Source organism: Cutibacterium sp. KBN10P07758, assembly GCF_050286205.1.
Lineage (GTDB): Bacteria > Actinomycetota > Actinomycetes > Propionibacteriales > Propionibacteriaceae > Cutibacterium > Cutibacterium acnes.
In genome coordinates this window covers 687,770-743,920 of record NZ_JBNNQV010000001.1, presented here as the reverse complement: position 1 = coordinate 743,920, position 56,151 = coordinate 687,770, and the positions used below count along the sequence as shown (strand labels likewise).

At 60.2% G+C, this 56,151-nt stretch carries 58 protein-coding genes and 4 pseudogenes (1 of these 62 running past the window's edge); 24 read left to right on the top strand and 38 right to left on the bottom strand.

The features are described from left to right. Positions 1-84: 84 nt before the first annotated feature. From ACOYO3_RS03690 to ACOYO3_RS03665, 6 genes are all read right to left on the bottom strand, one after another. A complete protein-coding gene (locus tag ACOYO3_RS03690; protein ID WP_002524850.1) occupies positions 85-363 on the bottom strand; it encodes a hypothetical protein in 279 nt (92 codons plus the stop codon). Between the two features lie 384 nt (positions 364-747). Further along, positions 748-1,137, bottom strand: a complete 390-nt coding sequence (locus tag ACOYO3_RS03685; RefSeq protein ID WP_002546375.1) for a hypothetical protein — start codon at positions 1,135-1,137, stop codon at positions 748-750. Further along, entirely contained in the window at positions 1,134-3,317 is a 2,184-nt protein-coding gene (locus ACOYO3_RS03680) for a PKD domain-containing protein (protein WP_002545417.1), read from the bottom strand. The genes ACOYO3_RS03685 and ACOYO3_RS03680 overlap by 4 nt, the downstream gene beginning before the upstream one ends. Before the next feature lie 378 nt (positions 3,318-3,695). After that, positions 3,696-4,058 (bottom strand): hypothetical protein, encoded by a 363-nt coding sequence (locus ACOYO3_RS03675; protein ID WP_002525899.1) that lies wholly within the window; start codon positions 4,056-4,058, stop codon positions 3,696-3,698. 171 nt (positions 4,059-4,229) lie between these two features. Further along, positions 4,230-5,033, bottom strand: coding sequence for a MurR/RpiR family transcriptional regulator (locus ACOYO3_RS03670; protein ID WP_002524854.1), 804 nt, complete (start codon positions 5,031-5,033; stop codon positions 4,230-4,232). Positions 5,034-5,083: 50 nt separating this feature from the next. Continuing rightward, the gene (locus tag ACOYO3_RS03665) at positions 5,084-5,215 is read right to left on the bottom strand and encodes a hypothetical protein (RefSeq protein ID WP_073885340.1); all 132 of its coding nucleotides are present in this window, start codon (positions 5,213-5,215) and stop codon (positions 5,084-5,086) included. Between the two features lie 175 nt (positions 5,216-5,390). Here ACOYO3_RS03665 and ACOYO3_RS03660 point away from each other — a divergent pair, with 175 nt between their 5' ends. Both ACOYO3_RS03660 and ACOYO3_RS03655 read left to right on the top strand, forming a co-directional pair. Next, the gene (locus ACOYO3_RS03660; protein WP_002524856.1) at positions 5,391-5,618 is read left to right on the top strand and encodes a hypothetical protein; all 228 of its coding nucleotides are present in this window, start codon (positions 5,391-5,393) and stop codon (positions 5,616-5,618) included. After that, positions 5,615-7,303, top strand: a complete 1,689-nt coding sequence (locus ACOYO3_RS03655) for a hypothetical protein (RefSeq protein ID WP_427305767.1) — start codon at positions 5,615-5,617, stop codon at positions 7,301-7,303. The genes ACOYO3_RS03660 and ACOYO3_RS03655 overlap by 4 nt, the downstream gene beginning before the upstream one ends. A gap of 51 nt (positions 7,304-7,354) precedes the next feature. Here ACOYO3_RS03655 and ACOYO3_RS03650 read toward each other — a convergent pair whose 3' ends face one another. Genes ACOYO3_RS03650 through murI form a run of 6 tightly spaced genes read right to left on the bottom strand, consistent with a single transcriptional unit; the run spans position 7,355 to position 12,336 of the window. Next, entirely contained in the window at positions 7,355-8,752 is a 1,398-nt protein-coding gene (locus ACOYO3_RS03650) for a DNA polymerase IV (protein WP_002524858.1), read from the bottom strand. After that, a complete protein-coding gene (locus ACOYO3_RS03645) occupies positions 8,749-9,219 on the bottom strand; it encodes a dihydrofolate reductase (protein WP_002522165.1) in 471 nt (156 codons plus the stop codon). The genes ACOYO3_RS03650 and ACOYO3_RS03645 overlap by 4 nt, the downstream gene beginning before the upstream one ends. A 43-nt stretch (positions 9,220-9,262) precedes the next feature. Further along, positions 9,263-10,072: a thymidylate synthase gene (locus tag ACOYO3_RS03640; protein ID WP_002514671.1), complete on the bottom strand. Its 810-nt coding sequence runs from the start codon at positions 10,070-10,072 to the stop codon at positions 9,263-9,265. Beyond that, the gene (rdgB, locus tag ACOYO3_RS03635; protein WP_002514672.1) at positions 10,073-10,687 is read right to left on the bottom strand and encodes an RdgB/HAM1 family non-canonical purine NTP pyrophosphatase; all 615 of its coding nucleotides are present in this window, start codon (positions 10,685-10,687) and stop codon (positions 10,073-10,075) included. It lies immediately after the preceding gene. Beyond that, the gene (gene rph / locus ACOYO3_RS03630; protein WP_002517679.1) at positions 10,684-11,448 is read right to left on the bottom strand and encodes a ribonuclease PH; all 765 of its coding nucleotides are present in this window, start codon (positions 11,446-11,448) and stop codon (positions 10,684-10,686) included. Before rph ends, rdgB begins: the two co-directional genes overlap by 4 nt. Before the next feature lie 33 nt (positions 11,449-11,481). Further along, entirely contained in the window at positions 11,482-12,336 is an 855-nt protein-coding gene (gene murI / locus ACOYO3_RS03625) for a glutamate racemase (protein WP_002517637.1), read from the bottom strand. Between the two features lie 183 nt (positions 12,337-12,519). Here murI and ACOYO3_RS03620 point away from each other — a divergent pair, with 183 nt between their 5' ends. The 3 genes from ACOYO3_RS03620 (at position 12,520) to ACOYO3_RS03610 (ending at position 15,404) form a co-directional block, all read left to right on the top strand. Beyond that, the gene (locus ACOYO3_RS03620) at positions 12,520-12,837 is read left to right on the top strand and encodes a FeoA family protein (protein ID WP_002514675.1); all 318 of its coding nucleotides are present in this window, start codon (positions 12,520-12,522) and stop codon (positions 12,835-12,837) included. 138 nt (positions 12,838-12,975) lie between these two features. Beyond that, complete coding sequence (gene feoB, locus ACOYO3_RS03615; protein ID WP_002517634.1) at positions 12,976-14,862, top strand: ferrous iron transporter B; 1,887 nt, start codon at positions 12,976-12,978, stop codon at positions 14,860-14,862. Next, complete coding sequence (locus ACOYO3_RS03610) at positions 14,862-15,404, top strand: NifU family protein (protein ID WP_002522161.1); 543 nt, start codon at positions 14,862-14,864, stop codon at positions 15,402-15,404. The genes feoB and ACOYO3_RS03610 overlap by 1 nt, the downstream gene beginning before the upstream one ends. Before the next feature lie 3 nt (positions 15,405-15,407). Here ACOYO3_RS03610 and ACOYO3_RS03605 read toward each other — a convergent pair. Together ACOYO3_RS03605 and clpS are read right to left on the bottom strand one after the other, a co-directional pair. Continuing rightward, positions 15,408-15,967 (bottom strand): annotated as a pseudogene (locus ACOYO3_RS03605) (DUF2017 family protein). Continuing rightward, entirely contained in the window at positions 15,964-16,251 is a 288-nt protein-coding gene (gene clpS, locus ACOYO3_RS03600; protein ID WP_002517605.1) for an ATP-dependent Clp protease adapter ClpS, read from the bottom strand. The pseudogene ACOYO3_RS03605 and the gene clpS overlap by 4 nt, the downstream one beginning before the upstream one ends. An 86-nt stretch (positions 16,252-16,337) precedes the next feature. Here clpS and ACOYO3_RS03595 point away from each other — a divergent pair, with 86 nt between their 5' ends. Further along, positions 16,338-17,678, top strand: a complete 1,341-nt coding sequence (locus tag ACOYO3_RS03595) for a nicotinate phosphoribosyltransferase (RefSeq protein WP_002517652.1) — start codon at positions 16,338-16,340, stop codon at positions 17,676-17,678. Positions 17,679-17,870: 192 nt separating this feature from the next. Beyond that, positions 17,871-18,146 (top strand): HU family DNA-binding protein, encoded by a 276-nt coding sequence (locus tag ACOYO3_RS03590; RefSeq protein ID WP_002514681.1) that lies wholly within the window; start codon positions 17,871-17,873, stop codon positions 18,144-18,146. 104 nt (positions 18,147-18,250) lie between these two features. Here the strand turns inward: ACOYO3_RS03590 and malQ are convergent, their stop codons facing one another. Next, positions 18,251-20,359, bottom strand: a complete 2,109-nt coding sequence (gene malQ / locus ACOYO3_RS03585; RefSeq protein ID WP_002524860.1) for a 4-alpha-glucanotransferase — start codon at positions 20,357-20,359, stop codon at positions 18,251-18,253. A gap of 90 nt (positions 20,360-20,449) precedes the next feature. After that, positions 20,450-21,271, bottom strand: a complete 822-nt coding sequence (locus ACOYO3_RS03580) for an RDD family protein (protein ID WP_009640122.1) — start codon at positions 21,269-21,271, stop codon at positions 20,450-20,452. A gap of 28 nt (positions 21,272-21,299) precedes the next feature. Between ACOYO3_RS03580 and ACOYO3_RS03575 the strand changes: the two genes are divergently transcribed. Together ACOYO3_RS03575 and ACOYO3_RS03570 are read left to right on the top strand one after the other, a co-directional pair. After that, positions 21,300-21,485 (top strand): hypothetical protein, encoded by a 186-nt coding sequence (locus ACOYO3_RS03575; RefSeq protein WP_002525672.1) that lies wholly within the window; start codon positions 21,300-21,302, stop codon positions 21,483-21,485. 147 nt (positions 21,486-21,632) lie between these two features. After that, the gene (locus tag ACOYO3_RS03570; protein WP_002522157.1) at positions 21,633-21,875 is read left to right on the top strand and encodes a DUF3039 domain-containing protein; all 243 of its coding nucleotides are present in this window, start codon (positions 21,633-21,635) and stop codon (positions 21,873-21,875) included. A 24-nt stretch (positions 21,876-21,899) separates the two neighbouring features. Here ACOYO3_RS03570 and aroQ read toward each other — a convergent pair whose 3' ends face one another. From aroQ to ACOYO3_RS03545, 5 genes are read right to left on the bottom strand one after another with little or no spacing between them, the layout of a single operon-like run. Further along, positions 21,900-22,331, bottom strand: coding sequence for a type II 3-dehydroquinate dehydratase (gene aroQ, locus ACOYO3_RS03565; protein WP_002514685.1), 432 nt, complete (start codon positions 22,329-22,331; stop codon positions 21,900-21,902). Further along, the gene (locus tag ACOYO3_RS03560; RefSeq protein WP_002514686.1) at positions 22,328-23,359 is read right to left on the bottom strand and encodes a cation diffusion facilitator family transporter; all 1,032 of its coding nucleotides are present in this window, start codon (positions 23,357-23,359) and stop codon (positions 22,328-22,330) included. The genes aroQ and ACOYO3_RS03560 overlap by 4 nt, the downstream gene beginning before the upstream one ends. Then, complete coding sequence (locus tag ACOYO3_RS03555; protein ID WP_002514687.1) at positions 23,356-24,375, bottom strand: SIS domain-containing protein; 1,020 nt, start codon at positions 24,373-24,375, stop codon at positions 23,356-23,358. Before ACOYO3_RS03555 ends, ACOYO3_RS03560 begins: the two co-directional genes overlap by 4 nt. Further along, a complete protein-coding gene (locus tag ACOYO3_RS03550) occupies positions 24,372-24,650 on the bottom strand; it encodes a Trm112 family protein (RefSeq protein ID WP_002514688.1) in 279 nt (92 codons plus the stop codon). The genes ACOYO3_RS03555 and ACOYO3_RS03550 overlap by 4 nt, the downstream gene beginning before the upstream one ends. 9 nt (positions 24,651-24,659) lie before the next feature. Beyond that, positions 24,660-25,043: a DUF3499 domain-containing protein gene (locus tag ACOYO3_RS03545; RefSeq protein WP_009640107.1), complete on the bottom strand. Its 384-nt coding sequence runs from the start codon at positions 25,041-25,043 to the stop codon at positions 24,660-24,662. Positions 25,044-25,166: 123 nt separating this feature from the next. Between ACOYO3_RS03545 and ACOYO3_RS03540 the strand changes: the two genes are divergently transcribed. Further along, on the top strand, positions 25,167-25,586 hold the full coding sequence (locus tag ACOYO3_RS03540; protein ID WP_002517640.1) for a metallopeptidase family protein: 420 nt from the start codon (positions 25,167-25,169) through the stop codon (positions 25,584-25,586). A 5-nt stretch (positions 25,587-25,591) separates the two neighbouring features. On the opposite strand, the gene ACOYO3_RS03535 is transcribed toward ACOYO3_RS03540, so the two are convergent. The 5 genes from ACOYO3_RS03535 to ACOYO3_RS03515 form a co-directional block, all read right to left on the bottom strand. Next, complete coding sequence (locus ACOYO3_RS03535; protein ID WP_002524861.1) at positions 25,592-27,094, bottom strand: DUF5719 family protein; 1,503 nt, start codon at positions 27,092-27,094, stop codon at positions 25,592-25,594. Continuing rightward, positions 27,091-30,420, bottom strand: coding sequence for a glycosyltransferase family 2 protein (locus tag ACOYO3_RS03530; protein WP_002524862.1), 3,330 nt, complete (start codon positions 30,418-30,420; stop codon positions 27,091-27,093). The genes ACOYO3_RS03535 and ACOYO3_RS03530 overlap by 4 nt, the downstream gene beginning before the upstream one ends. 148 nt (positions 30,421-30,568) lie before the next feature. Next, a complete protein-coding gene (locus ACOYO3_RS03525) occupies positions 30,569-30,826 on the bottom strand; it encodes a WhiB family transcriptional regulator (RefSeq protein ID WP_002514693.1) in 258 nt (85 codons plus the stop codon). A 176-nt stretch (positions 30,827-31,002) separates the two neighbouring features. Next, positions 31,003-31,698: a hypothetical protein gene (locus ACOYO3_RS03520; RefSeq protein ID WP_002514694.1), complete on the bottom strand. Its 696-nt coding sequence runs from the start codon at positions 31,696-31,698 to the stop codon at positions 31,003-31,005. Then, on the bottom strand, positions 31,695-32,771 hold the full coding sequence (locus ACOYO3_RS03515) for a mannose-1-phosphate guanylyltransferase (RefSeq protein ID WP_002524863.1): 1,077 nt from the start codon (positions 32,769-32,771) through the stop codon (positions 31,695-31,697). Before ACOYO3_RS03515 ends, ACOYO3_RS03520 begins: the two co-directional genes overlap by 4 nt. A 67-nt stretch (positions 32,772-32,838) precedes the next feature. Here ACOYO3_RS03515 and ACOYO3_RS03510 point away from each other — a divergent pair, with 67 nt between their 5' ends. After that, positions 32,839-33,570, top strand: coding sequence for a TIGR03089 family protein (locus ACOYO3_RS03510; RefSeq protein WP_312845775.1), 732 nt, complete (start codon positions 32,839-32,841; stop codon positions 33,568-33,570). A gap of 2 nt (positions 33,571-33,572) precedes the next feature. Here the strand turns inward: ACOYO3_RS03510 and ACOYO3_RS03505 are convergent, their stop codons facing one another. Together ACOYO3_RS03505 and ACOYO3_RS03500 are read right to left on the bottom strand one after the other, a co-directional pair. Continuing rightward, a complete protein-coding gene (locus ACOYO3_RS03505) occupies positions 33,573-34,595 on the bottom strand; it encodes a glycosyltransferase family 2 protein (RefSeq protein WP_002522153.1) in 1,023 nt (340 codons plus the stop codon). 103 nt (positions 34,596-34,698) lie between these two features. After that, complete coding sequence (locus ACOYO3_RS03500) at positions 34,699-35,031, bottom strand: hypothetical protein (RefSeq protein ID WP_002524865.1); 333 nt, start codon at positions 35,029-35,031, stop codon at positions 34,699-34,701. Positions 35,032-35,063: 32 nt separating this feature from the next. Here ACOYO3_RS03500 and ACOYO3_RS03495 point away from each other — a divergent pair, with 32 nt between their 5' ends. Together ACOYO3_RS03495 and ACOYO3_RS03490 are read left to right on the top strand one after the other, a co-directional pair. Then, positions 35,064-35,984 carry an LCP family protein gene (locus ACOYO3_RS03495; protein WP_002524866.1) on the top strand — a complete coding sequence of 307 codons (921 nt, stop codon included), beginning with the start codon at positions 35,064-35,066 and terminating at the stop codon, positions 35,982-35,984. Between the two features lie 219 nt (positions 35,985-36,203). Beyond that, positions 36,204-39,160, top strand: a pseudogene (locus ACOYO3_RS03490) (glycoside hydrolase family 2 TIM barrel-domain containing protein). Between the two features lie 60 nt (positions 39,161-39,220). Here the strand turns inward: ACOYO3_RS03490 and purE are convergent. Both purE and ACOYO3_RS03480 read right to left on the bottom strand, forming a co-directional pair. After that, complete coding sequence (gene purE, locus ACOYO3_RS03485; RefSeq protein WP_002514701.1) at positions 39,221-39,811, bottom strand: 5-(carboxyamino)imidazole ribonucleotide mutase; 591 nt, start codon at positions 39,809-39,811, stop codon at positions 39,221-39,223. Beyond that, the gene (locus ACOYO3_RS03480; RefSeq protein WP_002517664.1) at positions 39,804-40,976 is read right to left on the bottom strand and encodes a 5-(carboxyamino)imidazole ribonucleotide synthase; all 1,173 of its coding nucleotides are present in this window, start codon (positions 40,974-40,976) and stop codon (positions 39,804-39,806) included. Before ACOYO3_RS03480 ends, purE begins: the two co-directional genes overlap by 8 nt. Positions 40,977-41,082: 106 nt before the next feature. Here ACOYO3_RS03480 and ACOYO3_RS03475 point away from each other — a divergent pair, with 106 nt between their 5' ends. Then, positions 41,083-41,613, top strand: coding sequence for a PH domain-containing protein (locus ACOYO3_RS03475; RefSeq protein WP_002524869.1), 531 nt, complete (start codon positions 41,083-41,085; stop codon positions 41,611-41,613). On the opposite strand, the gene ACOYO3_RS03470 is transcribed toward ACOYO3_RS03475, so the two are convergent. Together ACOYO3_RS03470 and ACOYO3_RS03465 are read right to left on the bottom strand one after the other, a co-directional pair. Continuing rightward, on the bottom strand, positions 41,600-42,316 hold the full coding sequence (locus ACOYO3_RS03470) for a peptidase E (protein ID WP_002517608.1): 717 nt from the start codon (positions 42,314-42,316) through the stop codon (positions 41,600-41,602). The two genes, ACOYO3_RS03475 and ACOYO3_RS03470, sit on opposite strands and share 14 nt — an antisense overlap. 47 nt (positions 42,317-42,363) lie before the next feature. After that, positions 42,364-43,110, bottom strand: coding sequence for a biotin--[acetyl-CoA-carboxylase] ligase (locus ACOYO3_RS03465; RefSeq protein WP_254935033.1), 747 nt, complete (start codon positions 43,108-43,110; stop codon positions 42,364-42,366). Positions 43,111-43,280: 170 nt separating this feature from the next. On the opposite strand from ACOYO3_RS03465, the gene ACOYO3_RS03460 reads away from it, so the two are divergent. The 5 genes and pseudogenes from ACOYO3_RS03460 to ACOYO3_RS03440 all read left to right on the top strand — a co-directional run bounded on the left by ACOYO3_RS03460 (position 43,281) and on the right by ACOYO3_RS03440 (position 46,483). Then, a complete protein-coding gene (locus tag ACOYO3_RS03460; protein ID WP_002517633.1) occupies positions 43,281-43,706 on the top strand; it encodes a hypothetical protein in 426 nt (141 codons plus the stop codon). A 92-nt stretch (positions 43,707-43,798) separates the two neighbouring features. Then, positions 43,799-45,373 (top strand): acyl-CoA carboxylase subunit beta, encoded by a 1,575-nt coding sequence (locus tag ACOYO3_RS03455; protein WP_002517667.1) that lies wholly within the window; start codon positions 43,799-43,801, stop codon positions 45,371-45,373. A gap of 11 nt (positions 45,374-45,384) precedes the next feature. Then, positions 45,385-45,600 carry an acyl-CoA carboxylase subunit epsilon gene (locus ACOYO3_RS03450; protein ID WP_002514708.1) on the top strand — a complete coding sequence of 72 codons (216 nt, stop codon included), beginning with the start codon at positions 45,385-45,387 and terminating at the stop codon, positions 45,598-45,600. 1 nt (position 45,601) lies between these two features. Further along, positions 45,602-46,243 carry a Maf family protein gene (locus tag ACOYO3_RS03445; RefSeq protein ID WP_014167039.1) on the top strand — a complete coding sequence of 214 codons (642 nt, stop codon included), beginning with the start codon at positions 45,602-45,604 and terminating at the stop codon, positions 46,241-46,243. A gap of 10 nt (positions 46,244-46,253) precedes the next feature. Further along, a pseudogene (locus ACOYO3_RS03440) lies at positions 46,254-46,483 on the top strand (hypothetical protein). Between the two features lie 334 nt (positions 46,484-46,817). Here the strand turns inward: ACOYO3_RS03440 and ACOYO3_RS03435 are convergent. Continuing rightward, positions 46,818-47,237, bottom strand: coding sequence for a hypothetical protein (locus ACOYO3_RS03435; RefSeq protein WP_002514710.1), 420 nt, complete (start codon positions 47,235-47,237; stop codon positions 46,818-46,820). Positions 47,238-47,433: 196 nt separating this feature from the next. Here ACOYO3_RS03435 and ACOYO3_RS03430 point away from each other — a divergent pair, with 196 nt between their 5' ends. Further along, positions 47,434-48,168 (top strand): SDR family oxidoreductase, encoded by a 735-nt coding sequence (locus ACOYO3_RS03430; protein WP_002517617.1) that lies wholly within the window; start codon positions 47,434-47,436, stop codon positions 48,166-48,168. A 103-nt stretch (positions 48,169-48,271) separates the two neighbouring features. Here the strand turns inward: ACOYO3_RS03430 and ACOYO3_RS03425 are convergent, their stop codons facing one another. From ACOYO3_RS03425 to ACOYO3_RS03415, 3 genes are all read right to left on the bottom strand, one after another. Beyond that, positions 48,272-49,075, bottom strand: coding sequence for a hydroxymethylpyrimidine/phosphomethylpyrimidine kinase (locus ACOYO3_RS03425; RefSeq protein WP_002514713.1), 804 nt, complete (start codon positions 49,073-49,075; stop codon positions 48,272-48,274). 119 nt (positions 49,076-49,194) lie between these two features. Next, positions 49,195-50,055, bottom strand: a complete 861-nt coding sequence (locus ACOYO3_RS03420; RefSeq protein ID WP_002514714.1) for an SLC13 family permease — start codon at positions 50,053-50,055, stop codon at positions 49,195-49,197. After that, positions 50,034-50,504, bottom strand: coding sequence for a Na+/H+ antiporter NhaC family protein (locus ACOYO3_RS03415; RefSeq protein WP_002514715.1), 471 nt, complete (start codon positions 50,502-50,504; stop codon positions 50,034-50,036). Before ACOYO3_RS03415 ends, ACOYO3_RS03420 begins: the two co-directional genes overlap by 22 nt. 227 nt (positions 50,505-50,731) lie before the next feature. Between ACOYO3_RS03415 and ACOYO3_RS03410 the strand changes: the two are divergent. Beyond that, positions 50,732-50,842 (top strand): annotated as a pseudogene (locus tag ACOYO3_RS03410) (short chain dehydrogenase); the annotation flags it as partial. A gap of 393 nt (positions 50,843-51,235) precedes the next feature. Further along, a complete protein-coding gene (locus ACOYO3_RS03405; RefSeq protein ID WP_427305762.1) occupies positions 51,236-52,696 on the top strand; it encodes a thioester domain-containing protein in 1,461 nt (486 codons plus the stop codon). Between the two features lie 200 nt (positions 52,697-52,896). Here ACOYO3_RS03405 and ACOYO3_RS03400 read toward each other — a convergent pair whose 3' ends face one another. Together ACOYO3_RS03400 and ACOYO3_RS03395 are read right to left on the bottom strand one after the other, a co-directional pair. Then, a complete protein-coding gene (locus tag ACOYO3_RS03400; RefSeq protein ID WP_002525113.1) occupies positions 52,897-53,895 on the bottom strand; it encodes a magnesium transporter CorA family protein in 999 nt (332 codons plus the stop codon). After that, on the bottom strand, positions 53,892-54,404 hold the full coding sequence (locus ACOYO3_RS03395) for an NUDIX hydrolase (RefSeq protein WP_002516550.1): 513 nt from the start codon (positions 54,402-54,404) through the stop codon (positions 53,892-53,894). The genes ACOYO3_RS03400 and ACOYO3_RS03395 overlap by 4 nt, the downstream gene beginning before the upstream one ends. Between ACOYO3_RS03395 and ACOYO3_RS03390 the strand changes: the two genes are divergently transcribed. Together ACOYO3_RS03390 and ACOYO3_RS03385 are read left to right on the top strand one after the other, a co-directional pair. Beyond that, positions 54,366-54,623, top strand: coding sequence for a hypothetical protein (locus tag ACOYO3_RS03390; RefSeq protein WP_002517673.1), 258 nt, complete (start codon positions 54,366-54,368; stop codon positions 54,621-54,623). The genes ACOYO3_RS03395 and ACOYO3_RS03390 overlap by 39 nt on opposite strands. 35 nt (positions 54,624-54,658) lie before the next feature. Then, positions 54,659-56,151 carry the 5' portion of an acetyl/propionyl/methylcrotonyl-CoA carboxylase subunit alpha gene (locus tag ACOYO3_RS03385; RefSeq protein WP_002525676.1) on the top strand. 277 nt of this gene lie beyond the right edge of the window, so the window shows 1,493 of its 1,770 coding nt (coding positions 1-1,493); it begins with the start codon at positions 54,659-54,661; its stop codon lies beyond the right edge, outside the window.

Sequence of the window (56,151 nt, the reverse complement as noted above, 5' to 3'; positions counted from 1 at the left end):
AAACAGTGCGAACCATCAAGAGTGAGAATATAAGGACAATCCTGTAATAACGAAAGCACACCACCACAGCCATGAACAGCATGATCACTGAAGTAATGCCCATGCTGAGAATAAATGGGCATTACTGTTCTTGAGCCTGATTCCAATAATACTGAGAGCCAGCCCAGCAAAAGGAAACACTACTAACGGCAGCGGATGCGTTGCCACCTTCACGCCGCTAAACGATACATGATCCGCAAACAAGAAAAACTCAATCAAAAACATGAGCACGCTCGTAAAAGTCGCCATGGCGACGCCAATAATGGCTCCGATGACCAGGCCATTGAGGGGTGCGGCGGTATTGCTCTTCGAGTGTGTTCTCATGGGTGGTCATTGTGGCTCCTTTTTGGTGGTGGTGTGGGAGTCGCAGGCGTCTCCGAATACCGTCGCAGCCAGAGTCAGTTTATTCCGGGTTGGCCACCGTGAGGCAGCCGTTCCAGCCATCAACCACGCTATTGCTAACATTGACAGGCATAATCACAACCTAATTTCATGTCCCCAAGATGAAGATTTCGATATATCAAGAATCGAGGAAAAAAATCAAGCTAAGGCTTGCTGTAATATAAAACCAGGCGATCACCGAGGCGATCACCGATACGAACACAGCCACCACTGTTACGCAACTCATCCGAATGATGTCAGTCCCGTTATTATGCAGGATATTGGCCCTGACTGTGCCGAGCATCCACCCAACCACAGGGAAAACAATCAGTGGGGCACGTATATGATAACAGCTTTGCCGCTAAAAATTGCATCTCTGGGTATATAATTACGCCATGCAATAAAATGCTCATGAATCGTCATGATTAACCCGGTAAGAGTTGCCATCACGGCACCTATAATCCTGATTTTGCGTTTCTTTATTGCAGGATTTTCGCAAGCGCCAACTGTTCTCCCCCACAGCCCGGCAAGCCACCCGGCCACAGGGAAAACAACCGACATCAAATAGTTGCCCTGTACAGACATGAAAAAGTTTCCCCGTACACCCCAGAGCAAGAATACGAGCGCCCAGAGGGCTCCGACGATGGTGCCGGTGGTCAGGCCGTTGAGGGGTGCGTGGCGGTATTGCTGTTCGTGTGTGTTTTTGTGGGTGGTCATCGTGGTGTCCTGGTGGTGTGGGGGTCGCAGGCGTCTCCGATGCCGTTGTGGTCGGTGTCGGTTTGGTCTTGGTTGGCTATGGTGGGGCAGTTGTCTTGTGTATCGGGTACGCCGTCGCCGTCTCGGGTGACCTGGATTGGGAAGGTGAGGGTGTCAGTGGTGCCGGTGGTATCGGTGATGCGCAGGTGTGCCTGGTATGTTCCGATTCGGGTGAGGGTGCGAGTGATCTCAGGCGTGGTGGTATCGATTTCGTAGTGTCGGTCACCGTCTAAGTCCCATTGCCAGCGGCGGATATGGCCAAAGGCTGTATACGACGAGGACGCGTCTAGGCTCAACGGGTTACCCCGGCGCACCTGGCTTTGCCCGATCACCGCGGCACGCATCCGCACCCCCGGCACCGAGGCCACCTGCGCAACACTCTCAGACAAGCTCGCACTCCTGACCGTTCTCGACAGGAGCGCATCATGGACCAACCCAGCAATCTTCTCATGACCGACCACATTCGGATGGTACCAATTCTTTTCATCTTGACTTGGCTCTGACAATATGACGCCATTTCCATTATATGAGTAGCCAGCGGTCTCAAAGACGGCGTTGATCCAACGTTGCGGATTCTGGTCACCGTTATGAACCAGCGGTTCGGGTTCGTGGGTGTTGAACAGGCTGGTGGTGGGGGTGTAGGTCACTTTGAGGGCATGGGTTTTGTTCCAGGCCTTGACTGTGGCGGTTTGTTTGGTGCGGAATTCGTCCTCGGCGGCCCGCACCCGAGTAGACGGCACGTCGCTTCCCGGGGCATCACGGTCCGCCCGGATGAGGTAGGGGTATCCGATCAGGATGACCCGTGTGTGAGCCGGATCGGCCAGCCGCTGCTGAATATGCGACAACAACGTCGTCGTTTTCGTCATCGTGGCATCAATCTTCTTGCGTGACGCATCAACAGAGCCGCCACATTCGGCTGCTGACCACACTCTTTCAATGAAGCAGTTTTCGACGACGCTGGTGAAGTCTAGGTCGTTGCCTCCGGCGGTCATGAGGACCACATGTGTGTGGGGATCCATTCCGTCGGCCTGACTGACAATAGTGTGGTCCCCGGTAGTGATTTGGGCGCCACTCCAGGCCCGCACATCAGTCTGAAACGTGGTATCGTCCCCGAACTCCCGATTCAACCGGCGCGTAAGCACCGAACCATAATTCTTAGGGCTGCGATACGACCCATCAGCCGGATACCCATCAACCAAGGTTCCGTTGCCTGCCGAGTAGGAGTCTCCCAGCACAGTCATCTTCACCAACCGGCGAGGCGGCACCCACCCATCAACCGTGACCGCCCGAGCCGGATTAGCACCAATAGTGTCCAACGACTGCAAACCCCGCAACACCGGAACCGCCTGCACCGTCGCCATCATCGTCCACGCGGGACTAACGACATTACTTGGGAACGAGCCGTCAACCTGCTGCTGACCGGCCAGCCACGCCTGACCCTTGACAGCCTGGTCTTTGTGGTTCGCGTCACCGGCCCGATACAAACCCGGTGCCACTCGCGTCGTCGCACGCACATTCGCACCGTGGTCTGGCCAACCCCACCCATCTGTCTGACGATCGGCATCCAACCGTTTGACAAGCGCCGCCTTGACAGCCGTAATCCCCTCCTGACCGTATGCTGTAGACACCACATGCGACAGGGCGGCGAGCATAAGACCATCAGTACTCGGATAATTCCGCCCGGGACGCGCCGAGACATAGTCGGTGATCGACTTGAATAGCTTCTGCGGGATCGGTTTGCCCAGCCGCTCCAACGCGATCATGTCCAACGCCTGATGAAACGGGCGCTCCTTGAGTGCCGAATCCGGCAACGACGTCACCGGCTTAGCGTAATCAGTTCCCCCATAGGTGGTCGGCTCGCCAGCTGCCAGCAAGGTGATCGTCACCTTCGCACACCCACCCACATTCTTAGAAGTGCAATACGACGGCCCCTTAGCCTTAATATCTTTCTTGATCATGCCGAAAAGCTTCGCATCGGTCTTGCCGGCAGAAATCAACGCCAGCGCCCCGTCCAACTCCGGACCCAAATCACCCTTCGTCAGATCAGCACTATGCCCGTTAATGTAGTCGGCTGCCTTACCGGCCTGGGCAGCGTAATCGGCGGGTTTCGGCCCACCCGCTGCTAGAGCCGGGACAGGCACCCCCCACCGTGCCAGTCACCACCGCAGCCACCACCAGCGAGCCCAACACTCGCCTACGTTTCGTTGTTGCTGCTTCTATCATCTTGTCCCTCCACGGAAACGTCCCGAGGGGACTCCACAGACAACACAGACGTTCACGCGTCGATGCCGACCCCGTAACCCGCAACGGAACCCCACACCACCCCCACGTGACCTGGTACCCCGACTCCCACACCACACAGGCATGGTCACGGTTACGCGACAGTGCCGGACTCCCACCAGCTTCCCCACACCACCTAGGCATCAACCCACCCATTAGGCTAACGGCGAACACTATACACCCTCCTCACAGGAAAGGTTAAGCCTCTCCGGTAAGCGCCCCCACCCGGGGATGTAAAATTACTGACACAAATGGTCAGCTATAAAAGGTGACAGACAATGGCGTTCGGATCCTTCGACAACCAGATCACCCATCGCGGCTACGTCACAAAGCAGATGTACCAGATCTGGTCGGAACGATCGACGGTTCAAAGCTGGTTCGACGTCGAGGCTGCCCAGACGCGAGTCCAGAGTGCCATCGGGCATGATCCCGGCCGGAACCGGTGCCCAAATCACCGGCCAGGCCAAAACCACCGACACCGTGTCGATGACGACATCCGCCAGTGAGTTCACTACGGAGCCACCACCCTCGGCATGAGGTTCGCCCGCTTGGCAGTCGACCTCGAGCGCTCCCGCGACGGCCTCACCGAGCAGGAATGCCATCCCTCGCATCCTGGCAACCGTCGACAGAGCAGGACCGAACCTACGACCTGCTATAGGAATATTCGGCCACATACTGGAGCCGATATCACGGAATAATAAAAACCCCGAGTTCGTCAAACAGCCCCTGCATCGTCTCAACCCGGAAACGCTCGACCTCGTGATCCGCCGGGGCTAAAGAGCCACCAATGATTCCAACAAGATGAGGTAGCAGGCCCTCGACCGAAACGCCGTCGAAGACTCCGAAGACACCAACAAGACGTGGTCAGCGTACCTGCGCATCGGAGTGGAAGAACGGTTCGTCAAAAGCACCGTCGTCATGTTGCGCTGGTGGAAAAGCCGCAAGACCGACTCAACCATCCGGGAATGCCGGTCAAACACAGATGCCAACAAGATAGCGTTGTCGGGAAGGTCAATGAGCTGATGGGCCATCCGATCAGTCGAATCCAACAAGATGACGTCACGCCGGTAATAGCGCACCAATAACCGGAAATAGTCAAGCAGAGCATGCCCAGTAGCAGCAGCGACAAGGCAGAGCGGACGGGAATCGTCGCGCAGCAACTCAACAACTCGGTCGAATGTTTCGCCATCCAAAGAGTTCAGACCAATATCAATGCTGCGTCGGGCAGCTTCCATCTTGGAACGCCACATGGCTCCCGGTTCATCAGTCATGGGGTCATTGGTTGTGCGATCACTAGGAAGGTCAAAGTTGGCGGCGACTTCCTCACGAAGGCTCCGCGAGAAGTCACGGAAGCTGGCATAGCCCAGCTTACGCACAAAGCGCGTCACCGACGCCGTTGAGGTCCCCGTCGCAGCACTGATCTCGTCCAAGTTCTCCAAGGCCACATGAGGAAAAGAATCTTCACAGTACTGAGCAATGATTGCATCGGTCGGCGTCATCGCTTGTAGCTCTCCCAACCGGGTATATAAGCTGCCAGGTGCCGAGCCCTTGGACTCAGCCATCTTCGCCTCCTCCATGGTAAAAACTCACAGCAACCACTGTGGCAGCCGTAGATATTACCCGGGCCTCACATGAGGATCAGGCTCGAGGTCATCATGACGATGAATCCGACAAGCATTGGAGGCGCGGTTAGCCTGACGACGGCAACCGGCAAGACACCCGCGGCTCCAGCCGCCGGACTAACCCCCGCCGCAGTAATGATGACCCCTTCGTCAACCCATCGTCATCGTGAAACGTAACTTGTGAAAATTAATATACGTCCTCGACATTGTCAGAAAAAATACTAACATTGCTCCAGTTGACAACGGTGCCCCTTGTGGCACTGACGTCCCCATGAACTCCATCCCCATGGGAGCCAATGGCAAGGAGCACTGATGCACTCAGCAACCGGGCTGCGACGATCCCGACCGGTAATACACGTCCTCATCTGTCTGTTGCTCATCCTGGCAGGAGCGGTTGGAGCAAGCCTCATCCAAACCGGAGGCGGCCACATCGCCGTCCAGGGGCTCAAAATCCCTGGCAAAGACGGAGCTGTAGCTAGTGCCGACTCTTCCGACCCGACACGGCAACAGCAACGCACAAAGCCCCTCTCATCGTCGTGACACCAGGATTCCAGCGCACCAAGGAGACCCAGATCTCCTACTCCCTGGAACTCGCTCGCCGTGGATACGTCACCCTCGTCGTCGATCCGTACAACCAAGGCGAATCGACCTCTCAGCCTCCCCACAGCGACGACCCCAGCATCCAGCCAGCCATCGATTACGTGTCGCGTACCAACGCTCTCAACTATGTCGATAAGACCAAGATCGGCATCACCGGCCACTCCGCAGGTGGATCCCAAGTGCGCCACATAGCCGCAGAATACGGCACTAAGGAGGCCAAAGCCCTTAAGAAAGCTAAGGCTCCCGACTCCCCCGGAGGCACAACGGTTACGAAGGAGGAACGCGAAAAAGCCGAACAACTCAACCCCATCCGCTCTGTCTTCATCTCGGGCTGGTTACAGCAGCTAAACGCCAAGAAGCTCAAAAACATCCGATCCAATATCGGCATCGGCTACGCCCTCTACGACGAAGGCGGCTACCGCAATAAAACCCACAATGGCGATCTGCGTCACGCCCCAGAGGCCATTGCCGTCATCAACTCTGGCCTGCCAAAGTCACAGCACGTCAATCATGTGGTCGTCGGAAAAGGTTACGGGTCAGCTGCCGATCGAACCTACCGCGTGGCTTATAACGACCGGACGATTCACCCGTTCCAGCCGCTCACACCCAGCGCCATCGGGTCGATGATTCAGTTCTTCGACGACACCATCGGCGCCCCGCACCAGATGAGTACCTCCAACCAAACGTGGTGGCTTAAAGAACTCTTCAACGGCCTATCCCTCGTCGCAGCGCTGGTCATGCTCGTGCCCCTGACGAAACTGCTTCTGACAATTCCATGGTTCGCAGCGGTTCGTACCGACATCTCCCCCGCCCCACCGAAACCCAAAGGCAAAAGCGCGGTAATATTCTGGACTATCTTCGTCATCTCAGCAGCCGTTGCCTGCGTAACCTTCATCCCCTTATCGGTAGCTAGCCAGCACATCTTTTCGGCCGCAGCCAACAAACAAAACGGCTGGTTCTTTCCCGGACGAATGGTTAACGGGGTCGTGCTGTGGTCGCTCGTTAACGGCCTATTCGGTCTCGTCCTGCTGTGGATCAGCCACGCCATATCGAAGAAACACGGCGACGACGAGGCCAAAGACTGGGGAGTTCGGATGAACTGGGTCCAGACCGGGCGGACCCTCGCCTTAGCCCTGCTCGTCATCGTCATCTTCTACACAATCCTGGCAGCCATCTACGGCTTCTTCCACGTCGACTACCGACTTTTCGTGGTAGCTGCCCGCCCGCTAACAAAGCGCTGGTTCCTCATTGCACTGGCCTATGTGCCGGCCCTGTTCCTGTTCTTCTTGTCAAACTCGTTGCGGGTCAATACCTCAATGCGATTCAACAACCAACGTCGCTGGGTCAATTGGCTCATCATTGCCCTGGCCAATTCCATCGGCCTGGCAGCCATTTTCGTCATCCAGTACGTCACACTCTTCTCGACCGGGACGGTGTTCTGGACGACGACCTGGCTGTACGTCAACATGCTGCAATCCCTGCTACCCATGATGGTGGTATTGCCGCTGTTCAACCGTGCCTTCTACCATGTCACCGGGCGGGTGTGGCTCGGCCCGATCGTCACCACTACGATCTTCGCCCTGATGGCACTAGGTGGATCGGTGGCGTATATCCCCATGTTCTGATCGGGGCCACAATGCGCCCCGACGGGTCAGCCTCATGGTCCGAGGCGCACGTCACTCGGAGGGGACGTCCTCCTGTGGCGGTTGCCATGCCAACGGAAGAGGATGAGCCGGGTGAAGCGCCTCATCGTCCTGAGGAACCGACTTTACCCTTCCGATCTCACTTCCCCGGTACTCAAATCGACACGTGACAATGCCGTGACCCGACCCCCACACCCAGCCACGCCCATATTCATCGTGAATGAGGTCAACCCCAGGAGGCCAATTTCGCCCGTCAAAAGATCGACGTCGACCAAAGGGTCCCGGCTGGATGGGGGTGATCTCCTCGGTCACCTCAGGTTCGTCGAGCAGCCTCCCCTCATCATCAACGACGAAAAGTTCCTCCTGGGCCGACGTGGCGAAATTCGATACCCCGACGCCCAGCAGTCGCACTCCCTCGCGCAGATCAAGGGAATCCAGCATCCGCACCGCCAGCTGGGAGATCCTCTCAGGCGAGTCGGTGGCTCCAGTCAGAGTCACCGACCGCGACCAGACGGTGAAGTCGGCCATCTTCGCCTTAAGAGTGACAGTGCGAGCGAACTGCCCAGACTTCTTCAACCGGCCACACACCAAACCCGCATGACGCTCCACGATCTGACGGCACTCCTCGCGATGAGTGAGGTCATGCTCGAAGGTATCCTCCACTGAGATCGACTTAGCGATTCGGCTAGCCACTACCGGTCGGTCATCCCGTGCCCGTGACAAGGCGACGAGGCTCGCCCCGGAAGCATGGCCCAACTCATGGACCAACTCGGACTCCCGCGCAGCCCGGACGTCAGCGATAGTGCGAAGCCCCAATTTCTCCAACCGTTCCGCCGTAACCGGCCCGACTCCGGGGATAGCTCGAGCAGACAAAGGCGCGATGGTGTCAGCCTCGGTACCGGGAGCGATGAGGGCGATCTGATCAGTATGGCCACGTTGCGGCTTGGCCATCTCAGAGGCAACCTTGGCCATGAACTTGCTCGACCCGATACCCACCGAGCAACTCAATCCCTCGGTGCGCTCTGCTACCCGGGCACGCAATTCAACGGCAACTTGCTGCAAAGCGTCAAGGTTCTCGACGTCGACGTCACCGGCTTCTAGATCAACGAAGGCTTCGTCAAGACTCAGCGGCTCAACAAGCGGCGAGAGCTCCCGCAGCGTCGCCATGACAACCTTCGAGGACTCCCGGTAGGCCTCAAATCGTCCGGACAAAAAAGCGGCATTCGGGGCCAATCGACGCGCCTGAGACCCGGCCATCGCCGAGTGCACCCCAATTTTGCGGGCCTCATAAGAGGCCGTCGCGACCACTCCCCTGCCACCGACCCCACCAACAATGACAGCCTTACCAACGAGGGAGGGCTTATCCCGTTGCTCCACCGAGGCGAAGAAGGCGTCCATGTCCAGGTGGAGGATCGACGCCGTCGATCTCATGACCGGCGTCGGTACCCGACGAAATCGAAGCCGTCACGAGACTCACGACGAACCTCCACCCACACCTCAGGGTCAATGGCGGGGAAACGCGCCGCACCATTCGGATTCTGGTGGACTTCGGTGATGTCGAGCTCGTCGCACAACTCGAAAGCGTCGGCGTAGATCTGTCCACCTCCGGCAACAAAACAGATCTCCTCGCCTGCCTCACGCGCCATCTCGACGGCCTGACGCGGGCTGGTTGCGACGTCCACCCCCTCATGGGACCAGTGCGGGTCGCGGGTGCAGATGATGTGACGACGCCCAGGAAGCTTGCCGATCTGTTCAAAGGTACGACGCCCAAAGATCAATGTGTGACCCATCGTCACAGTCTTAAAACGACGGAAATCCTCACTAATGTGCCAGAGCATATCCTGCCCCGACCCGATGACGCCGTTATCAGCAACGGCGGCGATAGCGACGACCTTCATCAATCCTCCTGCGGCCTGGTGGAAACTTGATCCCGGCACCCGATCAGACCGCAATCGGAGCAGGCAGCGCCGGATACGGGTCATAACCAGTCAGGGTGATATCGGACAGCTCAAACCCGTCAATGTCACGGATACCCGGGTTGACGGTGAGCGTTGGCCGGTGCCGCGGCTTACGTTTCAACTGCTCATGAACCTGGTCGAGGTGATTGAGGTACACATGGGCATCACCCAAGGTGTGGACGAACCGCAACGGCTTGAGCCCGGTCACCGAGGCCACCAGATGGGTGAGCAGGGCATATGACGCGATATTGAACGGCACTCCGAGGAAGGTGTCACCGGAGCGCTGGTACAGCTGGCAGCTCAACCACGTCGGGGTTCCCCGATCATCCGGCGTGACGTAAAACTGGAACAAAGTGTGGCACGGCGGCAGGGCCATCTCCTTGATCTCGGCCACATTCCATGCCGAGACGATGTGACGACGCGACCACGGATTGGTGCGAATCTGCTCAACCACGTTGGCGATCTGATCAATTGTGCCATCGTCGTCGGGCCAAGAACGCCACTGATGCCCGTAGACCGGCCCTAAATCACCGTTCTCGTCGGCCCACTCGTCCCAAATGTGGATGTTATTATCATGCAGCCAGCCGACATTCGTATCCCCGCGCAGAAACCACAGCAACTCCCCGAACACGCTGCGGGTGTAAATCTTCTTCGTCGTTACCAGCGGGAATCCCTCGCGCAGATCAAAGACCATCTGGTGACCGAAGACGCTGACCGTCCCCGTTCCGGTACGGTCCTCGCGGCGCACGCCCTCGTCAAGGATCCGCCGCAACAAGTCGAGGTAGATCTGCATTCAGCGCCCCTCCAAATGGGCGACGACCGCCGGAACAATCGCGCGAACAGCTTGTCCTCGGTGGCTGATGGCGTCCTTGACCTCAGGAGTCATCTCAGCACTGGTGAGGTCACCGGGCTGGGCATCGGGAACAAACATCGGGTCATAACCAAACCCGTTTTTCCCGCGGGCCTCCGAGATGATCCGCCCCTCCATCGTCGCCACCTTGGTGATCTCGGTGCCGTCCGGGTCGACGAAAGCCATCGCACATACGAACCTACCGTGACGTCGCTCGTCCGGAAGGTCAAAAGTCTGATCAAGCAGCAGCTGAAGGTTGCGCTCATCATGAGCGTGAGGCCCCGACCAGCGTGCTGAACGGATACCGGGCATCCGGTTGAGGGCGTCAACCTCGAGTCCGGAGTCGTCAGCCAAAGCAGGCAAACCGGTTTCGTGGGCCGCAGCACGAGCCTTGATGAGGGCATTCTCCACAAAGGTTCTACCGGTCTCCTCCGGTGCCGGGGCATCGCTGACCTCCGACAAACCGACGATTTCGACCTCGGTGTCTGCTCCCTCGAAAGTGCGACGCAGCTCGACCAGCTTCTTAGCATTATTGGATGCCAGCACAATCCGGCTCATAACGTCACCCCCAAAGCCTCGGACTGGGCCTGCTTGAGGGTTGCGCAGCCGCCGGCGGCTAGATCGAGCAACTCATTGAGCAAGTTGCGGTTAAAGGGGGTGCCCTCGGCCGTTCCCTGGATCTCGACGAAATCTCCATTGCCGCTCATGACGACGTTCATGTCGGTATCGGCGCGCGAATCCTCCTCATAAGCGAGGTCGAGCATCGGGATGCCGTCGACCACACCAACCGAGATAGCCTGCACTGATCCGATGATGGGCTCGCTAACCAGTCCGCCACGCCCCCGCAGCCAGTTGACGGCGTCAATAAGGGCAACATAAGCGCCGGTAATGGAAGCGGTGCGGGTACCACCGTCGGCCTGCAGCACGTCGCAGTCGAGGATAATGGTGTTTTCTCCCAGCGCCTTGTCGTCAACGACGGCACGCAGGGAACGGCCTACCAGGCGGGAAATCTCATGGGTACGGCCTCCCACCTTGCCCTTGCGCGACTCGCGTCCAGACCGCTCATTGGTGGCACGCGGAAGCATCTCATACTCGGCGGTGACCCATCCCAGCCCGGATCCCTTACGCCAACGCGGTACACCCTCAGTGACCGAGGCATTACACAGCACAGTGGTGCGACCAAAGCTCACCAACACCGAACCCTCAGCCTGAGACAACCAGCCGCGTTCAATCCTGACGTCTCGCAACTGGTCCAGGCGGCGTCCGTCAATTCGAGAAGTCTCACTCACCTTGCCAAGGATAGTGGCCCACACCGACACACAGCAGCTGTGACAACACCGTCGCGCAGGAGTTCAGTCTCGTACAACCGCGCGATCACCGAGGGAGTGCGCATCAGCATGCACCGACTGCACATCGTGGACGAATCCCTCCATCAGCCGTCGTCCCAGTTTCTCGAAACGCTCAGCATTCCCCGTAGTAAGGAAATAGCGGCTCGACTCGCGAGGATGGGAATGCAATAGCCCAGATTCGACCATCAAAGAGTACGACGCGCGGGCACACTGATGAGAGGAAGAAATGAGGGTGACGCCATCACCCAAGACATACGAAATGAGCCCAGCCAACAACGGATAGTGAGTGCACCCCAAGATGAGAGTGTCGCAACCAGCCTCCTGGATAGGCGCCAGATACTCCCGGGCAATAGCCTCAAGCTCCGGTCCGCTGGTGATCCCCTCCTCAACAAACGGGACGAATTTCGGGCAAGCCTGAGTCGTCAGAGTGATACCGGGCACCGCAGCCAATGCATCCTCATAGGACAGAGAGCGAGCTGTCGCCTCAGTACAAATAACGCCAATTCGCCCGTTACGGGTAGCAGCACTGGCCCGACGAGCAGCCGGCATGATGACATCAATAACCGGCACACCGTAACGCTCCCGGGCATCTCTTAACACCGCCGAGGATGCGGTATTACAGGCGATAAGCAGGGCTTTGACGCCGTGGGCGACAAGTCGGTCGAGGCATTGCAACGCATATCGTCGTACGTCAGCGATGGTCTTCTCACCGTAGGGAGCGCGGTCCGTGTCGCCCAGATAGACGATGTCTTCGTTCGGCATAAGGTCGACGACCGATCGAGCCACCGTCAGCCCTCCGAATCCGGAGTCGAAGATGCCGATCGGCGAGTCGACAACGTCGAAATCAGGTTCGGTCACAGCTCGACAGACTACCGCGCGATTTCCCCGAGCGACCACTCACGGGAAGTCGCAGCACCCCTGTTTGGACGGTACACTCCCATAGGGTCATTAAGGTAAGGCTTTGCTATCATCTAACGATGCGCCGGGTCCCAACGGCAGCATGAAATCACTTCATTGGGGGGAGACAACATGACGAGGCATATGAATCGCAGCACCGCAGACAGCCAAGGCGTCGTGCCACTCAGTTCACTGGCGGCAGGGCAGAACGCGACCATTGAAGACATCACCATCGAGTGTGCCGATTACGTCCGTCGCCGCCTTCACATGCTCGGTTTCGGCCACGGCCGCGCCGTCACCAAGATTCGTCAAGCGCCCTTCGGTGGCCCCATGGTGTTCCACGTCTGCGACGTCCAGATGTGCCTTCGCCGCGCCCAGGCAGACATGATCATGGTCCGCCCGGCACCCCAGACCGCGCCACAGCCGGTCGTCGAGTCGTGTGCCACCACTGCTCTCGCCTGATCAACCACCCTTCATCCTGCCCAATTCACGTAGAACCCACACCCATTCCGAGGTTTATTGATGCCCATACCCACCGCAGCACCCTGTCACACCGTTCCTACGACGGAACCGAGGACGGGTTCACCCAAACTGGCCCTGGTGGGCTCCCCCAACGGCGGCAAGACGTCGATCTTCAATCAACTCACTGGCCTGCATGCCAAGACCGGAAACTATCCCGGCGTTACCGTCTCCCGCAGTACCGGCGTCTGCCGGATCGGTAAAAATGAATACGGCATCGAGGACCTTCCCGGTACCTACTCCCTGGCCCCCATCTCCCCCGATGAGGAAGTCGTCGTCCACGCCCTCGAAGGCACAATGAAGGGCATCCCTGCCCCCGACGGCGTTCTCGTCGTCGCCGACTCGACGGCACTGCGTCGATCCCTCCTGCTGCTCGCCGAAACCCTGGCACTCGGCCTGCCCACAGCCGTCATCGTCACCATGACCGACGAGCTACGCCGCCGAGGCGGCAGCCTCGACACCACCGCACTGTCCCAGGCCCTGGGCGTACCCGTGGTCTCGGTAGTCGCAAACCGCGGCATCGGCATCGGCGAACTGCGTCACCTCATCGCGGACTGGCAAACCTGGGACCGCCCCCCGGTACCGCCGCCCACTGCCACCGAAGAACTTGCCGGGTGGGTAGATTCCGTGCTGACCAGCGCTGGTTACCAAGACCCCCACCTCGACTCGCGCACAGAACGAATCGATAAGGTGCTACTCCACCCAGTGTGGGGAACGATCGTCTTCTTCGTCGTGATGTTCCTGTTCTTCCAGGCGCTGTTCACCTGGGCGGCACCGGCACAAGATGCCATCGACAACTTCTTCAGCTGGTTGGGAGGCTGGGTCGACGACAACGTCTCCAACCAGATCCTGGCCGGTCTGCTGGGAGACGGAATCATCGGCGGTGTCGGCTCCGTGCTGACCTTCGTCCCACAGATCCTGTTGATGTACCTGCTGTTGGCCCTGCTAGACGCAGTGGGTTACATGTCACGGGCGGCATTCCTCATGGATAAAGTCATGAGCCGTGCCGGGCTGGAGGGGCGGGCCTTTGTCGCCATGCTCTCGTCCTTCGCCTGCGCCATCCCCGGCGTGATGGCCACCCGCACCATTCCCTCGGCCAAAGACCGCATCGCGACGATGCTCGGCGTTCCGCTGGCCACTTGTTCGGCAAGACTGCCCGTCTACGTATTGCTGGTGGGAATGCTCATCCCCAACACCACGCAGATTGGGCCGTTCTCGGGCCGTGGCGTGGCAATGTTCCTGCTCTACCTGCTTGGTGCCGTCTCGGCAATGGCTGCGGCATGGGTCGTCAAGAAGATCACCGACCGTTCCGGCATCCTGCTGCCCTTCTACATGGAAATGCCGCCGTATCGCATCCCCACCCTGCGTTCGGTGGGCATCGCGATGTGGGAGCCCACCAAGGCCTTCCTTCATAAGGCTGGCACCATCATCATGCTGACGACCATCGTCATCTGGGCGCTGACGACCTTCCCGATGCGTTCCAACGCCGAACTCGCGAAGGCCGGCATCGACCCCAGCAACGACGTAGCCGTGGCGGCCTACACCATGGATCACTCAATCGCCGGAAGCATCGGCAAGGCCGTCGAGCCCGTCTTCGAGCCTCTCGGATTCGACTGGCGGATCGACGTCTCCCTCATCGGCTCCCTGGCCGCCCGTGAGGTCTCGGTGTCGACCTTGGGACAGATGGCCTCGGCTACCGATCCAGAGGATGACGTAGACGTCTCCCATCAACTCGACCATTGGACCTGGACCCATGGACCCAACAAGGGCAACAAGGTCTTCACCCCGGCCACCATCGTGGCACTCATCCTCTTCTTTGCCTACGCCCTGCAATGCATGTCGACCGTGGCGATCATGAAACGGGAGACCGGCGGATGGAAGTGGCCCGCCGTGGCCTTCGGGTATATGTTCGTGCTGGCTTGGGTCATGGCCTTCATCGGACGTCTCGTGACAGGTCTGCTGATGTGATGAAGCTCGCCTGTCATCCCTCCACCGCCGTTCATCCGGAGACGACCACCGACCCTGCCACCCTGCGCTGGGTGGTCTCCGGGATCACGCTGCCCTTCGCCGGGCTCTTGGTAAGCGCCCCCGGCCTCGACGAGTTCCTCAACCAGGTACGCGTCGAGGCGACGGTCGGCGCCGTCATGGCGACTGTTCTCGAGGGCACATGGGAACGCATCGGTGCCGGATTCCGGACTGCCTTAACCACAGCCTTGGAACGCACCGATGAATGGGTGGGCGGCCCTGACAGCAAGCCCCTCAACGAAGTCGAGACACTGCGCCGGTGCGCCGATGAACTCATCGGCGGGCCCGTCGGCGCGGTTGCCGCGATGCACGGAGGGTCAATCGAATTGGTCGACGTGTCGGTCGGTGACGAAGAGCGCAGAGTCGACGTCACCATGAAGGGAGCATGCCGAGGTTGCCCGGCAGCCATCATGACCCTACATCAGCGCCTGGAACGTCAACTGAGTCTGCGATTGCGCGAGCCGGTCACCGTACGGGAAATCTGACACCTACTCCGACAGCTCCACCTCAACGAGCACCTCCACGACGAGGCCGAGCCACTCGTAGACGCACTCCTCCTCGGCACCCAATTCCTCCCGGGCCGCCCGAGCGACTTCGTCGGCAGTAACCTGGTCGATGATCCCTAGCCGGGCGGCCATCATGCCACGCAGCGCATTGACAGTACGAAGCCAACGTTGCGTCATCTCAGGGTTCATGGAAATACAGCCGGTTCGGTGCAACGTCTCCACATCAGCGCTTAAGGACTGAGCGTCTTCCCAGCGCGCCGCGACATCCTCGGCGTCATGGTCGACATGGAATTGCGCGTCAGCTGAATCGTCGTCGCGATAGGCGCTGGGCAGGATCGATCGACGCACCTCGTCGTCCTCCTGAAGTCCAGAAAACTGGCTCTCCCAAAAAGCGAACGGGCCCCCTCCGTCGTGGAATGGGCAGGAGCGGCACGCAAACGCGACAAGGCCTCCACGTAATATCCCAGGGCAGTCTCGATGCCGATAATTTCGACGTGTTCTAGATACCAGACCCAGCGATTTCGAGTGCCCTCGATCCTCATCCTTGGCCGCCCTTTTCGACCGAGGCCTGCAAACCGTAGCCGTGCATCGCATGCACGGCTACCTCCATCTCTTCTTTACTACCCTCGGCAACCGTCGCTCGACCCTGGTTATGTACCTGGATCATGAGTTGGGTGGCGCGTTCGCGCGGGTAACCGAAATATCTCATAAACACCATCGTCACGTAGTCCATGAGGTTCACCGGATCGTCCCAAACGACCGTCGTCCATGTCGATTCCTGGCCGACAAGGCGGTGTGTCATGGGTTCCGCGGTGGCTACAGACATGTGCTCATTCTGTCACCCAGGTGAGACACTCAAACTTCACCGACGCAAACATCCTCTAGAGCGCACCCCCTCTTAGACTGTGACCCATGTCGACCGCACTGTTCACCGACCACTACGAGCTAACCATGGTCGAAGCCGCCATGGCATCAGGGACTGCCAACCGCCGCTGTGTTTTTGAATTATTCCCCCGACGTCTGCCCGAAGGCCGCCGCTACGGCGTCGTAGCCGGTACCGGACGCGTCCTTGATGCTGTCGAGAACTTCCGATTCACCGACGAGGACGTCTCCTTCCTGGAACGCACCGGGGTAGTCGGCCCGCACATGGCCGAGTGGCTGTCACACTACCGATTTACCGGATCCATCCACGGTTACGCTGAAGGCGATCTCTACTTTCCTGGTTCCCCGCTGCTCACCGTCGAGGGCACTTTCGCCGAAGCCTGCGTGCTCGAGACCGCGCTGCTCAGCATCTACAACCACGACTCAGCTATCGCCTCCGCCGCATCCCGCATGGTCATGATGGGTGAAGGCCGCTCGATCATCGAAATGGGCTCGCGACGCACCCACGAAGAGTCCGCCGTCGCTGCCGCCCGTGCCGCGTGGATCGCCGGCTTCGGACCGACCTCTAACTTAGCCGCCGGGATCCGCTATGGCGTCCCCACCTCTGGTACCGCTGCCCACGCCTTTACCCTCCTCCATGACACCGAGGAAGAGGCTTTTCGCGCCCAGCTAGCCGCCTACGGTGAAAAGACAACCCTTCTCGTCGACACCTATGACATTGACAATGCGGTACGCACGGCCATCCGCCTCACCGAGGGACGCCTCGGCGCGGTCCGTATCGACTCCGGCGACCTGTCCATCGTCGCTCGTCAAGTCCGCAACTTGCTCGACGACCTCGGCGCCCCGAACACTCGCGTCATCGTCACTAGCGACCTTGACGAATGGCAAATCGCCGCCCTGCGCGGTGCCCCCGTCGATGGATTCGGCGTCGGAACCTCCCTGGTAACCGGTTCGGGAGCTCCAACCTGCTCCTTCGTCTATAAGCTAGTCGCCCGCGCCACCTCAGACAGCCCCGACGCCGAGTTGCTGCCGGTGGCCAAGAAGTCGTCCCACAAAAACACTGTGGGCGGGCGAAAGTATGCGGTGCGCCGCATTGGCTCAGGTGGGATCGCCACCGCAGAGGTCGTCGGGGTGGGCCAACCGCCAGCCGCCGACGCTGACGACCGTAACCTCATCGTCCCGCTCATCGTCAACGGGGAAGTTGTGGGCCGTGAACCGCTGGAGACGGCGCGTAAACGTCACCAGGCTGCCATCGCTGAACTGCCAATTTCCGGACGACGCATCTCGCGTGGCGACCAGGCCATCCCCACAGTCATGGTGAAGCAAGGCAACGACGGCGCTGACACCGTTCTTGGAGCATCCCTCTCCTGAGCACAACCCCAGGGGCACGGCCCAGAGCATGCCAGAAATACGACACGCGAGGTACCTCAGGGCCCGAAATCTGTCCAAAAGCCCCTTATGACGCCGTTTTGGGCTTGACTGAGAACCGACAACCGCTAATGTCAACTATGAGGGAACCGGCAACAAGCCCGAAATCGAACACAGTCCATTTGAGGAGACCCCATGACCAAGTCCGAGCTCATCAAGACCGTCGCCAAGCAGGCCTCGCTCACTGAGGCCCAGACCAACGAGGCCGTTAAGGCTCTTACCGACGTCATCACCGCCGCTCTAGCCAAGGGTGAGAAGGTGCAGCTTCCCGGTCTATTCACCGCTGAAACCGTTGAGCGTCCCGCTCGCAATGGCCGCAACCCTCGCACCGGCGAGTCCATGACCATCCCGGCTCACAAGGCCGTCAAGATCTCGGCCTCCAGCACTCTCAAGAAGGCCGTCGCTGACTGAGCGACCGCTCAGAGTTGTTGGATCTCAACATGTGGGGTCCGGTGCTTCACGGCACCGGACCCCAATTTTTCGTTATTACGCTCGCACCAGCTCACGCATGACGGTCACTTCTCGTTCATGACGTGAGACAGTCGCGCAGCCCGCTCGTCAGTAAATACCTCCTCCAGCCACATCGGGGAACCATCCGGATGGCTGAGAGGGACCCGCCAGTTTGGATATTCATTCGTGGTACCCGGCAAGTTTTGGGTGCGACGATCTCCCACTGCGTCAGTCAGGGTGGCATTGAGCACCTTTGACGGAGTGCGGGTAAGCATGCGATGCATCGCTAACACGATGTCCTCTTCGGAGGGGTCATCCCCCACCAACACGCCACGCTCACGCAGGATGGCGATCCAGGTGGCAGTCTGACGAGCCACCTCAGCGCGCTCGTGCTCGAGAGATTCCGTGAGTAGTCCCAGCTCATGACGCACCTCAACGTGATCACCAGCCAGATACCCAGTAGTGGGAGGTAGATCATGGGTAGCGACCGAACTCATGGCGTACTCGCGCCACTGCTCAGGAGGCAGCGGATTGCCATTCTCACCGTTCTCGAACCACAGGACCGAGGTGCCCATGATGCCGCGCTCACGCAGGTAGGCGCGCACCCACGGCTCTACCGTTCCCAGGTCCTCGCCCACGACAAGGGCGCCAGCCCGGTGCGCCTCCAGCGCCAAAATACCAACCATGACTTCGTGGTCGTACCGTATGTAAGTACCCATACGCGGGCCGAGACCGACGGGAACCCACCACAGCCGGAACAGGCCGAGAATATGGTCGATGCGAATACCACCAGCGTGACGCAAAGCGGCGCGCACCATGTCGCGGAAAGGCCGATATGCCAGATCGGCGAGGATGTCGGGACGCATCGGAGGCTGTCCCCATTCCTGCCCAGCCTGATTAAAAGCATCAGGCGGTGACCCGACGCAAACGCCGTCAGCAAAGAGCTTCCCGAGCATCCACGCATCAGCTCCGGCACCGGAAACACCCACCGCCATATCGCACATGAGTCCCAGCGACATCCCGGCATCACGTCCGGCAGATTGAGCCGCCGAAAGCTGTTGGTCAGCAATCCACTGCAGCCACATGAAAAAGTCGACGCGTTCCTCGTGGGCTCGCACGAACTCTGAGACGGCACGGTTGCTGGGGCGTTGATACTCCTCGGGCCAGGTGCGCCAATCGTTGCCGTATACCTCCGTCAATGCACACCACGTCGCGAGATCTCCTAGACGAGTACCGCGCAGCCGGCGGAATGCCTGGTAGGACAATTCCCTCGATCCCTCCAGGCCAAGGGCATGGACGGCTTCTAGCACTGGCAGCTTAGCGTTCCAGGAACGATCTCGATCGATCGCCTCAACATCGGCCGCTGCTTGGGCCCGGGCCAAGCGTGCCTGGGAACGCTCATAGACGTCGAGGTCGGCATACTCCGGGATGATCTCGGGGCGCACATACAGCGGGTTCAGGAAGAGGCGGCTGCAAGGCAAATACGGCGACGGCTCGATAGGGGAAACAACCTGGCTGGCATGCAGCGGATTCACGAGCACGTAGTCAGCACCCTGAGTGGCCGCCCAGGTGGACAGGTCCGCCAGGTCGGAAAAATCGCCCATTCCCCAGGAGGCGCGGGAGCGAGTCGAATACAACTGCACGGCATGGCCCCAGACCCGAGACGAACCCATCGAACGAGGAAGGCCGAGCCAGTTCGGGGAGACAACAAGCGTAGAAGTCGCGCGATGGTCCGCAGTCGTCGCGACGATCGTGTGGTAGCCCAACGGTAGATCGCCAGGGATACCGAAGGTGGCCTCACCAATCCAACGATCGTCCACATGGCGATCGGGGTTCCAATTATCAACCTGCCAACACTCGCGGTGTTGCCCGTCCTCGCAAACGACGTGAACCTCCACCCACTCCCCTGCGTTAACGTGGACGTCAACCCGCCCCTCTTGGCCCTCACGTAGGACCACGATTCCGGGCAACACTCGACGCCACTTCCGGTTAGTCACCTCGTGGCACGCGCGTTCGGCACGTTCCGGAGTCGACGCGTCAATTCCCAAACCGTCAAGGACAGCAATAACAGTCGCCTCCCCGACCTCGGTGTACTGGCCCTTCCAGTCGTAATAATCACGAGCGATGCCGAAATGATCGGCCAGGGTCGTCAGGTGGGGATCTGTCAAGGACATGACGGCCTTTCGGCGCCCCAATCGTCGAGGCGAAAGTCAGGATCGGGCAGATTGTGCCAGGACGACGAATCGCCCCTACAACGACGAAATTTACTCGACGCCAGACTGGTGGGGCGGGCGAACCACCTGAGTGCCTGCCACTGCGTCATGAATGGTTTGACGGGAACGCTGCCACAATGGCATGAGGTAACTAAAAGGTGTCAACAGGACGATGGCTTGATTACCGATCTCGACGCAGGCCCACACGGTGGCCCTTATCAGAGCACGCCACCACACCAGACGACGATGTTCCTTGCCCTTATTCAGGGTGACGACTCGCAGCCCGCATATCAGCTGACCGACCGAACCCGCACAAGCTGCCAACATGATGAATTGGTAAATCGCCTGCGAAATGATCACCGCACCGACGAGGTTCGACAGGTCGCTGACGAATCCGGCCTTCATCAGGGATTGCATCGTGACGACGTCAGAGGGGCTAGCCCCAGCGTTGACTGCACGCATCGAGGTGGCGAGGAACGTCTGGTAACCGTCGACGATGCTCGCCACTGTCTCATGCATCGTCAGTCCGACGACGATCCACACCAGAACGGCGTCGATGATGGTCGACAACACTCGCCACCACCAGCCGGCTAGGGGGACTCCGTCAGCAGTCGATCCCCACCGACTCTGCGCCGGACTCTGTGACCTATCGGCATTCCCGCGACGCGAAACGGCTGCGTTAGGTCGTGGCGATGACGGAACCCGCGACACCGGAGCGAGCGTCTCGGGCACATGGCCGACACCAGGGTGCGGTTGAGGATCCGGCGGATTGCGCAGATTCCGGGTCCAACGCTCGCCGTCCCAATACCGCTCCTGTTCGCTTCCGGCAGGGTCGGGGTACCAGCCCATCGGGGGTGGAGTCGCATTCGTCATTAGTTCATTCTCCCACGAGGAAGCGGTCATGCCAGTTTCCGCCGTCGGCAAGGTCGTCGAGTGCCGCTATCAGCCCAGTCGGAGCTCAGCACCGTTCCACCATCCTTGCCCACTGATCCTCCAGTTTGGCCCAATTACGAGTCGCTATCCAGTCGGCAAGGGCCGTCGATTCCGTGCTCAAAGCGACTTTTGGAGCCTCTCGAAGGAGATGTGAGCCCGGGCACATCCCGGCCTGCACTGCTCGGGGCACAGCACCTGCCAGCAATCACATATCCCGTGACGAGGGACGCGACTACACGGTGTATGCGTGCCAAGATCCGTCTGTCGCACGACTGCGGGCGGCCACGTACACTGGTTGACCATGAGCACACAGGTGGCACCAAGTTCCAGCACCGCGGTCGAGGAAAAGACTCGTCCATCCTTCGATGACGGTGACGCCGAACGCTTCTCACACTATGTCCCCAAAGCGAAACTCACCGACGCGATGGTCAACGGGACCCCCGTCGTCGCCCTGTGCGGCAAGGTATGGGTACCCTCCCGCAACCCCGAGAAATTCCCTGTCTGCCCGGAGTGCAAGGAGATCTTCGAGTCGATGAACCGGTAAACACACCGATGAGGAACACAGACCTCAATCAGTGGCCAGCCAGGACAACGCCAGCTCATACCCCTTCAATCCCAGCCCGGCGATCGTCCCGGTGACATGCGCCGACACCACACTGTGGTGACGGAACTCCTCCCGGGCTGCGATGTTAGAGATATGGACCTCAATACAAGGCGCCACCAACTGGACGAGGGCATCGGCAATAGCGATGTTGTAGTGGCTCCAAGCCGCCGGATTAATGACGACCGGGGTCCGGTCATCAGCGGCCTGATGAATCCACCCCATCATCCGTTCCTCAGAATCGGTCTGACGCACCTCAACGTCCAGCCCCAGTTCGCGACCGTATTCGATCAGCCGGGCCGCTAAATCGTCATGGGTGGTCGTCCCATAAATCTGTGGCTCCCGTCGACCAAGCCGACCTAAATTCGGGCCGTTGAGAACCAAAATCTGCTTGCTCATGACTGATCCTCCGGTCTTTCCTCCCCGTCTTTAATGCGCTTATCCCCATAACGGATATCGGGCTCAAGGAATAGCGGACCAACCAACGGCTCAGCGGCGCGGACCGACGCCTCGGCGTTATCGATAATGCGCGCGACCTCGAAGGCGGAATCCGTCGGATCAACCGCGATCTTGGCGGCCAACAAGATCGTCTCAGGACCCAGGTGAACCGTCTTCATATAGATTACCGAGTCAACTCCGTCAGAATGTATCAAGGCGTCATAGACGGCCTTACGTGACTCCGGGGCAGCTGATTCCCCCTCCAACAGAGATTTCATCTCGCGCGAAAGCACCCCTGCGACAACGACCAGCAAAATACCGATACAAGCCGAGCCAATGCCGTCGAAAATCGGGTTATGGGTGAGCAGGGTGAGGCCAACACCCAAGAAAGCAAAAATCAAACCAAGAACGGCAGCAGAGTCCTCCAACATGACGACCGGAAGCTCCGGGGCCTTAGCCTTCCGGATGTACTGCAAAATCGTCATGCCTTCGCGGTCCTGGCTACTCTCCTTGAGAGCGGTACGCAGACTAGCTCCCTCTGCGCAAAGAGAAATCATGACGACTGCCAGCGGCACCCACCACCACTGGGAATCGAGGAGCTCATCGGGATGACCACCAAGAGTCGCGCCGATCTTGTGATAGGCCTCATACAGGGCAAACAGACCACCAAGGGTGAAGATGACGATAGCGACAATGAAACCAGACAAGTACCGCGCCGTCTCATAGCCGAAGGGGTGGTCCTCGTCAGCTTCCTTGTGGGACTCCTTGCCACCCATCATGAGAACGACCTGGTTGGCGGTATCAGCCACCGAATGGATAGCCTCGGCGAGCATCGACGAGGCCCCAGTAAGTGCCCATGCAATGGCCTTCGTTACCGCGATCGCAAGGTTGGCGGAGGCAGCTGCGATGATCGCTTTGCGGCCTCCCTGCGTCGGGTTGGCTGGCTCCTTGGCCCCGTTCGGCCGCTGGGCAGCGTGCGCTTGGCTCATGTCATCTCTTTCAGACGATCCAGCCCGAGAGCCACGTAGACAGCGGCGAAACTTCCCTGGAGTAGCAAGGCGACATAGCGGCTCATCGGCGAGGACTGCTCATCAATGCCGAGCGGCAAGGTGACGCTGCGCACCGTCACATCATGGGCGGCGCACAGCTGCTCAAGGTCGCGGCGGGCAGCGGCGTGCTCAGTCTCGGCGTCATCCATGACGACAAGGACAGGGCGACGCGTCTCACCGTCAAGGTCAGGATCAGCGAAGGGATCCCTCCTAGGAGCAGAATCAATGACAGGACGCAGCGCTGCGGAGTCGGCGGACAAGGCGATACGACCCGTGGCTCGCCTCATCCATTGTGCGAGGCGTCGCGATGCCCGCGCCGCAAGGACAGAACCACCCCACAAGAGGGGCTCTGCATCGGCTAACGCACACGCGAGATCCTTAGCCTCGTTGACGGCGAGGTCATGGTGGGGCGAAGCCGACTCGGCAACCATATCCGCAACCCGAGCAACCTGCCCGGGATCGACAACTGGTCCAAGACCCAGGTCGCTCAGCACCGACAGAGCCGCGACAGCGGCCGACATAGCATCCTCGGAGGCCATCTGAATACGGGCAGTGCCGTGGCTACCGGCAGCTTGCCAAGCCTCGGTCTCGCCACTGGACGCCAAGATGATGGCACTACCTCGACGTCGGGCCTCAGCTACCTGGGCCGCACACCGTCCATCGCTATCGAGGGCGACGACAAGATCAAGGGGGCCAACCCACGCTGGCAGCCGCAGGAAAGGCCACGCGACTAGCGGGACGGGACATATCGGCTCAAGGACAGACCGCACTAAACGAGCCTCGGGGCCGACAACGAGTACCCCCCGGGGCTGTCCCCACTCACCGACCGTTCGACGTACCTCGCCGAGATCCGCAGAGTCACGACGAATGCGCGCTCCCGTGCTAGCCAACTGACGCAGCACCCGCTCGGCGAGTGCGTCAAGAGGCGCGTCGAGACGCGAATCGTCGAAAGTCACTGCGGCCTCATCTCATGACGATGAGTGGGCTCAAAAGCTTCGGTGTCCTCGGCAGTGACCCCCTGACCAGTTTCTCGCTTACGCGCCGCGTCAAGGCGAAGGTCGGGAACGCCGTCGCGCACGAGAAAGGCTAGCCCACACGACGGAGAGGAACACACCAATTCCCCACTGTCGAAATCCAGGGCAAACCGGGAATGGCACGCCGGGCAAGCTGCCACTTCAAGGAATGCCGGAGAGAGGTCGAGTGCCTCAGGGGCCAGCGGTAAATCAGGCATACCGTCATACTAGTGGCCTGTGACGTCACGGCTGGCGTCCGTGATGACGGATAGATGGCCACGCCGACCTAAAACGTGCACCGAAGCGGGGTCCGGCTCAGGCAGCACCTCGTCCTCGAGCATTCCCACCTCCCGCACCGCTGCCGCCAGCGCCATCAGATCATCGGCTGGTGGGTCTGGGGCTGGATTGTCGATACCGGGCAAGCGGATGACTTCCCACCCCACCGGCGCCGAGAGCGCTTCGGCGTGTTCGGCACACATGTCGTAGGCACCGGGTTCATGGCTAGGCCCCAAAGGCCCGACAACTGCAGTGCGCTCGGCATAGACGTAGGTCAGCGTCGCGACCGCTGGTCGGGAACATCCGGGGCGAATGCACTCTCTCACCCAGGGCACGGTACGCCACACACTGATAGTCACACAGTTGCCACGCGGACACCGCAGAGACCATCGGTGCCCCGGTACACCACACACCCGCTCTTCGTCGCACTACGTGCCCAACCGCAATACAGTGGCGGCATGTCCAAGCGTCGCAACCGTCATAGTCGTGGCCAGCGCGGGCCCGTCGTCTTGCCTCGCTCCTACGGCGGACGCATCGACCGCGTTGATCCCACCCACGCCGAGTTTTTCACGGCCTGTCTGACGCAGGCCGTTCAGCAAGTACACATGTCGTGCCCGGGGATCCTTGACAACGTTGTCGTCGGGGCTGAGGATGTCCCGACCATGCCAGACTGGACGGAGGGGCGGGTACCGCTGTCCTCTGCCGTCGACGGTAGCGAGCACTCCCCCGCCAAAATTGTCATCTATCGACGACCCCTCGAGTTAAGGACGGCCAGTAGGCGCGGATTAGCCATCCTCGTTCATCGCACTCTCGTCGAACAGCTCTCAGCGCTGACTGGCACCCCAGTAGAGACAATCGATCCCAGCATCGACGATTGAGGCCGTCAGCGCAGCTGAGGATCAACGTCAACACTGCGACCGTTCGTCATGGCCGCCACAGCCTCCAAGGGAAGAACGGCCAAACCGCTGGCAGATATGACCCCACCAATGAGCGGAGCCGACCCCACAATGTGCAAGTGGCCAGCTGCTGGAACCTTCCCCGACCAGGTGGACCCAGCCGGAACCGTGCCCTCGATCGCCGTCTTCTCCCCGTGAGTGCCTGTCAGTTCGCCTGAAAAGGTGACGGCCTCCCGACCCGGGTTCGATAGTTCAAGGGTCCCCGCTGTCCCTACAGTTTGCTCCAGGACCTTGCTCGACCCTCCCGGACTGACCAAGGCATTATCGGTGGTGCCAGGCTTACCCTGAACGAATAACCGAGCAATAACCGGATCATCAGCGGATAAACGTAGCCCGACACCTTCCCCTGCTAAAGCCTTAGACAGGTCTACTTGGATAGTGGATCGGGGGTCAATATCGATCTCGTCGGCACCGTCAGGGGTGAAGGGGCCACGCCCAGCCAGCGCTGTCACCGACACACTCAACCGTCTCGTGCCGGGATTCGAAATGATAAGGGTTGCAGTCGACACCTTGGCAGGGACAGCTGGCAAAAACAGCGTCTTGGCTGCCTGAGTCATCGCGCTCGTATCGTGGCCCTGACCTGCCCACATACGAGCACCAACGACGACTCGTCCCTCTCGGGCGTTAACAAGAGCGGTCACCGGGGTGGCGCCGTTATCCCACACCGACATCGGCAACACCTTGGTCTGTCCCGGAGAAACACGAATCCCTCGCATCCCGGCGGTAACAATTTCTCCCTTCGGCCCCAACATAGTGACGTCGACGGTGGCTGCCCGGATGTCCGAGTTGACCACCACAAGGTCCGAAGTGGAAGGGTTCGTGACACTGACCGCTCCTCCCGTGGCTGCGCCAATACACGGCACCCACGTCGTCATGCCACCTTCTGAAGATAGAGCCGAGCCAGAGGGCCGACGCTGCCCGGCCGTAGACCGGATATAACCTGCTGAAGTATCCACGTTGGTCATTACAGGAACCGACGCTTCAGACAGCTTCTCGACCGAAATGCCGACTTGTAGGCTTCCACCCGAGGACCCGGCAGCGAGGCTGGCCTTCCCCTGGGAAGGAGGGCACACCAGGGTACGTCCTGAAGAGATGGGCTGAACCTTAGCGGCAGAACGCTGCATAGGCGGAATCACTGAAGTGGCCAACGACATTGCGATCGCCACGATGGCCAAGGTCACTGCCCACACCGGCCCCTTCCAGTAGCGTCCGGCCTTCTTATCGGGTTCCGTCAGCTCATCGCAGCTATCTTCGCCGGATGCCGGCACCTGAGCCATAGCGCGGGCAGCATGAGGCGTCGGCTGGTCGCTGACATTTTCAGAACCGGCCGCGCGACGCGCTGGGATCGCGCCCTCCTCCACGAATCGAACCTCAGGAATCTCCTCGGGCTCCTCGTCATCCGCGAGGGCGCGACGGGGACGATCGCTCATGACTCCTCCTGACGACGGCGTGGCTTACGCGACAGGGATCGGCGGGGGGCGGCGATGCGGTTGCGCTGAGCAGCCTGAGGCCCAGCAACCACCAACAAGATGAGAAGGGCAACCAGCTCGATGGCACCGGCCCACCTCTGGGTCGGCATCGACCAGGTCAGATCACCACGGGCCGAGCCAACCTGGTACGACTCTCCGATTCCGTGCCGCACCGCCGGACTCAGCCGCGTGCCCCCTACCTCGACCCTCCACCGATGATCACGGGGCTCGAGTATTGTCACGGTTCCTGATTCGGTTACCTTCCCGGCGACAGGAACTTGGCCGCTGCCACGACTACTAAGCAAGGCCCGTGAAGGATGCCCATCGACGGTCCAGACCGTCGTCGTGGGATCCGTATTCGCGGCAGCCAAACCTGAGGCATTACCCACCTGGGACACGACATCGGCCCCTGCACCACGAAGCCAGAGATGACCGATTCCCAGGTCAGACAGACGATCAGCCAGGTCGTCTGGGACAGCTCCGGTCGCCACCGCACGGGCAAGATCAGCAGCCGAGTCAGCAATGCGGCTGTCCGAAGAAATAGTCGGACGCTCACCGCTGCCCCAGCTCGGATTATTGGAGTCGACGAGGTTCCAGTGGGCGCTGCCGCTATGCACATTCACCATAAGAGTACGGGTGTGACGAGCCGAATCCTCGACTGCTGTGACATAGGCCGGGCGCGTGGCAGCAGTGGTGGACATCGGGCCGCGAGCGCCCCCCACCAGCCACCAGACGCCACTGGCGGCCACAGATATCGTCAACACCCACGGCAACCATCGGTTACCGATGCCAACAAGCAGCTGGCCAAGGGTCGGGGATTCGTCGGCGGGAAGATGATCCGCTTCGGCACGCTGCAACATGGCCGGCTGGCGGGCAGCTGCCACAAGTATGAGGAGCACCCCGGCGCCTACCAACTGCCACGGTTCGATAGCCGGATGCACCTGCACATTCCAGACGGTGACCAAGGTGCGCGACGCCACACCCGTGAGGACAAGGCACACCAGATAGACGATGGTGAGGGCCAGCACTCGACCGCGGGGATGACCGGTCAGGGATCCGATGGATGCCGAGCGATCGATGACTAGACGCCAGACCGCCCACAGCGCAGCAATCCACAACGGAGCCATCGCGATCACGGTAAACACGGTAGGAGCAGTACCGGGGACAATCGCGCGGCCTACTAGCAGCCATAGCCCGGCACGCGTCTCTACAGCCGGACTAAGCACAGGCTCAGCCCCGGTCGCCATGCGCCCAGGCTCGGTTATCAGCCGAGGAATCCACGGCGAAATGACCAGTAGCGGCCCTAATACAACTATGCTGCCGAGCAGCAGACGTCGAGGTCGGGTCATGAGGATGCCGACGGCCACCGCGACCGGGTATACCCACAATGCAGGAACAAGGCTGATAGCTAGGGCTGACCACAGAGCCAGGCCGCCTGCCGAGGAAACGCCCCCCACCTGGTGACTGCCAGTATCAGCACCGCGCAGCTCAACGACGTCAACAGTCTCGGGATTGACCAACCGCCACGTATGCAGGGCCATGTGGGGGAGAATCACCCCCAACGCCAATGCTGTCACCGAGCCTCGGGCTAGGCCGCCGGTGAGGACAGGAAGCATGCCCCAGAAGCTCGCGAGCAGCACCGTCGTCGTGCCAAGGCCAACCACCCGGCGGAACAATCGATGTGCCGACATCGCCGTGAGCAGCGGGGTTACGACGAGCAGGATACGGACCAGAACTTCCGGCTCCCCAATTGTCAACACCGAGCCGAAAGCTGGCCACGCCAACCAGGGGGCGTTCCCTCCAGACAATCCAGGAACAGCGGTCAACCAGCGATGCCACGCTCCAGCCAGACCACATGGCGCCGGCGCGAGCCAGGTCGACGTCGCTCTACCAGAGCCGTAGAGACCACGGCAGGCAACGATCCCGATTACCACCATAAGGCTGACCATGACGGTGTACGGATTGACGACAGAACGGTGGTCGCGGACGGTGAAGTCGTCGCCAGTGAGATCGTCGATCGTCGTTCCATCCTCATTGCGCCACGGGTGGATCCGATCAGACAGATCCCCGGCGTAACGGTCAACTGCCCGAACCCAGACACTGCGTCGGCTGGGTAGGAGACGGTTGGTGTTCTCAAGGTCGTCAGGATCGCACTGCGCATGGAAGTCCTGCAGGCGCTGCGTCATCTCGCGGGTAACCGAGCGTGACCGCCACAACTGCAGGCCGGACCGCCACTCGTCGACCGCACGCGAGGGGGCCTTACCCACCATAAGGACGAGAAAACGCCACACGCTAGCCACCAGGAGAGCCAGACTCGTGCGGGTGGGATGACCGGTCCGGGCTGCAACCATTCGCATCCCCGCGAGACGGTCGGTGACATCCGGGCGGGGAGCCAAATGCGACTCTCGCTGCCACCCTCGGCCCGCCTGACGGTGATGAATAGTACAACTCGGCGCAGTGCGAACCACCATGCCCGCTTCATTGGCACGCCAGCCAAAATCCACGCCGTCACGGAAAAGGGGAAGCGCCGGGTCGAAACCACCCAGGCGCCGCCACACGTCCACCCGAACGAACATGCCAGCCGTCGAGCCACCCAAGATCGGACCCGGATCAGCCTGCTTCTGGTCAATATCTCCGCGATCGACGACCGGCAGAACACGAGCACCGCCGGTACTGACGCTCTGTCCTTGCTCATCAATAAACTCCGGGTAGTTATGCCGGGCCGGTTTAAGCAATGTGGGATACAAGACGTCAGGGTGAGGCTTGCGCGAAGCCTCCCGCAGCATGCACGTCAATGAGTCACGACGCACCTCAACGTCGTCGTGCAGGATCCAGATATGGGTGACACCGTCAGAAAGTCGATCGATCGCTAGGTTAATGCCCTCACCAGGGGTGGTGTCCGCGCTAGCCGTCACGCACTCGTCCAACAATCCTTCGTCCACAGCAGCCACGAGCAAGTCGGAAGAACCATCCGTAGAGCCGAGGTCGACGGCAATCTGCACTGCCGCGCGCTCTCCACTACGCCGCAATGCGTTGAGGGCTCGCGGCAACCAGCCGGCCGCCTGGTGAACGAGGAGAATCGCTGCGACCTGGTCGACTGTGATGTCGGGGTCTACCGGTTTGCGTTGCTCGTGTGCCCACGCCCAATCCTCCGGATCAATGCGCGTCGACGGGATGACAAGGATAGTCCAGTCGGTCAACCCCTCCGCAGTGCGGGGAGCATCACTGCGGTCACACTGGTGACTCTCGCCGGGTCCGGTCTCCGCAGAGTACTTCTCGTCACTCACCTAGCAGGCCACCTGTTCGTCGACGTCATGGAGCACGGGATGCACACCACGTCTGCGATCATCGCATATGCCGCATCGTGCAGACAGCCATCCCGGGCAGACAGGGCATTTTACCGGGCCGTGTCAATAACCGCGCTCCGACGTCAGGTCACGCCCGCTTGCGCAGCCGACGCCTCTCCATCTCGGACAATCCGCCCCAGATTCCGAACCTCTCGTCATTCGCAAGGGCGTACTCCAAGCACTCCTGGCGGACCTCACAGGACTCACAGATGCGCTTGGCCTCACGGGTGGATCCACCCTTTTCAGGGAAGAATGCCTCCGGATCAGTCTGGGCACATAATGCCTTGTCATGCCACTCTGGCTCGTCGTCACCGCCTCCGGCAAGCAAGGTTAAAATCTCGTCCATGGGGGAAGCTCCTCGAGATCAGACGCGGCGAGTTCCGCGCCGATACACAAACTACACGCGTGAGATTCACTGCGCGACTTTGTCGCGCGGAAAACCCGCAATAACCGGCGTGTCGCGCCAGCAAACGTGGTCGATTCGTGGCCTCAGCACAGACCGCACTCAGACAAGCTCCATGACTACGCCTGGCCGTCCGGCTCGTCGCGTGAAGGGCCCGACGCCTCCGTCGTCCAGCCGCCGCCTGCATCATTCTGATCCCACGATGATGCCCCCGCGCCACTCGCAGCATCCCCGGCCCTAGTCCACACTGCGCCGACCCCGGCTGGCCAACTAACTTCATCGCCGTGAGCCGGGCCCTCGGCTTCATCGGCGACGACGGAGCGGTCAGCAGACCCATCCTGGACGGCCTCAGGTTCTGCGGGGTCCTCATTGTCCTGGACTGAAGCTGCCTCGGGCCGCGTCAACACCAATAAGACCCAAGCAGCGAGGGCTTTAATGGCGATCGCCAAAAGATCACCAAATAGTCCCAAGGCAGCCCCAAAGGCCCCGCCGGGGCCGTGAATTGGTGACAATAGGGCGAGAACGAGGTCACATCCCGCTGCGACGGCAACAACACAGGCAGATACCTTGCCAAGCAATTCAGCATGCGGCGTCGCCGGATGGATAAACCGGCACACCAAAACTGCCGCCAGCAGCAACAAAATCATGCCAATTCCCAGCGAGCTTCCAGACAGGCTGCGAGCCATACCGAAGAGCCCACTGCGATCGTGAGTTAGCATCTTGACCACACGCACAACAAAAGCGACAAGGAAACCAACGCTGACAACGATGACTGTCCACGCAAGTGGCTCACGAATTTCTCGGGCGTTGCTCACGCGTATCGCGCTCCCGCCCGGGCAGCAACCTCGGCCACCACAGCCTTAACCTGCTGCGATTGAGACATCGGCACCACCAGGGTGGCGCGATCAGTGCTCACGACGGCCATGTCATGCAAGCCTGCGACGGCTAAGACAGCGTCAGGACGGTCATTGATCAACAAGTTTCCGGCTGAGTCAACCGATACCGTCAAACCGCTCACGTTGTTGCCCATCCCATCACTAGGTAAGTGGGGAGCCAACGCCTCGTAAGAGCCGACGTCGTACCACTGGATCTCCAACGGAATAGCTGCAACATGAACACCACATCCGCCGTGAGATGCCGGTTCCATGACCGCGATGTCGACCGAGACTTTCTCCATGCACGGGTAAACCTCAGCTAGTCGGGACGGATCCGCGACCAACTCGTCGACGTGATGACGGGTCTGGGGCTTGAGTTGAGATAAGCAGTCCAATAGGGTCGCAGCCCGCCACACAAACATGCCGGAATTCCACCAGTACTCACCGGAATCCAGATACTGACGAGCCACCTCAGCGCTGGGCTTCTCAACGAATTCCAGTACCTGGTGAGCACGCGAACCAGGCCTTAGCCGGCCACCCCGATGCAGGTATCCGAATCCGGTATTGGGCTCGGTGGGGACAACACCGAAAGTCACTAAAGCGGTGGGGTCAGTATTGGCGAGATCAAAACCGTGCTGGAGGGCGGCCCGAAAATCATCGACAGGACGAATAATGTGGTCAGCTGTGACGACAGCCATGACGCCATCGGGGTCGCGGTCGGCGATAATTCCCGCCGGCCATGCCACGGCGCTGAGGGAGTCACGCCCCACCGGCTCGCCCAGAATATTCTCGGCGGGAACTTCTGGCAACAGCTTGGCGACGGTATCGGCATACGACGAACCCGTGCACACCAAAATGTTGGCGTCGGGCACCAGCCCAGCGACTCGTTCGTAGGCCATCCGAAGCAAACTGACCCCGTCAATAAGTTCCAATAATTGCTTGGGCTCTCCCTGGTGAGACAACGGCCACAGGCGAGTACCGGATCCTCCGGCCAGGATGAGGATGTGCTGCATGTCTACAGAGTATCCGGCCGCGACAACGCAACCGCGTTAGACGCACCACAGCGTCTTATCCTTCACAATGGGTGCCATGGTTTCCCTTACTCGGCCAACTCCAACCCGAAGCTCTGACCCCCTGACTGCCCTATGCCAGCGCAGTCAGAACGCAGGAGCATTGCCCCTACTGACGTGGTACCACGGCGCCGACCGCGGTGAGCTGTCAGCACGCACCTTGTTGACGTGGGTTACGAAGTCGGTTTACCTGCTCGATAGCGAGGGAGTCGAGCCCGGTGGTGTCTCCCGTCTTTCAGTATGCGGTGTGCGTCCCGGCCATTGGACAAGTTGCGTGTGGTTGCTGGCCTCGTGGTGGGCTGGACTACGAGTCGATCTGACTGGGCAAGAGGAAGCAGCACTAGAAGTCATTGGCCCGGACGTCGCCCCCGTCAACTCCCCCGATGTCCTCATCCAGTGCAGTCTTGCGCCCCTTGCTACTGCGTGCGAGACCCTGGTACCAGGGGCCATTGATAATGCCGATGTTCTTGCCGCCCCTGACGACCTTGTTGCAGCACGGCCTGCCGCCACCAATGCTGTGTGGCTCACAGGGCGCCAGGAATGGACCGGAGAACAACTTTTCAGCCTAGTGCCGCTAAACCAACCAGTTTTGCTCTCTCCCGATCGGATTCGTCTCGGTGGCAGCGAACTCGTAGCCACCACCCTTACTAGTTGCCTCCTGGGTGGCGGGTCGTTAGTCCTCGTCGAGTCCACCGATGACCTGGCCACCATCGCAGCCCAGGAGGGTGCCGTCGACGTATGAGATCAGTCGTTTGCGCGATCACCTAAACCGACGAGAAATCCAGCTCCCCAGCTCATGTGCATAATCGCCAAGACGAGAGGCAGACGGGCTCGAACCCCGGGATCCAAGTCACGTTTCATGGCGGCCGACCCAACCCCGATGATGCTGGCATAGCCCAGCGGCGCCGCCCAGCCGATAAGCGGCCAGCGCTTCAGCGATGTGCCCTTAGCAGCATGAACGACCCCGATGAGACCGAGGATAGTTCCCGCCGTAATCCCCGTGACCGCGATAGGGGCAGCCACATATCGCAGACTCACCGAATCGCGATGGCGGCGCATGACCTCGCGACGCCACTGGCCAGTACGGAAAAACTGCTTCGCCAAGGCCTTGACGGTAGAGCGAGGCCGGTACGTCACTCGAAGATTGGGGCTGAACCACACCTCTCGTCCAGACTGACGCAATCGGTAGTTAAGCTCCCAGTCCTGAGCCCGGTCAAACTCCGGGCAGAAACCACCGACGGCTTCGAGATCAGCCTTGCGGAAAACGCCAAGAAAGACCGTTTCAGCCGGGCCCTCTGGCGCATCGCCCTGATGGAAAGCGCTGTTACCCAAACCCAACTTGGAGGTATAAGCCACCGCCACAGCCTGCTCGAAGGGAGTACGTCCCTTCGCGTCCATAATCCCACCGACATTGGCCGCGCCAGTACGCTCCAACAATTCGACGGCGGTTGCGATGTATTCCGGGCCCAGCTCACCGTGAGCGTCGACGCGCACGATGATGTCGTACTGGGATACGGCCACACCAAGGTTCAGGGCCTTGGGAGTGGTCCCGTCGGGGTTGTCAATCACCCGAATGCGATCGTCTCGAACAGCCAGATCCTGAGCTATCTCAGCCGTGCGATCAGTGCTCGGGGCGATAGCGAGGATGATTTCCATCGGACCCGGGTAGCCCTGATTAAGGACTCCGGCAACCGACTCCTCGAGATATCTCTCCTCGTTCCTGACCGGTATGACAACACTGACCGGAGGCGCGAGGTATGACGACATGCAGGCTATTGTGCCAGGTCTGAATAGCCTTTTAATCCTTCGGCACACAGGACTCGCCCGATCAAGCCCGCGGATCTGAATGGACTTGCGACTACGGTGGAGTTCATGTCTTATCGAGGCACTGGGCGCAGGCCCCGCGACGAGCAATCTCGTCAGTCTGACCTGGACTGGCTATACGGGGTTGACGAAAACGACGCCACTCGTATCGATCCAGTGAACCCGCCGCGCGGCACGTCCGATAGGACGGGTCGTCCACGGACAGACCGGCGCCCCCAGCCCCGTCAAGGTGCACGTCGCTCCTCCTCCCAGCAATCCCCACAACCGCGACCCTCTCGGCGTCCTCCTGCTGAGCTGTACGGATCCGATGGCCAACGACGCCCACCGCGTCAGGCCCGACAGCGGCGGCAGGCCGCGAGTCACCCAGCGCCACGCGCACGTCGACGTCGGCATCCCTTCAAGGTCGTCATAGTGCTGTTGTTGGCATGGGTGGTGTGGCTCGTCGCGGTGCCGTCATATGCCCTAGGCCATACTGGAACGGTGGACGCCACTCCAGACGGACCACGAGGCGCAGATCACCCGGGCACCCTCGTACTGCTGGTCGGCACCGATGAGCGGCAGAATCTCACGCCCAGGCAACAGAAGCAATTGGGCACCGGCACCGAAGCCGGTCTGCGCACCGACACCATGCTGCTGCTCTACATGCCACCAGAAGGCAAGGATGTCCTCATCTCCCTGCCGCGAGATACGTTCCTGCGCATTCCCGGGCATCATCACAACAAGCTCAATGCTGCCTACTCGATGGGCGGAGCGAAGTTGCTCGTTCAGACAATTGAAAAGGCCACTAACCTGCGCATCAACGGTTACGTCGAGATTGGATTCGGTGGGTTCGTCCAAATGGTCGACGCGGTCGGCGGGGTTCATGTAACCCTCAACAAGCCAATGGTCGACAAGGACTCTCACACGAACCTTCCTGCCGGCCCCCAGAACCTCGATGGGGTCCAGGCCCTCGGGTACGTGCGGATGCGTAAGGCCGACGCGGAAGGAGACCTAGGCCGCGTCAAAAGGCAGCAGCAGGTGGCCGCCCAGGTGGCCAAGAAGACCCTTAGCCCGTGGACCTTCATCAACCCGGTACGCTATTGGAAAGTGAATATGGCCGCGTCGAAAGCGGTAAAGCTCGGCACCGACACCTCAATCTTGACGGCCTTCAAGACGGCCCGAGGGCTTATGAAGGTCTCCGGAAACGACGGAATCAAGATGACCGTCCCCGTCTCGACCGCCTCGGCCTACACCTCAGCCGGATCGTCGGTGTTGTGGAACGACAACAAGGCCGCCCAATTGTGGGACGACCTGCGCAGCGGCGACACCTCAAAGGTAACCGAACTATCCTGATTCCCACCTCTGCGTAACCCTCCGGTTGGACAGCTCACAGCAGCCTCGCCGCGCCCCAAGGCGATCGGATCGTCGTCATACGCCACGTGAGGCCACCCTGATGGCTAGCCCGAGAGTCACCGTCACATCGAGAACCTCCCCTAGGCGGGCACTACCGATAGTCACCCTTTTGAGAGCGTGATGCACACGTTTTCATCATGACTCTCTAAGGTTGGTGCCATGGTTGCCAATGCCGACACCGCACACAGGCTCGACGATGCTCTGACGAACCTTATTCCCTGGCACGGTCCGGTAGCTCCCCGAGCTCACCTGCATACCGACGCCCCCACCCTCGATTTGTCTGGAACCTGGCGGTTTCAGCTAGTCGACTCACCCCACGATGCACCGGCTGGCTTCCCCGATCCTCAGTTCGACGACACCGATTTCGTCGACCTCGCCGTGCCGTCCTCCTGGCACATGGTCGACCCAGCCGGAAACGCGCCCTTTGGCCGTCCGGCTTACCTCAACACCAACTACCCCATCCTGGTTCCCGCCTCAGACGAGGACATCGTCGTTCCCAATGAGAACCCCACCGGGTGCTACCGTCACACTTTCGAGGTCGGAAAAGAATTCACCGACGCCAAGCGAGTGCTGCTGCGCTTCGAGGGCGTCGATTCCTTTGCCCGTGTTTGGTTCAACGGGGTCGAACTAGGATGGACCAAGGGTTCGCGTCTCACCAGCGAGTTCGACGTCACGTCGCAGCTGCGTTCTGGCCGCAATGTGCTCGCTGTGGCCGTCAGCCAGTGGTCTGACGGTACATTCCTCGAAGACCAAGACATGTGGAGAATGTCAGGAATCTTCCGCGAGGTCACCTTGCTGGCTCGGCCTCATGGCGGCATTGACGACCTTTTCGTCCATGCCTCTTGGGACGGTGACGCCAAGCTCCTCATCGACGGGCCGGAGGGCGCAACCGTGGCCATCCCCGAGCTTGAGCTCGCCACCACCTGCAACACCGAAGTGGCGATCCCCGACGCGCAACCGTGGACCGCCGAAACCCCCAAGCTCTACGACGCCACGGTCTCCACCGATACCGAAACCGTCACTATAAGGATCGGATTCCGGAGTGTCGCCATTGCCGGAGATATCATCACCGTCAACGGAGAAAAATCGTATTCCGTGGGGTTAACCGCCACGAATGGCATCCACGCACCGGGCGAACCCTCGGTGAGCAGACGATGCGCGCTGACCTCGAGCTCATGAAGCGCCACGGCGTCAATGCCATTCGCACCTCGCACTACCCGCCGAATGTTCGTTTCCTCGATCTGTGCGATGAATATGGCGTCTGGGTCCTCCTTGAGTGTGACCTCGAGACCCATGGCTTCGAGAGGGGTGGCTGGGACGGCAACCCGACCAATGACGACCGCTGGTATGACTGCCTACTTAACCGCATTCAACGCACCGTCGAACGCGACAAGAATCATCCCGCCATCATCGGGTGGTCGATGGGCAACGAATCCCACTGTGGCGAAGGCATTCGTCTTATGAACGACTGGGTTAAGAATCGTGACCCATCCCGTTTCACCCACTACGAGGGGGACGACGCCCACGCCATCTGCGATGTATGGACGGTCATGTATCCGTCCATGGAGTGGGTCGAGGCCGTGCGGGACCGCACCGTCATGCCCGGGGCCGAGCCTGCTCCGCAGACGGGACGCGAGCTCGGGCTGCCCTTCTTCATGTGCGAGTTCGCCCATGCGATGGGTAATGGCCCCGGAGAACTCGACGCCTACGAGGAGCGCTGCTTCGACCCGCACTTCCACCGTGACCGCATGCATGGTGGATTCATCTGGGAGTGGATCGATCACGGCATCGACACTGGACGTGGCTATGCCTACGGGGGCGACTTCGGTGAGGTCCTGCACGATTCAAACTTCGTTTGTGATGGGCTCGTCCTGCCCGATCGCACTCCTTCCCCAGGCCTGCTGGAGTTTACGGCGACGATGGGGGCGGTGCGCATCGAGGTCGACAGCGAGCAACTGCGCGATGGCAACGGCATCACCGTGATCAACCGACGTGATTTCTCAGACCTATCCGACCTCACATTCGTGTGGCAGCTCATTGACGACGACGAGTACGTCCAGACAGGAGTTCTCGAGGTCGGCGCCTTGGCCGCCCACCAAATCTGGACTGGGACCGTGCCACTTCCTGACGAGATCTCCGATCGGATGGTTGTCGTCGTGGAAGCGAAGCTGGTGAGGGACACCATCTGGGCACCGGCCGGTCACGTTGTAGCCCGGACATCAGCTCTGCTGGTTCCCAAGCCGGGCCCCCGCCTCTATCTTCCGGCATCGTCACAGCCGCATCGTGACGGTACTGGCTGGAGTCTCGGACCAGCACACTTTGACCGTCGTGGTCGCCTCGTGACATGGGGTAACGCGAACCTCGTCGCTCCTGTTCTTGACCTCTTCCGTGCCCCCATTGACAACGATCGGGCAAGTTCACTGGCCCGCAACGCTATTGGTGACGCAGCACTCGCAGCTGGTCTCGACCGACTCGTCCACACCACGACGTCGGTGCGCGACGAGGGCGATGAGTTGGTCGTCGTTACTCGCAGCGCTGCTGCCGCCGCACGCAATTCCATGACGACAACGTGGAGTTGGCGCGCCATCCAGACCAATGATGGTTCCGAAGGGGTGCACCTTGACCTCCACGTCGATCCGCACGGATACTGGCCGACCATGCTCGGTCGCATTGGCGTGACAATCGGCCTGCCCGCAGAATGGACCACCGTTTCATGGTTTGGCCTCGGGCCGACCGAGAACTATCCCGATTCTCAGCACACCGCCATCTGGGGACGCTGGAATGGAGAGGTGGATGACCTGCAAAACCCCTATGCCATGCCCCAGGAGAACGGCCTTCGCCAGGGAGTCCACGAACTGACGATCAGCGGTTCGAACGGCGGCCTGCGGATCACTGCAGACGGTAGCTGGCCGGCATTCGCGGCCCGGCCGTGGACTTCACAGGCCTTGCTGACTGCCGCCCATACCTGGGACCTGAAGCCCGACGGGCACACCTGGCTTACCTTGGACGCCGTGTCAGCCCCGCTTGGATCGACGTCCTGCGGCCCGATGCCGATCATGTTTCACCGACTGTATGCCCAACCGGTTGACCTGTCACTAACCCTGTCGCTGATCTAATGGCCGGGTCGTAGCTGGCCCAATCCCGGGCCAGCTCAGCAATGAACTCTCGGTAGTCGCTCAGGGACAGGAGTGACGACGCACTTTCTCGCCCTTGCCCGCAGCCACATCGTGCAAATCGGACTGGTACTTGACCATGGCCTCGCACAGCTCAGGGGTCGACGCGGCAAGAATCCGTACCGCTAGCAGGCCGGCGTTCTTGGCATTACCGACGCCGACCGTCGCCACCGGCACACCACCTGGCATCTGAACGATCGATAGCAAGGAATCCATACCGTCGAGGTGGGCTAGCGGCACGGGAACCCCGATAACCGGCAGCGGGGTCAGCGCGGCGACCATGCCCGGCAGATGGGCGGCACCGCCAGCACCGGCGATGATCACCTTGATACCGCGCTTGTGCGCGCCTCGACCGAACTCGATCATGTCCTCAGGCATGCGGTGGGCCGACACGACGTCAGCCTCAAATCCCACATTGAAGTCGGTAAGCACCTGAGCCGCAGGCTCCATCGTCGGCCAGTCAGAGTCCGAGCCCATGATGATCGACACTTGAGGGCCATTGGCGTCGCACGCCAGCCGGCGTGCTCCCCCGGTGGTTGTTTTGACCTTCTCACCTCGGCGCGGCTTACGGCTAGCAGTGGTGGTCTCAGGCATCGTGTTCTCCCATAAGGTAGGCGGCGGCATGGCGGGCCCGACGATGAGTCGTCTCAATGTCGTTACCAAGGCAGGTGACGTGACCGACCTTGCGACCGGGCCGCACGGACTTGCCGTACAGCTCGACGCGAAGTTCTGGGTCACGAGCGAAGCAATGTTGCAAAGCCCCGGTCAAATCCTCTTCGGACCCACCGAGGACGTTGGCCATGACAACTACGGGAGCGATCAGGGCCGGTGAACCGAGGGGTAGGTTAAGCACGGCTCGCATGTGGTTTCCAAACTGACTCGTCTCAGCTCCGTCGATCGTCCAATGGGCAGTGTTGTGAGGACGGGTCGCCAGCTCATTGACGACGACGGATCCGTCCTCACGCTCCATCAGCTCGACTGCCAGCACCCCGATGACGTCGAGGCGTCCAGCAATGTCGAGCGCCATGGTTTGCAGCTCAACTTGACGGTCCGACGAGAGGTCAGGGGCCGGGCTGATAGTCTCCGCACATACCCCGTGACGCTGAATAGTTTCGGTAACCGGGTACGCGGCTCCCTGACCCGACGGGGAGCGCACGACGACCGCGGAGAGTTCGCGTCGGAAATCGACGAACTCTTCCGCGAGAATACGAATCGGCTGCTTGCCGTCGGCCAGATCCCCGGCCGCGTCAAAGGGCTCACCAGCACCATCGGGGCCGTCGATCTTGAACACTCCTTTGCCGTCATAACCGCCACGGGAGGTTTTCGCAATGACAGGCCAGCCACGGTCATGACCAAAAGAGACGAGGTCTTCGGGAGTGTCGCAAACCTGCCACGCAGGATTCGGGAAACCCTCGCGCTCCATAAACTCACGCATGACGACCTTGTCTTGCGCGTGAACCATGGCGGCCGCCCCTGGGCGGACCGCGTACCCGGCCTCTTCCATCTCCTCAACGAGGACCGTCGGTACGTGTTCGTGGTCGAAGGTGACGACATCGCACCCGGCGGCGAAATTCATAACAGCGTCGTGGTCGAGGTGGGAGCCAACGACGACGTCAGACATCACCTGGGCCGCAGACTCTTCAGGATCAGAGGCCAGCAGGCGGGTGCGCACCCCCAATCCGATCGCAGCCTGATGCATCATGCGGGCTAACTGCCCGCCGCCAATGATTCCGATGGTGTAAGACGTCACGACGTTCATCGTAACGACCACCGGACATAAAACGCCCACCGTGACGGGCGTAGGACTCAGACTCACCTCCCGCAGCCGCAATCACCTCGCAGCGCGAATCGTCCATACTGGAAACATGGTGCGAGTTGGACAGCCACTGAGGCATAACCGTAACGAGACGGTACTCGTGCACACCCGTCGTCACGCCAAAGCCCTCTTCTGGCCCGTCGTCATGGGGTTTGTTGGGGTTGTCGGAGCGGCCGCTCTGCTTGGAATCATGCCTTCCGACATGCGAGCACAGTATTGGCCGATCGTTGTCACTATCGCAGTCGCACTCATTATCGTCGGCACCCTCTCCCCCTGGCTGACATGGTTCACGACAACGATGACGATCACCGATCGCCGCGTCATGTTACGCCATGGCGTTGTCGTTCGACGCGGCCACGATGTCATGATTGACAGCCTCATTGATGTGTCATGGCAGGCCGCGTTGTTTGACCGGATGATGGGCTGCGGAACACTCATCCTCACTACCCCGTCCGACCAGATGGTGCTTAACGATGTCCCCGGGGCACGTCGGGTCGTCGACCTCTTCACGGACCTGACGGACAACGGATACGGCGAGTACCTGAACGACTACTGCGAGGAATCGGTCACAGCACGGTGACGTCGAGTTCCTCGCGCAGAACTCCCGACGATGTCGGCTCATCAGAGGCAGAGAACCTTGATACCTCGGCCCTTTCATGCTCAGCGACCGCCCCAGCGAACATTCCGTCGACAAAATGCACCGCCGCCCCATCGTCGACCGCGTATCCGCCAGGAAGCACCCCGTTGGCGACCGCTTGGGCGTAGATAGGCGCTCGCTCGGACTCACCGTCGAAGTGAGGACAGAAAGAACCGTCCAACAGACCCATACCGCCACGCCAAGCTCGCAGATCCCCGAAAGCGTCGGTTAGACACCCGGAGAACCAGCACGCTGCACCAGCAGAGACACCGGCGAGGACGACGTCGCTGTCAGCTGCGATCATGCGCCGAATCACGTGGTCGACCCCGTGCATCTTCCACAGCGCCATAAGGTTGGCGGCTGATCCACCACCAGAGACAACGATGTCCGCTTGAGAGAGACGCTCCACCGACTCCGCTGCTCCCTGCCACAGTGTCAACACCATGTTGCGCACCCCGAGGGCCGAATAGGCGGCCAGAAAACGGTTGACGTAGACCGGATCGTCAGCAGCTGCGGTGGGGGCGAAGCACACCAGGGGGGAAGACTTTCCAGACAGGTCAAGGATGTGACGGTCGAGAGCGGTAGGCTCACCGCGGTTCGACATCGAAAAACCGCCACCACCAAGGGCCAAGATGTGGGTCGTCATAGTCAGCAGTCTAGATGGTGGGAACGCTCAGGACGCCGTAGCGGAACTCACCTGGTTCGCAAATGATGAACGTCAGCAGCGTTGAAACTGCGACGCCCGTCAGAAGTTTCCACCACGATAGCGCCATCAACGTCAACGTCGACACCGATGCCCTCAATGGCCCCCTCACCACCACCCACGATTTCTGGGTCGAAGGTCAGACGGACCGGAGTACCAATGGTGTCACAGCGGGCCACATACTGATCCCGCACCGTTCCGGTCTCCAACCACACTGTTAATAGCTCGTCAAGGTGGATGAGAAGGCTGGCCAGCAACTCATTCTTGTCGTGGTTCAACCCACACAGAGCCAGAGAGGTCGCCGTCGGCAGGGGCAATTCGTCACGCCCCATCGAAACGTTGATGCCGATTCCGATGACGGCGTGCGGACCGGCTGGACCGTCAACGCGTTCTGAGAGAATTCCGCACACTTTGCCGCCCTGGTCAGTGTCCAGATCCACGAGCACATCATTGGGCCACTTCAGCGTCACTCGGGAACGGTCAGCCCCACCGACCTCCTTGATGACCTTGACAACAGCGAGCCCCGCAACCATCGACAGCCAGCCCCAGTCCTGCGACGGACGATCATTGGGCACCAACGCTGAGATCGCCAAACTCGTACCGGGGACATCCTGCCAACTGCGCGTGAACCGTCCACGCCCGCCCTCTTGGTGGTCAGCAACGAGTAGGCAGAAAGACGTTCCCCCTGCTCGCACGAAAGCAGCCATGTCGGCGTTAGTGGAACCGGTGGAGTCAATGCAGGTAACTCCTCCCCCACGAGGCCCCGTAAAAAGGGTGTCCCCGGCAAGCTCAAGAACGCGATCAGCAATAGGCGAAGGTGTGGACGGCACCTGCTCAGACTACCCAAAAGTACCCACGCGCGACGGCCGGACCAACGCCGGGTTCCCTATTGTTATCCTAAATAGATATGTCATCGCTGAAAGAGACGACAGATCACCGCGGCAATAAATACGGAGACACCATGCAAACGCTCTACGAGCACTCCCGTCGCATCCTCGCCGTGTTCCTCATCGCAGCACTGTTGTGCCTGGCGATTATCGGCCCTCTACCCGATACGCAGTCGAGCGCCACTCTCACCTGTACCACGACCGGCATCGCCGCAATCTTCCTCGTTGTCGTCGCATCTCATGCCGATCCACACTTCGGCCTCGACAGCCTGGCCTTCATCGTCACCTTCCTGGCCTCAGCAGTGTGCCGAAGAGCGGCGACGAATCCGGTCTCCCACAGCCTCTACCTGCCAGTCATCATCACCGCGGTTGCCCTGGCTGCTGTGGCGGTGGTGCTGCGCGCTAGTGCATCTGTGAGTCGGCAGGAGACGACTGCCTCCCAGTGATCCCGCGGCACCATTAAATCGTCCCGGGGATAAGTCGTCCCGGGGAGCGGCCCGGCACCACATTTGTCGCCTCTGACGGATAGTCTCAGCATATGGAGATCGACATCCACACCACGGCCGGGAAGATCGCCGACCTCGGTCGGAGGATCGACGAGGCCGTCAATGCCGCATCCCCCTCGGCCATCGAAAAGCAACATGCCACCGGAAAGATGACCGCCCGGGAACGCATCTTACGGCTACTCGATGAAGATTCCTTTACTGAGCTTGACGAGTTCGCCCGTCACCGCTCAACGAACTTCGGCATGGACCGCAAACGTCCGTACACCGACGGGGTCATCACCGGTGTCGGCGCGATCCATGGTCGCCCGGTTTGTGTATTCAGCCAGGACGTCACTATCTTCGGCGGATCCCTCGGCGAAGTCTACGGCGAGAAAATCTGCAAAATCATTGACTTCGCCGTCAAGACTGGTTGTCCCCTTATCGGCATCAATGAGGGCGGCGGCGCACGCATCCAAGAGGGAGTGGCCTCCCTGGCCCGCTTCGGTGATATTTTCCGCCGCAACACCAGGGCCTCCGGTGTTATCCCCCAGATCTCCATCATCATGGGTGCGGCGGCCGGAGGCCACGTCTACTCTCCTGCCCTCACTGACTTCATTGTTATGGTCGACCAGACCTCCCAGATGTTCATCACCGGCCCGGCTGTCGTCAAGCAAGTCACCGGTGAGGACGTCTCTCTCGAAGAGCTGGGCGGCGCACGCACCCACTCCGTCAAGTCAGGCAATTCCCACTACCTGGCCAATGACGAGGACGATGCTCTCGAGTTCGTCCGCGGCCTCATTAGCTATCTTCCGCAGAACAACCTTGAGGATCCGCCGTTCTACGACGATGGCGAGGCCGACCTGACGATCACCGATCACGACCGCAAGCTCGACGTTCTCATCCCGGACTCTTCACATCAGCCCTATGACATGCACGAGGTCATTACGACCGTGCTGGACGAAGACACCTTCCTGGAGATCCACGAACTTTTCGCCCCCAACGTCATCTGCGGATTCGGACGCATTGAAGGTCGTGCGATCGGCATCGTCGCCAACCAACCGATGATCAATGCCGGCACCCTCGACATCGACGCATCTGAGAAGGCCGCCCGGTTCGTACGCACCTGCGACTCTTTTAACATTCCGGTGCTCACCTTCGTCGACACCCCTGGTTTCCTACCCGGCGTCGAGCAAGAGCACGACGGCATTATCCGCCGCGGCGCCAAACTCATTTATGCCTACGCTGAGGCCACCGTGCCGCTACTGACCGTCGTCACCCGCAAGGCCTACGGCGGTGCCTACATCGTGATGGGGTCCAAGACCCTCGGCGCCGACGTCAATCTGGCCTGGCCTACCGCACAGATCGCCGTCATGGGGGCCGAGGGGGCCGTCAGCATCCTGCATCGACGCACCCTTGCCACGGATCCTGATCCACAGGCCAAGCGCAAAGAGCTCATTGACGAATACGAGACGACGCTATCGAACCCGTACCAGGCTGCCGAGCGCGGTTGGATCGACCAGGTTATCCATCCGCACGAGACTCGCGCCTCGGTCATCCGCACCCTTCGTCTGCTGCGTACCAAGCGTGAGACCCTGCCTCCCAAGAAGCACGGAAACATCCCGCTGTGAGTGAGGGCGCCATGAACGATGCAATTACGGTGACGAAGGGGAATCTCACCGACGAGGAGCTCGGCGCGCTGGTGACGGTGTTGGCCGAGCTCACTCGCCCCAGCCCGAACGCCTACGTGCCTGATGACCGGCCGATCGCCTTTGGCTGGAAATCGTATTGGCGTACCATCCGTGAACCTTTTATGCCCGGCCAGGCAGCCTGGCGTGGATCTTTGCGACGCTACTGATATGACGACCTGTTTCGTTCTTGCCTCGAAGTCCCCAGCTCGGCTACGTATGTTGCGTTCCGCCGGTATCGAGCCCGTCGTCATCGCATCAGGGGCCGATGAGAGTCATCTGCGCGGGGAGGACGCGGTTGCCATGACGGCGAGGTTGTCCCGCCTCAAGGCCCACTCAGTCATCGAATCCGGAGCTCTTGAGGAGTACCCCGCTGACCGGATGATCGTGGTGGCCTGCGATTCCGTTCTCAACCTTGACGGACGCATTCTCGGCAAACCTCACACTGCCGAGCGCGCCCGGCAGTGGTGGCGTCGGATGCGCGGTCACCAGGGCGTGTTGGTGAGCGGCCATCACGTCGCGGTCATTGTGAACGGGCAGTTACGCGAGCAGACCCGCATCGGCCAAACCGTCGTCACATTTGCCGACCTCACCGACGCCGAAATCGACGCCTACGTGGACAGTGGGGAACCCGCCGCGGTGGCGGGGGCGTTCACTATCGACGGTTTGGGCGGCGCCTTTATTACTCGTATCAACGGTGATCCCCACAATGTCACCGGTATCTCTCTACCCCTGCTGCGCCAGATGCTCATGGACCTCGACGTCGAATGGTCCTCACTGTGGAACGGTCCGAAGGGTGGCCATCTGAGCTGACGGTGGGAAGATCGTCCCGGGGCGGTTTAAGGTTCCGTCGCAGATTACGGGCATCGATGTGTCTCGTCAGCACCGCTTGAGCGCTCGATTGCATGCCACCTGACGTTTAACCAACGATGACCAGGAGAGCCCGAGCGCATCTCCTTGGGTGATACCCCCAGTATTGTTCACATCGTCCCCATGGTCGGGTTTGACCAGAACAGAAAGAACGGTTCACCCATGCGACCCTTCAACATGTAACAGATGTTGCGTCAGGGTAATTAGCATTACCGCCAGAGAGCCAACCGGACTTCTCATGCTAGCCGCAGCAATATCTTTTAAAGCATCCTTCCGAACAGGATTATCCCACGGCGAGATACTCACCTCAGATTTTCTTCTACGCAATCTGAACGATTGTTTCCCTATCACTGGGTGGATGCTTGACATCATCACAGTACACCCCAAAAAGGAAATACTCGACTATCCCCAGAATAGGAGGTGACAGCAATTACTACACCGATGGTTCCGAGTCACACGAGACGAACTGTATGGATTATTAATATGTGTCATGTCCCGCCCTGTACCTTCCACAGCTTCAGCCGTGACGCAAAGTCAGCCCCGCCGCCTCGTCGGAACTGGTGAAGCCTCCACTCCACCCCTTGGTGTCGCCGCGATTCGAGATGAAAGTCAAGGATCCGTTGGCGTTTCCCGTCACTGTAAAACCCGATGCCGACAGATTATCGGCCAGAAAATCGTGTACTTTACCCGACGTATCCGGCCCAGTAAGCAGGGTGATGTTGTTGACGTGATCAACCCGTAACGTGACGGCCAGTCCCTTGGGCAGCCGGAAATTCCGGGGGCCATATTTAAACCCCAGATTCGCCAGCGTCTCCGCACCGGCAGGAGCCGGGGTAGCGGATGCAGCAGAAGGGCTCGGCACGGCTCCCCCGTGTGAAGGAGCACACCCTGCCACGACGAGCAGAACCGTCACCGCGACCGCTGCCCTGGCATTCATGCCGACGATGCTATCGCTGATCGTCCCTTACACCTGGTCATGCAGTATCAGGCACGACACACAGCATGGATCGCACTGTCAGGGGCGCGGGCGGGGCGCTTGAGGTTGTTGGCAACCCGCAGATACATCGCGCCGGCGTCTACGTCGGCCATGGTGTACGCGGTATCGCTCCTGGTAGGACGAGTACGGTGGCGTTATGAAAGCGCCCACGACGTCAGAAATTTCACACAACAGCCATGGTGCTAAGAGTGTCCTCGTGACCGGGGCCACCCGCGGCATCGGGCGGGCCATCGCCGACGAGCTAGGGCGCGACCACCACATCATCGTGGGAGGACGCCACCAAGAAGCCGTCGACAACGTGGTATCAGAACTACCCAACGCCTCCCCCTTCGTCGTCGATCTGACCGACGAGGAGGCCACCGCTGCAGCCGTCTCCCACCTGGACCACCTTGACGTCCTTATTAACAGTGCAGGAGTGAGCGCGGCGTCACCTGGCGATATTGCCTCCCAACCCCGAGACGAATGGCGCCGCGTGCTAGAAATCAACGTCGTCGCCGTCGCCTACCTCACTCGCCTAGTACTTCCCCTACTGCGCGCCAGCCACGGCGATGTCATCATGATCAATTCCGGATCAGGATTCCTGCGAACCCCCGCCAGCGGTGGCGTATACGCAGCATCAAAGTACGCACTGCGAGCACTCACCCACGCCCTACGCGAAGAAGAACGCGGCGTAGTCCGGGTAACCTCCATTCACCCCGGCCGCGTCGACACCGACATGCAAGTGGAGCTCCAAGCCCAGGCCGGGCGCCCCTACAACGCCGCCGACCATCTGCGTCCACAGTCGGTTGCCGTCACCGTGCGCGCAGCTTTGGAAGCCAGCCCGGACGCCATGATCGAAGAACTCTCAGTGCGCCCAGTCTTCCGCGGCTGATCCACCCCGCAGCACGACCCGGGCCATCAGAGGGCGCAAGGGGCAAGTTGGCCCCAGCATCATCACATGCCAGGGCCAACATCATGTGAACCTTGTGATGGTTTCAGGCTCGGTAATTACCCTGGTAAACGCAGTCGAACGGGGCGTTGCCGTGCATCCGGTTTTCGATCGCCGAAACGACAACCTGCTTAGCAGTGCGGACAGCATCGAGGGCGCTGGCCCCCTTGGCAATCTCCGCGGTGATCGCGGCAGCCAAGGTGCATCCAGCACCAGAGACGCGCTCCTGGCCGACGGCAGGAACTTCAAGGACCTCGCAATCATGGCCGTCGTAGTAGACGTCCAGAGCGGTGCCAGTGTCCAGCAGGGTGCCGGCCTTGGCGATGACGACCGGAACTCCCTGGTCACCGATCCGCTTGGCAGCATCTTTAAGGGCTTCCACGGAGGTGATCTCGTCCACCCCGGCCAAGGTCTGAGTCTCGAAGAGGTTCGGAGTCACGACGTCAGCTCGTGGCAGGAGCTTCTCGCGCAAAGCATTGTCGGTGTCAAGGGCGGCACCGGGCTCCTGACCCTTACAGATGAGCACCGGATCAAGGATGACCTTAGGGAACTGATAGCTCTCAAGAGCCTCAGCGACGACGCCAATCGTCGTCGGGGTGCCGAGCATACCGATCTTCACGGCGTCGACCCGACCATGGACGGCAACGGCCGCCTCAATCTGATCATGGATGACTTGCGGGTCCACCGGCACAAACCGGTGCCCCCAGTCATTGTGAGGGTCAAACGAGACGATGCACGTCAAGGACGTGCATCCGAACACCCCGAGCTGGTGAAAAGTCTTGAGGTCGGTCTGGGCTCCAGCGCCACCGGACGCCTCGGACCCGGCAATAGCAAGTGCAATCTTCGTCACGCTGTCAAGTCTAGAAGGCCTTCCCAGTAACGTCGGGAATTGCCGAGGAGTAACCACAACGTGGCCCAGAATTGGTGGGATAGCCGATGGCAACGTCACCACGGCTCATCCTTTCCCCCTCAGCCGAGCACGAGCGAGCACAAGAAACTCACGACAAGCGCTGCGCCGACACAGACAGGCAGGCCGACGGCGAACTCACGGTGGAACATGTCGTCCCTCTCGTCCTTGTCGGTGAATCCCAGAACCATGGCTCCGCCGGCCGAGAATGGCGAGATACCGGTGGCCAGACCACCGATCGTCGTGCTCGTGTACAGGAGCACCGGGCTCATGCCGGTCGCCCTCGCGAGGGTCGCCACGACTGGGAACAGAGCCGGGGCGACAACCCCGACGAAGCTGCCGCCGAACATGTTCAAAACTGCCGCCAGGAAGCACAGAACAACGGGGATGAGCAGTCTCGGGGTGTGTCCAACCCACCCAGCAAGCAACGAGATCGTGCCCGCCTTGACAGCTATCGAGACGAGCATGCCCATCCCACCGATCATGATGAGGGTCGACCACGGTACGTGTAAGAGCGACTCTTTCTCCTCACCGACCCTCATAAGCGCACAGACAACGGCGAAGAGGATAGCGAAGAGCGAGACATCGACCCGCGAGTTCACCCAGGTCACGGCCGAGTTGTGCGGCATACAAAGATGGAGGATCGGCGGCACGAGAAGAATGACGACGAAAACCCCGATGAGCCACACATTCGTGCGCTGACGTCGGTCCAGTGGTATGGGTTCGGCAAAGGTCACTTTTTGAGCCATCATTCCGTCGCGTTTGCGTTGATGCGAGGAGATGAAGAGCATCGTCAGGATAATGAAGAAAGTCATGACGAGGTAGACGACGAAGATCGTCGTCGAGACCACGAAAGCCTCGTTTGAGCTAAACTTCTCGCCAGTGATGAGGTTACGGAAAATCACCCCGTTGAGGCCGACCATAAGGTTCGACCCCACCTGCCCCCGCAGTCGGCGCACAACGCACCAACGAGCGGGTTGATCCCGATCTTGCGACACACGAGGAGAGCAATGGGCGCCATAAGCACCATGACGGCGTAGTACCCGGCACCCAAGGCCGAAATGAGCACGGACACGAGGAAGATCATGACCGGGAGCATGACTGGAGCCGCACGGAATCTATAGAGCAACCCGTTGGCGATCTCCGCGAGCGTGCCGTTGGCCATCGCAAATCCGAAGAACAACGAGATCGCGAGGATGGCAAAGAAGATGTGGCTCGGCCACAGGTCGATGACGTCGGACGGCTTTATATGCATGAAAAACGCGCCGATGATGTAGGCGAACGGAATCGCGACGAGACCGATGTTGATCTTCCGAACGCGGCCGATGGCTATCGATACGGCAAGTGCTAGTCCAATGGTGAGACTAATCATCTGCGCTCCTCTCCCTTGAAGGCGGGTGTCACAAGCCCCGTCCGGACCCGAGTCAGAAGTCCCCGATGACGTCACAAGTTCGCGAACCGGGTGGACACGAACTCCTCGTCATCGTGAATTCGTGCAACACTCACCCTGAGACTTGCACCTTTACCCCTCATAATTCCACAGAATCCGTCTCATAGCGCAGATATTCAGACTTTCCGTCCTCGTGACCGGAGCCACCCGCGGCATCAAAGTACGCACTGCGAGCACTCACCCACGCCCTACGCGAAAAGGAACGCGGCGTAGTCCAGGTGACCTCCATTCACCCCAGCCACGTCGACGCGGCGCCTCAATCAACGCATAGCAACCCAGCGGCCCTCTTCGGCCTCAAATCTCACTTGATGGCATATACAAGACTCATTCAGCTCATCTATTGTCATGCCGCCGACGCCCCAGAGGTACGGTCGTACGACCCCAGGCACCTTCAACCAAATCATCACGGGGACAATATCGCGACCAATGCGATCAACTCGCCGCACGTACGACCGGAAGTCTTGCCACGAGAACGCATAACACAAATTACCCAGTTGACACCGTATATAATTTTTGATATGATTACGCGTCGATTTGACGATTTCGAAGGAAAAGGAGAAAAGAAAAGAAAGCCCTCAACCAATCGTTTCACATAATTTTTCGTTTCACATAATTTTTCCAAGACAACCAAAACAAAAGGATCATCTAACCACATGAAACAAAGGTTTAAATCCCCCACGACCGCAGTATTGACCGGAGTGCTCATTGCCGGGTCTGCGCTTTTACTGCCCCCGCTCCCCGCGAAGGCTGACGCAGTAAATGAAATTCATGCGAAGGCTGGAGATCAAGCCTCGGTGTCACTGACCGCATACGCAGATTCCCCCTTCTACAAGAAACTCCCAAGTTACGTCAGCGACTCACTGAGGGACGGCCTCTTCTATTACACGGGATATTATCTCGAAGATGGAGCAGCTGCGGGGCTTGCTAATCTAACGGCGCTCCACCCGACGGACACACAAGATAACTCTCATACACTAGATGGCGATCCAGTACTGGCGTACTGCATTGAGAAGAATTCGCTTCAGGAGCGGTACCATCAGGACACTGGTACTCTCACCAAGTGGAGTGAACTGAAACCACATTACAACGATAATCTCACCAACGCGCTCCCCAAGATTGGGTGGATTGCGAAAAACGGCTACCCTAGCAAAGCTCTTGACGAGTTAGAGAAGCAAGCTAACGCCGCCAATGGGAACGATGATGCAACAGGATCCGATCACAGGGATGCCGTAACCGCCACCCAGGCGGCAATATGGCACTTCAGTGACGATTTCACCCTGAAAAGCGATGACATCACCGAATATGAAAATGGTAGGCTGATATCCGTTCCCGACAGTGCAAAGAAGCACATATCGAGTCTTTATAATTATTTGATCAAAAAGGCTGTTCCTGTCTCAGATCCGTTGGACTCAACGTCCGACGCACGGGGGACCTCAGATTTCGCCGGTGCAGCCCTGAGCCTTGAGGCAGGGCAGCGGGGACATCAAGATCGCATCATTGTTCCCATTCAGCCAATAAGCCCGGCCCCAACCCCGACACCAACCCCGACACCAACCCCGACGCCGACACCAACCCCGACGCCGACACCAACCCCGACGCCGACACCAACCCCGACGCCGACACCAACCCCGACGCCGACACCAACCCCGACGCCGACACCAACCCCGACGCCGACACCAACCCCGACGGTTGATGTGAAAGTGACCACCACCGCCGACCAGACCGCCGAGGTGGGCAAGCCCTTCGGCGATACCGCCCACATCACCGGCACGGTCCCCGAAGGCGCCCACATCACGTTCAAGCTGTCCCACAAGGGGCTACTACCGAACATGTGCGGCGACTCGGTTATCACGACCAAGCCCGTCGCGGTTCCGGCCGGCAACCACATCCAGCCCATCGACATCGCCTCTCCCAAGGTGACCGTCGGGCAGGCTGGCACCTACTACTGGGTGGAGACCCTCACCGATAGCAACGGCAAGGTGCTCGCCCAGGGCAAGTGCGGTGAACACGCCGAAACCACCACGGTCACCGCACCAGTGGTTCCGACACCAACCCCGACCATGATTCCGGTCGGCCCCAGCCACCCAGGGCTAATGCCTCACACGGGTGTGTGATCCCACGGTGATGGCCCCATAACGGCCATCACCCCGTAACACGGCGGGGGCGCCCACCATCACAGGTGGACGCCCCCGCCGTTTCGCACCTCGTTCATCCACGATCCTCGACACGAGCGTGCACCGGCCGCGTCAGTTCGTCACCCTTCCATGGCGCACGTCCCGCCCCCCGCAAGCACGCACAATCACCCGCCCGCTGCTTATATCCAGTCCTCCCTACGGAACACCAAATACAGGAGGACACTCGACGCAACGACCAGCACCGCAGAGATCCATAGCCCCAAGGGTCGTCCATCACCCAAAAAGGGCACATTCTGACCAAACCACCCGGTAACAAAGGTCGGTACCGCAATGATGGCCGCCCAACCCGCCAGCTTCTTCATGACGATGTTGAGCTTGGCATCCTGGATGGAAAGATTCGTCTCGAAAATCGTCGCCACCAGGTCCCGCAGGGAGTCGGACCACTCTGACACCCGCATGGAGTGATCGTAAAGATCATTGAAATAAGGCTCAAGGACACGCGGAACAGCAACAGCTTCCCTACTCGGACGACAAATCGTCGAGACGATCTCGCGCATCGGAAGCACGATCCGACGAAACTGCACCAGCTCCTTGCGCAGCCGGTAAACCCGAAGTTGCACCTGCTGGGTATCGATGGAGTCGTCGAAGAGCTGGTCCTCTACGTCTTCAACCACGTCGTCGAGATGCTGAACGGTATCGAAATGGCCGTCAACAAGGACATCGAGAATAGCGTGGACGATACCCATCGGCCCATTCGAGACGAGGTCCGGGTTCGCGTCGAGGCGGTTGAGTACCTCCGCGATCTCTGGCAGATCGTTGCGATGAACGCTAACGACGCCGTGCCCGAACACCCACACCGAAACCCGCGAGACGATCAAACGACTGTTGGGATCATCGGTCTCACCAATGGTCGCGGCGTAGGTCGTGAGGAAGAGATGGTCAGGATAGCGAGTAACCTTCGGGCGCTCACCGGGAGCCTCGGCATCCTCAACAGTGTGAAAGTCCAGATTAAGCTCATCGGCCAAGATGTCGATGTCCTCACGGTCAGGAGCGGTGAGATCGTACCAGCTAAGCGTCCTGGTATCGGAGAGTTCCTCGTTTAGGGTCTCCAAAGGCACCGACTCTGCGATGACCTTGCCGTACTGCCACACTCGGGAGGAGAATTGGGAAAGGCTCATCGGACCTCCTGGATGTCTGGGCTCACCATGTCCGAACTCATGATGACGGTATCGGCAGGATTGAGCGCGGTCTCGATGCGCCGACGGTGACGCGGCACCATCGGGGGCAGCTGGTCGATGCTGAAGAACCCGGTATGGCTGGACTCGTCGTCATCGACCATGGGCTCACCGCTCACCCACCGACACAAGAAGTCGTGGTCGAGGAACTGGCACTGATCGCCATTGGGATAGGTGACGGGGGCAGCCACGTTAACCCGAACTAGTCGGACGACCTCTGCTACTACCCCTGTCTCTTCGTGGATCTCGCGAAGGATGGCCTCATCGGGCCTCTCCCCCGGCTCTATAATTCCGCAGACCGGCGTCCATTGCCCGTCATCGGCCCGCTGCACCAACAGCACCTGAGGCCCCCGAGGGCCATCACGCACCACGACAGCACTACTGCCGGCCAACCATAATGGCGCATGACCAATATGACGTCTCAGGTCCAGGATGAACTGTGGTGTCGCCATGACGGTCAGGCTAGCGGCCTCGCGCGTCGTCTCCGATTACCCACAACGACTACCCCACCTATTTATGGCAAAGCTAGTCAGCAAGATTCCCACTGCCATCCATGCAACCAGAACGAGATTTTCCAGGGCTCCCACATCAACGTCGCTACACGGTGGCGAGGGGAAGAAGAGATGGACAATGACCATGCGACGTACGTCAACCCCTTAGACTCGCCGTGAGGGCGTCCCGTCCCCAAAAGCCGATCGGAGGAACTGTGGATAGGACCATCAAGCGGGTACTCGTCGCGAACCGCGGTGAGATCGCGGTACGCATCATCCGTGCCGCCAAGGACGTCGGCATCACCAGCGTGGCCGTCTACGCAGACTCCGACTCTGAGGGGCTGTTCGTCAAACTCGCCGATGAGGCCTTCGCTCTCAACGGCGTCACCCCTGCCCAGACTTACCTCGACGTCGACAAGATCCTCGACGTCGCCCGCCGCGCTGAGGTCGACGCTATTCACCCTGGTTACGGATTCCTCTCCGAAAACGCCGACTTCGCCCAGGCCGTCATCGACGCTGGATTCCTATGGATCGGCCCACCGCCACATGCCATCCGCGTCCTGGGCGACAAGGTACAGGCCCGCCACATCGCCCAAAAAGTTGGTGCGCCACTCGTCCCGGGCACCGCTGATCCAGTCGATGATCCCGAGGAGGTCGTCCAATTCGCGAAAGAACACGGCCTGCCGCTTGCTATTAAAGCGGCCTTCGGCGGCGGTGGACGCGGCCTCAAAGTCGCCCACTCGATGGACGACATCACCCCACTCTACGAATCAGCTGTTCGTGAAGCCGTCACCGCGTTCGGACGTGGGGAATGTTTCGTCGAGCGCTACCTGGACAAGCCGCGTCACGTCGAGACCCAGTGCATCGCCGACCACTACGGTACCGTGCAGATCATCTCTACCCGCGACTGCTCCCTGCAACGTCGTCACCAGAAGCTCGTCGAGGAGGCCCCGGCACCTTTCCTCAGTGACGAGCAACTGACCCGTCTCTACGAGTCCTCCCGCGCCATCCTCAAGGAGGCCGAATATGTCGGCGCCGCAACCTGCGAATTCCTCGTCGGTCAAGACGGAACAATCAGCTTCCTCGAGGTCAATACCCGGCTGCAGGTAGAGCACCCTGTTTCTGAAGAAGTGGCCGGAGTCGACCTGGTGCAAATGATGTTCCATGTCGCCCAAGGCGGTCACCTGACGCCCGAGGACCCACAGCTGCGCGGTCACTCCTTCGAGTTCCGCATCAACGCTGAGGACCCCGGAATGGGGTTCATGCCAGCTTCCGGAACCCTCACCTCTTGGCAGCCACCGTACGGCCCTGGCGTCCGCATGGACGAGGGATACCATTCCGGCATGACGGTGCCGGGTGCCTTCGACTCCCTCATCGGCAAGCTCATCATCACTGGTGATAGCCGTGAGCAAGCCCTGGCTCGAGCTGCCCGCGCCCTCGACGAAATCGTCATCGACGGCATGCCGACGGTCATTCCCTTTCACCAGGCGGTGGTTCACGACCCGGCTTTCACTGCCGCCGACGGCTGCTTCGGCGTCTTTACCGACTGGATCGAAACCGAGTTCGACAACAAGATCGAGCCATACACCGGGTCTCTGGGCGAGTCTGCCAATTCCGAGCCTCCTCGTGAGGTCGTCGTCGAGGTCAACGGTAAACGCGTTGAGGTGCGTATCCCCGCCTCCTTGCACGGCGCTCGTCAGGTCCCCAG

What these genes read in the sequence shown, in the direction of transcription:
- ACOYO3_RS03480 (WP_002517664.1), bottom strand. Translation starts at nt 40,976, where the DNA reads ATGAACGTCGTGACGTCTTACACCATCGGAATCATTGGCGGCGGGCAG.
- ACOYO3_RS03390 (WP_002517673.1), top strand. Translation starts at nt 54,366, where the DNA reads ATGACGTCTCAGGTCCAGGATGAACTGTGGTGTCGCCATGACGGTCAG.
- ACOYO3_RS03550 (WP_002514688.1), bottom strand. Translation starts at nt 24,650, where the DNA reads ATGCCTGATTTACCGCTGGCCCCTGAGGCACTCGACCTCTCTCCGGCA.
- ACOYO3_RS03560 (WP_002514686.1), bottom strand. Translation starts at nt 23,359, where the DNA reads ATGAGCCAAGCGCACGCTGCCCAGCGGCCGAACGGGGCCAAGGAGCCA.
- ACOYO3_RS03430 (WP_002517617.1), top strand. Translation starts at nt 47,434, where the DNA reads ATGAAAGCGCCCACGACGTCAGAAATTTCACACAACAGCCATGGTGCT.
- ACOYO3_RS03535 (WP_002524861.1), bottom strand. Translation starts at nt 27,094, where the DNA reads ATGAGCGATCGTCCCCGTCGCGCCCTCGCGGATGACGAGGAGCCCGAG.
- ACOYO3_RS03420 (WP_002514714.1), bottom strand. Translation starts at nt 50,055, where the DNA reads ATGGTCGGCCTCAACGGGGTGATTTTCCGTAACCTCATCACTGGCGAG.
- ACOYO3_RS03685 (WP_002546375.1), bottom strand. Translation starts at nt 1,137, where the DNA reads ATGACCACCCACAAAAACACACACGAACAGCAATACCGCCACGCACCC.
- ACOYO3_RS03575 (WP_002525672.1), top strand. Translation starts at nt 21,300, where the DNA reads ATGCCAGTTTCCGCCGTCGGCAAGGTCGTCGAGTGCCGCTATCAGCCC.
- ACOYO3_RS03690 (WP_002524850.1), bottom strand. Translation starts at nt 363, where the DNA reads ATGAGAACACACTCGAAGAGCAATACCGCCGCACCCCTCAATGGCCTG.
- ACOYO3_RS03645 (WP_002522165.1), bottom strand. Translation starts at nt 9,219, where the DNA reads ATGAAGGTCGTCGCTATCGCCGCCGTTGCTGATAACGGCGTCATCGGG.
- ACOYO3_RS03515 (WP_002524863.1), bottom strand. Translation starts at nt 32,771, where the DNA reads ATGCAGCACATCCTCATCCTGGCCGGAGGATCCGGTACTCGCCTGTGG.
- ACOYO3_RS03405 (WP_427305762.1), top strand. Translation starts at nt 51,236, where the DNA reads ATGAAACAAAGGTTTAAATCCCCCACGACCGCAGTATTGACCGGAGTG.
- ACOYO3_RS03540 (WP_002517640.1), top strand. Translation starts at nt 25,167, where the DNA reads ATGTCCAAGCGTCGCAACCGTCATAGTCGTGGCCAGCGCGGGCCCGTC.
- ACOYO3_RS03675 (WP_002525899.1), bottom strand. Translation starts at nt 4,058, where the DNA reads ATGGCATTCCTGCTCGGTGAGGCCGTCGCGGGAGCGCTCGAGGTCGAC.
- ACOYO3_RS03660 (WP_002524856.1), top strand. Translation starts at nt 5,391, where the DNA reads ATGCACTCAGCAACCGGGCTGCGACGATCCCGACCGGTAATACACGTC.
- malQ (WP_002524860.1), bottom strand. Translation starts at nt 20,359, where the DNA reads ATGTCCTTGACAGATCCCCACCTGACGACCCTGGCCGATCATTTCGGC.
- ACOYO3_RS03570 (WP_002522157.1), top strand. Translation starts at nt 21,633, where the DNA reads ATGAGCACACAGGTGGCACCAAGTTCCAGCACCGCGGTCGAGGAAAAG.
- ACOYO3_RS03510 (WP_312845775.1), top strand. Translation starts at nt 32,839, where the DNA reads ATGGGTGCCATGGTTTCCCTTACTCGGCCAACTCCAACCCGAAGCTCT.
- purE (WP_002514701.1), bottom strand. Translation starts at nt 39,811, where the DNA reads ATGCCTGAGACCACCACTGCTAGCCGTAAGCCGCGCCGAGGTGAGAAG.
- ACOYO3_RS03460 (WP_002517633.1), top strand. Translation starts at nt 43,281, where the DNA reads ATGTCATCGCTGAAAGAGACGACAGATCACCGCGGCAATAAATACGGA.
- ACOYO3_RS03620 (WP_002514675.1), top strand. Translation starts at nt 12,520, where the DNA reads ATGAATCGCAGCACCGCAGACAGCCAAGGCGTCGTGCCACTCAGTTCA.
- ACOYO3_RS03505 (WP_002522153.1), bottom strand. Translation starts at nt 34,595, where the DNA reads ATGTCGTCATACCTCGCGCCTCCGGTCAGTGTTGTCATACCGGTCAGG.
- clpS (WP_002517605.1), bottom strand. Translation starts at nt 16,251, where the DNA reads ATGTCTGTAGCCACCGCGGAACCCATGACACACCGCCTTGTCGGCCAG.
- rdgB (WP_002514672.1), bottom strand. Translation starts at nt 10,687, where the DNA reads ATGAGCCGGATTGTGCTGGCATCCAATAATGCTAAGAAGCTGGTCGAG.
- ACOYO3_RS03415 (WP_002514715.1), bottom strand. Translation starts at nt 50,504, where the DNA reads ATGATTAGTCTCACCATTGGACTAGCACTTGCCGTATCGATAGCCATC.
- ACOYO3_RS03650 (WP_002524858.1), bottom strand. Translation starts at nt 8,752, where the DNA reads ATGAGATCGACGGCGTCGATCCTCCACCTGGACATGGACGCCTTCTTC.
- ACOYO3_RS03400 (WP_002525113.1), bottom strand. Translation starts at nt 53,895, where the DNA reads ATGAGCCTTTCCCAATTCTCCTCCCGAGTGTGGCAGTACGGCAAGGTC.
- aroQ (WP_002514685.1), bottom strand. Translation starts at nt 22,331, where the DNA reads ATGAGCAAGCAGATTTTGGTTCTCAACGGCCCGAATTTAGGTCGGCTT.
- ACOYO3_RS03455 (WP_002517667.1), top strand. Translation starts at nt 43,799, where the DNA reads ATGGAGATCGACATCCACACCACGGCCGGGAAGATCGCCGACCTCGGT.
- ACOYO3_RS03475 (WP_002524869.1), top strand. Translation starts at nt 41,083, where the DNA reads ATGGTGCGAGTTGGACAGCCACTGAGGCATAACCGTAACGAGACGGTA.
- ACOYO3_RS03670 (WP_002524854.1), bottom strand. Translation starts at nt 5,033, where the DNA reads ATGGAGGAGGCGAAGATGGCTGAGTCCAAGGGCTCGGCACCTGGCAGC.
- ACOYO3_RS03590 (WP_002514681.1), top strand. Translation starts at nt 17,871, where the DNA reads ATGACCAAGTCCGAGCTCATCAAGACCGTCGCCAAGCAGGCCTCGCTC.
- ACOYO3_RS03580 (WP_009640122.1), bottom strand. Translation starts at nt 21,271, where the DNA reads ATGACGAATGCGACTCCACCCCCGATGGGCTGGTACCCCGACCCTGCC.
- ACOYO3_RS03610 (WP_002522161.1), top strand. Translation starts at nt 14,862, where the DNA reads ATGAAGCTCGCCTGTCATCCCTCCACCGCCGTTCATCCGGAGACGACC.
- ACOYO3_RS03395 (WP_002516550.1), bottom strand. Translation starts at nt 54,404, where the DNA reads ATGGCGACACCACAGTTCATCCTGGACCTGAGACGTCATATTGGTCAT.
- ACOYO3_RS03435 (WP_002514710.1), bottom strand. Translation starts at nt 47,237, where the DNA reads ATGAATGCCAGGGCAGCGGTCGCGGTGACGGTTCTGCTCGTCGTGGCA.
- ACOYO3_RS03470 (WP_002517608.1), bottom strand. Translation starts at nt 42,316, where the DNA reads ATGACGACCCACATCTTGGCCCTTGGTGGTGGCGGTTTTTCGATGTCG.
- ACOYO3_RS03450 (WP_002514708.1), top strand. Translation starts at nt 45,385, where the DNA reads ATGAACGATGCAATTACGGTGACGAAGGGGAATCTCACCGACGAGGAG.
- ACOYO3_RS03640 (WP_002514671.1), bottom strand. Translation starts at nt 10,072, where the DNA reads ATGCAGATCTACCTCGACTTGTTGCGGCGGATCCTTGACGAGGGCGTG.
- ACOYO3_RS03445 (WP_014167039.1), top strand. Translation starts at nt 45,602, where the DNA reads ATGACGACCTGTTTCGTTCTTGCCTCGAAGTCCCCAGCTCGGCTACGT.
- ACOYO3_RS03595 (WP_002517652.1), top strand. Translation starts at nt 16,338, where the DNA reads ATGTCGACCGCACTGTTCACCGACCACTACGAGCTAACCATGGTCGAA.
- ACOYO3_RS03525 (WP_002514693.1), bottom strand. Translation starts at nt 30,826, where the DNA reads ATGGACGAGATTTTAACCTTGCTTGCCGGAGGCGGTGACGACGAGCCA.